Raw genomic sequence first — 57,671 nt, forward strand, 5'->3', positions numbered from 1 at the left:
GCGAGTTTATCAAGGATGTCCTTACCACGGAGAAGAGCATCCGTGACGGCATAGATAAGGAACCTGCCGCGGGTGGACCGCTCGCAAGGGAAATCCTGGTTTCATTTTTGATGAGTTTTGCCAGCAGGGCTGCGTCGCGGGAAAGGCTGCATGTTTTCACGACAAATTATGACCGTTTGATTGAACGCGGATGCGATGATGCTGGCCTGCGCATTATAGATCGTTTTACCGGCGCTCTTGAGCCGGAATTCAGGTCGTCACGTTTGCACATCGACATGCACTATACGCCACCAGGAATTCGGGGGGAGCCACGTCACCTCGAAGGCGTAGTGCATTTGACCAAGCTTCACGGATCACTTGACTGGCGCTACGACCATCCGCGTCTATACCGTGTCGGCCTACCGTTTGGTGCAGAGGCCGGGCATCCCGCGGTGCCAGCCAGCCCACGACACTCGGTGATGATTTACCCCAACGCGGTTAAGGATGTTGAAACGGTCGCCTATCCTTATGCCGACCTATTCCGTGATTTCTCGTCCTCGATATGCCAACCAAATAATGTGCTGGTCACTTACGGATACGGCTATGGTGATGACCACATCAACAGGGTTATCGCCGATATGTTGACCATTCCCTCGACGCACCTTGTTATACTTGCCTGGGGAGAAAAGCCCCATGAACGGATTGCGTCGTTCGTGGATCGTGTTGGTAGGCCGCAACAACTGACGTTACTCATCGGCAAGCACTTCGGCGACATACGCACGCTGGTCGAGCACTATTTACCCAAGCCTGCCATTGATCCGTTGACCATTCGCATGAGTGAATTGGTGGAACGGCGCGGCAAGATCACTGGCAAAGAACCCGATGACGCTGGCGGTGCACAATGACGACGATTGTCGAGCGTATCGGCACGCTATCGGTTGGTCGAGTTGAGACCGTCACCGCCGAAGAATTGCGTATTACCCTGTTTAACGAAACACCGCAGGCGACGGCGCTCAATACCGGGACACCTACGGGCTTCCCCCGCGTTAACGCCTATGTCTTGGTCCCCAATGAGACCGGCGCTGTTGTTGCCGTTATTAAAGAAATCGCCATTATCCGTGCGAAACCGCTTCACGGCAAATCGGATGACGCGCTTGTTGATCTTCCATTCCCCGCGCGGACGATCGTTGCCATTCCTTTCGGTACGCTGCTTCGTGAGGGGAATGATGCAGACAGCCAGCCGATTTATACTCTGGAACGGGGCGTACCGGTCCTTCCTTCAGTAGGTGATCCTGTCCTTCTCCCGACGGCAGCGCAGTTGCGGTCTATCGTCGAAGCCAAAACGGATGATCGGCTGATACAGATCGGCACAGCCCCGTTTGCGGGCAATGCCCGCGTCTGGGTCCATCCCGACAAGCTCTTTGGCCGACATCTTGCGGTTCTCGGCAATACCGGCAGCGGCAAGTCCTGCTCGGTGGCCGGTATCGTCCGCTGGTCGCTTGAGAGCGCCGCTGCGGCGGCTCAAGCGCAGGCACAGGAGGGCGAACAGGCCGCACCTGCCAATGCGCGCTTCATTGTTCTTGATCCGAACGGTGAATATTCCCAGGCATTTAATGACGGTACCCTGGCCGTCCGCCGATTTGCGGTCGGCGGCAAAGATGGCGCGAAGCCTTTGACTGTGCCGGGCTGGCTCTGGAACGGGCAAGAATGGGCTGCGTTCACCGATGCAAAGCCTGGCGCACAGCGTCCCACACTACTCGGGGCGCTGCGGCAATTGCGAAATGCCGATTCTTCCGCCGTGACAGCAAAAGCACAAGCGATCAGGCGCTATAGTGGTTATGTACGGCAAGTTGAGCAGCTTTATGCCGATTTACCCCAAAGCGTTGCAGGTTTCCCCCGCAATCGCGACTTCGGCTCCCTGCTAGAGGGGCTGCTTGGGCTGACCGAATCCGATGAAGTGGCTCTTGAGCCCTTCGGCAACGACGCGGCTGACCTCAGCGCGGCGATCGTTGCCATCCGTCCAGCTATCCAGCAAGTGCACGATGACAGGCACTACGTGTGGCAAGGTGCGTCTCGATATAACGACTTTCAGCCGGGCGATCTGCAAAAGGTTCTAACGTCCCTTCGAACGATTACCGACGCTTTCTCGATCAGCGCCACTCACGGTGAGATCAGCGAAGATGCGCCGGTTCGATTTAACGTTGGTGAACTTCCTGACCGCATCCATGACGTTGCCATGGCCACCGGCGGGCAGGCTGTCACTAATGTCGAGCCGCTCATCAACCGCATTCAGGTTATGTTGGGAGATGCAGGGCTTCGTCCAATCATAGATACTGATGGGGCCGCATCGCTTAGCGAATGGCTCGCCGATTTGCTTGGTCCCGGCGAAGGTTCGCCCGAGCCGCTGGCTATTCTCGATCTGTCACTGGTGCCATCGGATGTTGTGCACGTGGCCGTGGCCGTAATCTCGCGCCTCGTATTCGAGGCGATGCAGCGTCATATCAAGGAAACGAATGAAGCCTTACCTACCGTTCTGGTGCTTGAGGAAGCGCATAGTTTCGTCCGAAAGGACGCCGATGTCGGCGCAAGTGCGCAGGCCGCTGATCTATGCCGCCAGACCTTTGAGCGGATAGCCAGGGAAGGCCGAAAGTTTGGTCTTGGATTGGTTCTGGCATCTCAGCGCCCCTCCGAATTATCGCCGACCGTCCTCGCACAATGCAATTCCTTCCTGCTCCATCGAATCGTCAACGACGTCGATCAGAACCTTGTTCGTCGTCTTGTTCCCGATGCGCTGGGCGGATTGCTTGGCGAACTTCCTACTCTGCCGTCACAGCAGGCAATCCTTCTTGGCTGGGCCGTGCCGACGCCGGTTCTGCTCCGTATTCGTGACTTGCAAAAGCCACAGCTTCCACGTTCCGATGATCCCAAGTTCTGGGATACATGGCTTGGGCAGGAAGGGGTTGTCCCGGATTGGGAGGTCGTGTCAGCTTCATGGGAGAAGCAGGAAGAAGCAACGTCAGAAGATGTTACTCCTGATCCGCCCATAGAGGGTTAAATCAAGTTATGGTTTAGAGACGCGGTCTTCTTGGATCATTTGGGTGCTTCAGCGGAAGCATCAGTGGCAGACTATAGGCCGCAAACGGCAAACAAAGTCCAAGGCGTCCTCCCGCAACCAGCTTCATTTGCCCGCCGAAGTTATCTTCGGCGGGCAAATCATGTCCAGATCGAGCCCCCGCAACCAAATTTTTTCACCCCCGCAGGCATCCCACGGGGGTATTTTGTGCTCTGAAACTGACTTGTCACGGCGTCCATTTCTCCAAAGCCCGCCTCACGCCGTTCCTTACAGCGCCGTGACACCAAGCTGGGCGGGAGCCAAACTCACCGAACCTGATGCAAAGTCCGCTTGCGGCACCTTGATGCTCTGTGATCCGTTGTTCTCGCTCTGCGTCGCGGCGAGTGACTCGGTAGTGACCGAAACGCCTGCAAACCATACCCTGTGCCCTGCGCCTGTGTCGGGCCAGCCTGCTTGCCCACCCGCTATGTTCGAATGATTGGGTAACCAGAATACCTTGGCAAAAGCTGTTCCGGGTGGAAAATTCAAGCCGACGTTCTGGCCCGACCGGTCGATTCCTCCGATATAGCCGGTAGTGCGATACCAGCGATCTGTTTCGGCCGTCACGAGCGCGCTGTAGAATGCGTATTTGAAACTCGATCCGCTGGAACTGTTGGCGATCTCGGCGCCCGAAGGCCAAACCCCACCGGGGTCGTCCGGATTGCCCAGCGCGGCCGGAAACGGTTTGTTGAGCGTGACCGTCCCCGTTACTTTGTCGACCTGACCCGGGTCAAAGAGGTCAAACTCGACCAGCCGGCTATAGTGGTCATAGGCGAAACCGTGGGCATTGCGATAGCCAAAGAGGATCAGCCCCCGATAGTAGGTGGCCGCCGCGTTTTCGTTCCACCCGCTCGCGTCTGTCAGGTGGACCACCGTATCACCCGGAGCAAGCGGCGCAGCAAGGGTGGTCAGGCTGTCGATACCTGCATGGTGATACCGCATATGGTGATAAGACTGAATCGTCTCTCCATCACGGTCGAAGCAAATTAGCCCCATATAATGCCGATGACGTTCGCCATTTGTAAAACCAGACCAATCCCCCGGACGACTTTCCTGCCGGATGTAGGATGACAGCCGGTAAACACGGTTCGGATCAATCGGTAACTGTTCTTCCATCTGCATCACTCCGGGGTAATGCCCGGCATGGGAAAAGCTTGCAGGAAGATTTGGGGCGATTTGCGGATCATAGGCAAAGTCAGCGGGAAAGTTGTATCCGTTCCCGAGAAGCCCCGTGCCATTCGCGACAAGATCAAGTCCGCGGGCCGCGGCATAGTCCGTGGTCGTCACCGGCCCCGCCCCGAATTCGGCGGGCGACACGCCCGTGGCACCCTGCGGGAAATGAACGCGCCCCGTAGTCGCTTCCGCTACCAGCGCACTGTGAAATGATTGTCCATCGGCGCTCACCTTGATTTCGAAATCGTCACTGCCGGCGGTCCCCATTTCGGCGCGTCCCGACCACCCAGTCTGAAACAGCAGGCTTGCCGTTTCACCTTGTGCGGCTTTGTTCAGCTTGAGCTGATGCCCGGCCCCGGCATGGGTAAGAAGCGTCGCCTCGGATGAGACCGCAAGCCGGTTGGTCGCGTCTGCCGTGGTCTGGACACCCAAGTACGGCAGGTTCTGATAATCGTTCCCAGTCTCCGTCCAGCCACTGCCATCAAAGACCCGATGCAAACTTTCATCCTCTACCCATGCGGTCCATCCCGGGCGCGGAAGCGTGAAACTCCATGTGCTGCTCTCGTAAATCGCGAGCGTTGTTTCTGGCTGCCCCGCCCATGCGCCCAAGGCGCCAGCCGGAAGAATATACCGGGCGCCGGGATCGGGTGCACCGGGCGGATTGGGTTCGCTCATCGAAAGCACCGAAAGCTGAACAAGCGCATCGAGCCGCCGCACCCCGTCGTTATGGGTGACATGCTTCTGTGCCTGAGAGGGCTGAATAAAGGGAAGTTCGAGATGTGTGGAACGATCGGAGAAGTCGGGCATGGGCAACTTTCTGGCGAGACGTGAAAACTCCCGCCAAGCATTGCTCATGACTTTCTCGAATATCTTAACCTACCGTCCGGATTGAAACAGCCGCTATATCTTCGCTCTGCCTCACCTCACAAAACAGGTTTAGGAAGGCCAAACCCGTTGGCCTCCCGATGGGTCAATTGTCGTAGTAGGAGTTATAGGCGCCATAGCTGTCGCCATAGCCATATCGCTTCATGCCCCGCGCGCTGATTTGGGCCAGAACCAGCCCCGCGATGCGAAGGTTGACGCTCTCGAACGATTTTAGACCCTCGCGCACCTGCCGTTGCGACGTGCTATCCCATTTGACCGTATAGAGGATCGCATCGACCCATTGCCCGATCACGCGCGCATCCGGCACGGCAAGAACAGGTGGCGTGTCGATGATAATATAATCATACTTTCCGCGCATCTCGTCGAGGAACGACCGGAAGCGATCGGACGAATATACATCCGCAGCATTGGTTGATGTTTTCTCAGCAACCAGAAGATCGGCTTTAAGAGATTTCTCGTGGATGACGGCCGTGTCGAAGGAGACGTCGCCAGCGAGAACCGACATCAGGCCCTTCTGGTTCTTGATCTCGAAATACTCTGCGAAGATGCGCCGCCGCATGTCGCCTTCGACCAAAAGAACCTTCTTGCCCATATTCCCGAGGTTCTGGGCGAGCGCGATGGATTGCGTGGTCTTGCCCTCCCCCGGAACCGAGGATGTGGACATGATGATTTGTGGCGGATTGTCGAGGTCCGAAAGCAACACAGAGGTGCGCAGATTCCTGATCGCCTCGGCTGCGGCAGACGTTGGCTTGTCCTCAAGGTATTTGAGCACGTTCTTGCGGCGTCGGGCCGGAATTGCCGGGATTTGACCCAGCACTGTGTAGCCGGTTTTCGTCTCAAGCTCGTCGGCCACCCGGAAAGTGTTCTGTGCGAACTCCCGTCCAAGGACAAGAGCTGTGCCAAAGAGCCCGCCCAAAATAATGGACATTGCGAGGATGAGGCGCTTGCGTGGCGCGGAGGGACCGACCGGCACGACAGCCTCGCTCAGAAGGCGACTGTCAGCTTGCTGTATCCCTTGTTGGATGGACGTTTCCTTGAGCCTGCTAAGGAAATGCTCATAGATCAGGCGGCTGGCCTCGGCCTCACGCTCGAGTTGTTGAAGGGTGACGAGATCTGCGGATTGCTCTTCGATCTGCTCCTCCTGCGTTGCAATTGAATTTTCCAGCGCCTCGATCTGACTCTCCGCGCGGGTGACTTCCAACTGCGCACGGTCCAATATCTGGTCCACACGCGCATCGAACGCCCCACGGTTCTCATCAGTCATGATTCGAAGTATTCGCGTCAGGGCGGAATCGTTCGCAACGTCGGCAATGGCTTCTGGATCGCCCGTGTCGCGAGCGGTCTCCAACTCAAGCAACCGGACCTCAGCGGCGCCTAGATTCTCGCGCGCTTCCCTCAGCCTGTCACGCGTTTCCTTGAGCTGGCGGTTGAGCGCGCCAAGCGCCTCGGGGCTGATAAGGTCGGTTCCGGCGTTGAAATCTTTCACCGCTGCCACGGCCTCTTCCAACTCGACCTGTAGCTCGCTTACCCGCTCGCTCAGCCATTCTGTCGCCTTTTCTGTCGCGGCGAATTTCACATCAAGCTGTTCTTGAATGTAGAGCTCGGCGAGGGTGTTGGCGATGTTGGCCGATTTTCGCGGCCCTTCTGTCACCGCAGTGATCTCAAAGACATAGCTTTGCCGAACGTTGGAAACTGAAATGGCATTTACTACGTTGCCAATCACTGTGTTCAGGGTTTGTTGGGGGTCCGGGGCCTCTTCGACAGGGGCGCTGCCGAGGAGTCCCCGGAGTGCACCGATGGCTTTACCCAAGGAGAAGGCCGGCTCCGGCCGCAGTTGCGGGTTGAATTCGGGATCCTCGATCAGATCAAGTTGCCGAACCAGCTTCTTCACCAATCCACGTGACCGGATCACTTCGACCTCGGTGTTGATCGATGCCTGATCGCCCGACAGGCCGCTCATCACACTTTCGAGGTCAGCCACCTGTTCCTGCCGGCTTTCCAGCATGACAACGGAACTTGATGTGTAGACCGGAACCGCCTTGACGAACGCGTAATAAAACCCGATCACGAACGCGATCAGAACACACAGAATGATCCAGAACTTACCGCGCCATATGGTGCGCATCAGTTCGGCAAGATCGATTTCATCTCCATCTGCGGTAACGGGCGCATCGCGGTTGGCCGGGCCAGCCGTTCGGAGGTCATTCATGTGGTCGGTCCGTAATAGGGTCGTAAAATCTGTATCCGTTTCACATAACTTCAATCAAATGACAATGTCGCAATGCCGTGTGATCAGTGACCATCGGAACTTTATTACACTTGGGATTTCGCCATACCATCCCATGTCACACCGGAAGCGCGGTCGTCTCGCTCACCGTGCGCAGCGCAAAGCTCGACTGCATGTTTGCGACCCCGGGGAGGCGCGCCAGATGCTGACGGTGGATGCGGGCGAAATCCTCGGTATCTTCGGCGACCACCTTGAGAATATAGTCTGCCGCGCCCGCAGTCAGATGACATTCGAGCACATTCGGGATCCGCGCCACCGCCTTTTCAAACGCGTCCAGCACATCCTCGGCCTGAGTGGAAAGTGTGATTTCGACAAATACAGTCGAAGGCAGGCCAAGCTTTTGCGCATCCAGAAGCGCGACATAGCCCGCGATATAACCTTCGGTCTCAAGCCGCTGCACCCGCCGGTGGCAGGCGCTTGCCGAAAGGTTCACCCGCTCGGCAAGGTCGGCATTGGACATCCGGCCCTGCCTTTGCAAGACTGTCAGGATACGGCGATCGGTTGTGTCGAGTGACAATTGCGCAAGCCTCTTCGCAAGAACCAAGGATAGGCAATATAATATCCCGATCAACGGACTGCAAGCGCCAGAAATTTCGCACCTGCTTGCGCGCATAATGTGCCAATCTGCGCCGAAATGGAGGAGAGACCTTATGAAAATCGGATGCCCGACCGAAATCAAACCACAGGAATTCCGCGTCGGCCTGACGCCCAATGCCGCACTTGAGGCCGTGGCCCACGGCCACGAGGTGATCGTGCAGAAGGGCGCCGGCAACGGCGCGGGCTTCTCGGATGCCGACTACGAAGTTGCCGGCGCGGCCATTGCCGACACCGCCGAAGAAATCTTTGCCGCCGCCGACATGATCGTAAAGGTCAAAGAGCCTCAGGCCGCCGAACGAAAGATGCTCCGCGAAGGTCAGCTTCTCTTCACCTACCTGCACCTCGCGCCCGACCCGGATCAAACTCATGATCTGCTGGAATCGGGCTGCACCGCCATTGCCTATGAAACGGTGACCGACCGTAACGGCGGTTTGCCGCTGCTTGCGCCGATGTCCGAAGTGGCCGGTCGTCTCGCGCCTCAGGTCGGCGCCTATACGCTGCAAAAGGCCAATGGCGGGCGTGGCGTCCTGATGGGCGGTGTGCCCGGTGTCGGCCCGGCCAAAGTGCTGGTGATCGGCGGCGGTGTGGTTGGCACCCATGCGGCGCGCATCGCGTCGGGCATGGGCGCGGATGTGACGGTTCTCGATCGCTCGCTGCCGCGGCTGCGCTATCTCGACGATGTGTTCCACGATCAATTCAGCACCGGCTACTCCTCGGCGGGCCTTCTGGCCGAGCATCTGACACAGGCCGACATGGTGATCGGCGCCGTGCTCATCCCCGGGGCGGAGGCGCCCAAGCTTGTGCGCCGCGAACAGTTCCCCACGATGAAGCCCGGCGCGGTGCTCGTGGATGTGGCCATCGACCAGGGCGGCTGCTTTGAGACGTCCAAGGCCACCACACATGCCGATCCCATCTATGAGGTGGACGGGATCATGCATTACTGCGTCGCCAACATGCCCGGCGCCGTCGCGCGCACCTCGACCATCGCGCTGGGTAACGCCACGATGCCGTTCATGCTCGCGCTTGCCGACAAGGGCTGGAAACAGGCCTGCGCCGACGATCCCCACCTGCTCGAGGGGCTTAACGTCCATGCTGGTAAGCTCACCTATTACGCGGTGGGCCGCGCCCTTGGTATTGACGTGCTGTCGCCGCAAATGGCGATCAAGGCTTAATGCAAACGGCGCGCCCCACCGGGCGCGCCTTTTCAATTCCGCTTGAGGCGCGCGCCTCCCACCGCTAGACCCTCGGGTCAAAGGAGCCGCGCCATGAGCCTCAACACATTCGGACATCTTTTCCGCTTCACCACATGGGGCGAAAGCCACGGGCCAGCCCTTGGCGCGACGGTTGATGGCTGCCCTCCGGGCGTCCCGCTGGACGAGGCCGCGCTTCAGCACTGGCTCGACAAGCGCCGTCCGGGCCAAAACAAACACACGACCCAGCGTCAGGAGCCCGACGCGGTGCGCATCCTGTCCGGCGTGTTCGAGGGGCAAAGCACAGGCACGCCCATTCAGCTCATGATCGAGAACACCGATCAGCGGTCGCGCGACTATGGCGATATCGCCCAAACCTTCCGACCCGGCCATGCCGACATCACCTATCATCAGAAATACGGGCTGCGCGACTATCGCGGCGGCGGGCGCAGCTCGGCCCGTGAAACGGCGGCGCGGGTCGCGGCGGGTGGCGTGGCGCGCGCCGCTCTTGAGGCCCTCGTGCCGGGGGTTAAGGTCAAGGGCTACATGACCCGCATGGGCGACGTGACCATCGACCGCGACCGTTTTGACTGGGCCGCCATCGATGGCAATGATTTCTGGATACCCGATGCCGGCGCGGTGCCGGAATGGGAAAGCTATCTGCAACAGATCCGCAAAGCGCAGAACTCGGTCGGGGCCGAAATCGAAGTGGTCGCACGCGGTGTGCCCGCAGGGCTTGGCGCGCCGGTTTACGGCAAGCTCGATACCGATCTCGCCGCTGCCATGATGTCGATCAACGCGGTCAAGGGCGTTGAGATTGGCGAAGGCATGGCCGCGGCCCACCTCAAGGGCACCGACAACGCGGATGAAATTTTCATGGGCAAAGACGGCCCGGAATACAGCTCGAACCACGCGGGCGGCGTGCTGGGCGGCATCTCGACCGGTCAGGACGTTGTCGTTCGCTTCGCGGTCAAGCCGACCTCATCCATTCTCACCCCCCGCCAATCAATCCGCATGGACGGAACTCCGACCGAAGTTGTCACCAAGGGGCGGCATGACCCTTGCGTCGGTATCCGTGCCGTTCCGGTGGCCGAGGCGATGATGGCCTGTGTCATCCTCGATCATCTGCTCCTGCATCGTGGGCAGGTCGGCGGCCTCGGCCCGCGCGGGCAGATCGGGTAGGGTAAGCTCCGGCTCCTTCGTCTGAATCAATCACCGCGTCACTCACGGGGCGCTCCCTGACATGGCATCCACGTAGCAGGAGTGCCGTCAGCAGGGGAAGGACCGCGCATCCCAGAAACATTGGGCCCGCTCCGAAAGCATTCGAAGCAAGCCCGGCTGTCGCCGGTCCAAGGGTGCTCCCGACCGCCGTGGCAAGCAACGTCACCGTAAAACTGAAAGAGGGCAGGGCCGGGAAAAGCTTTTCCGACCAGAAGGCCAAGATTGCGCTCATCATCATGACATGCACACCCTGTAGGCCCGCCGACAGGATCAGACCGGCCCATGTGTCCGGTAGGATCGCTGTGACGATGGCCGACCCCACGCCAGCCAGCATTACGAGACGCAACAGCCAAAGCAGGCCGATTGCATTTCGGGCCTGTCCGGTAAGGAGCCCGGCAAGGCCGAAAACGCCATAGAGGATAAAGAGAACCGCAGGCGCTGTTTCGTGGGACAATCCTGACGCGTCGCCTGCTTGGGTCATGCGGTCGGCAGCAAAGGAAATGTAGATCGCTGAGGTCGTTCCGAACACAAAGGCGACGACGAAAAGCGGCCGGGCCGGTGCCCTGATGATCTCTCGCCACTGGATATCGGCTCGGTTTTTGGATGCCTTGCCGACCTGTCGCAAGACAGCCCAATTCGCGATAAAGACGAGCGCGCCCGCGATTGTGAAAAATATCCAGCACACCCGCCAGGACACGCCCGTCAGCGACATGACGAATGCCGCAATGCCTGCCGCCGCGATGCCGACGCTGGTGCCAGTGCTGATTTCCGAAAGGGCGGCTGGCCGGTTCGCCCCCAACACTTTGCGATGCACGGCGTCATTGAATGGAGTCCACGCGAAACCTGCACTCGAGGCCGCGAAGAACACGCCGATCGCGAGCACGACAAGGTTTGGTGCCGCCGCAACGATACCCATTCCGCCGGTCGCCGCGATCAGACCGAGAAGAACAGGCGCTGCCGGCCCTCGCCACATCAGCAATGTTTGTGCGGTCACAAGTCCGAGGAAGAATCCAAAGAATCCGAGGCTCGACACGAACCCGACCTCCGAGATCGACATCGAAAATGCCGACCGGAATTCCGGCACGAAAAGCCCATAGCCCATCCGCGCCGGCCCGTAAGCGATGGACGTCGCTGCAAAGCCGGCTGCGGACAGACTCCGAAAGTAGGTGATGGCCTCGCTCCCAACTCTTGACTGGAAAACATACGTCGCGCCGAACGGTTCCGGCGCGGCATGTTGGTCAAGCGCAGGCAGCGCGATATCATCCCGCCTAGAAGACAGGACCAGCGGGCGTTGCGTTAACCCCGCGGGGCACCGTTCAAACGCACCGACGTGATACCGACGTGAATGCCGACGTGGATGCCGACGTCGCGAACGCCGGGAATTTGGCTGTTAACGCGTTTCGCCTTCAACCAAGGGGCCGCGCGACGTCGGAAGCCGATTGGGTGGTCTCAGTCGGTCATGTCTTTCGTCATGTAGATCAGCGTCGGAGCGTCCGCCTCGAACGCCGATAGAAGCGCCTCTTGAAGCGCGCTCAGGCTTTCGGGCTGCACGGCATGCGCGCCATAAGCCTGTGCCAAAGCACAGAAATCCGGATTGTGGGCGATGACGGAATTGGGCGCGATCTGTGCGCCGACCATGCTGTCCTCGATTTCCTTCAGCTTGCCATTGTCCCATAGCAGGATCGGCAATGGCAGACCCAGTTCCACGGCGGCACCAAGCTCTTGAACCGTATACTGAAACCCGTAGTCCCCGGCGATCGCCACAGTCGGCAAACCCCGCCGCGCGACCGCGCCCCCGATGGCGGCGGGCATGGCATATCCCAGCGTGCCAAAGCCCGACGGATGGTGCCAATGGCCGGGCCGGGGCACGTCCCACACCTCGTTCGAGACATAGGCGAACTGGGTCATGTCCGAATAGATCATCGCATCTTCGGGCATCACCTCATGCAGGGCGTCGGCGATCCGCACGATGCCCGGACGGTCGGCCTCGTTCTCACTGCGCCACCGGGCCTTGGCAGCCGAAATTTCCTTTTCGCTCCAGCCCGTTGCCGGGTCGTGGTCCGGTGCCATCGCATCGTTTAGAGTGCGGAAGAAGGCACCCGAATCCATCTGGATCTTCTCACCTCCAACTGGCTGTGAAAGCACTTCGGGGTCTATGTCCACACGGATGAAATCGCCTTTGTGCCCAAGGTCTCTCCGCCACAGATCGACCTCGGCCATTTCACTGCCCACAACGATTACGAGATCGGCTTCGGCCACGATCTGTGCGTTCTCTTGACGGCTCAGGTACGCTCCGTAATAGAGCGGATCATCCGCCGGAACGAGGCCACGCCCGGCCACCGTCACCATGGTTGCGGCCCCAAGTCGGCGTACCACGTCCCTGAGCGCGTCTACGTCACCCTGCGCGCCGCCACCCAACAGGAAAAGCGGGCGTTTCGCGGCCATGATACGCTGTGCCACGCCCCCCGGCAGATCGCCAAAACTACGCGCCACGGCCGATGGCGTTTCCGGCGAAGGCGGCGCGGTTCCCTCCAGCGCTGAAATCGGCACCTGAATATGTTTGCTGCGCGGGCGCTGGGCGCTGAATTCCAGCAGGGCGCGATCAATCAGCGCATAAGCCGATGCCGCGTCTCGCGCCTCGTAAGACCAGTCGCAGACAGTGCGCGCCGCGCCCTCCTGATCAAGCATCTGATGCAATTGCCCACGATAGTTGGCGGTTTCATCAAGGCATGAGGAAATGACAAGGACTGGCACGCTGTCTGAATAGGCCTGTCCCATGGGGGTCATAATGTTGCACAGGCCGGGCCCGGTGATGACATAAGCCACGCCCGGTCGCCCCGAGGCGCGCGCGTATCCATCGGCCATGAAACCCGCGCCCTGCTCGTGCCGGGCGAGGACATGGGTGATCCCGGCCTCTTCGATGCCGCGATACATTTCCTGATTGTGGACCCCGGGGATGCCGAAGATCGTATCCACCCCCCGTGATTTCAGCATGTGCGAGATTTGCGCACCCAAGGGTCGGGTTTGTATATCTGTCTTTGTCATCAGGCTCTCCAGAAGTTGGCTGTGAACAGAACGAATACGGCCATGAGTTCCAGCCGCCCGATCAACATGGCGGCAGTCAGAATCCATTTGGCGGTTTCGTTCAGAGTTGCGAAGTTGCCGGCCGGTCCGATCGTTTCGCCCAAACCGGGTCCGATATTTGCGATCGCCGTCGCGGCGCCGGACACGGATGTAACGAAGTCGAGCCCCGTAAGCCCGAGCGCCACAGCCACGACACCAAGTGTGAGGATGAAAAACACGAAGAAGGTCAACACCGAGTTCAGAACATCGTCTGCAACCGGTTTGTTGTCATAGCGCGGAGCAAAGATCCCATGCGGCAGATAGATGCGTTGCACCTGCGACCGGATCGACGCGAAAAGGATTTGGTAACGAAAGACCTTTACCGAACATGCTGTGGACCCCGCGCATCCGCCGATAAGGCCCACGAAGAAAAAAATCGCGATGGGGAAGGTGCCCCACTGCATGTAATCCGCACTGGCATAGCCGGTGCCGGATAGAACCGAAATGATATTGAAAAGCGCCTCGCGCAGCGCTTGTTCGGGATGATGGTTGAAAACTGTGGCGAGATAGGCCGCCATGAACGTCACCAAACACGCCCCGGTCATCAGGAATGTCCGAATCTGCGTGTCCGAGAAGATCGGCCTTGAGCTTCCATTCAGAAGCTGCACGTAGCGCACAAAGGGAAGTGCGGCGAGAATCATGAAAAAGGCTGCCGCATATTCGGCAATGCCCGAGAACGTTCCGAAGGAAGCGTCATAGTTGGAAAAGCCCCCTGTGGACATGGTGGTCAGCGCATGCACCGTGGCGTCGAACGGGTTCATTCCAAGAGATAAGTAACAGACCGCGCAGGCCAGTGTGAGGCCCAGGTAGATGATCGAGATTTGCGAGGCGATGGCACTGGCCCGAGGGAGTATTTTCCCCATAGTATCAAAGGCTTCAGCTCGGAACATCTGCATCCCTCCGATGCGAAGCTCGGGAAGGAATACCATGGCGACAACGATTATACCGATCCCGCCAAGCCATTGAAGGATGCCGCGCCAAAGCAAAAGCCCCTTGGGTAGATCGTCCAACCCCGAGATCACAGTGGACCCTGTGGTTGTCAAACCCGACATCGCCTCGAAAACCGCGTCCGTCAGGTCAAGGCCGGTCGCCCCCATCATAAGTGGCAGAGCTCCGAAAATCGGCAGCACGACCCAGACACCGGTTGTCAGCAGGAAGGTCTGTTGAATGGTCAGCCCTTCGCGCACGCCATTGCGGCAGCTAAGCGCGACAAGCCCACCGGTAAGCACCGTGAGAAGTGCGCTCTCGGCAAAGACAGGCCAATGGCCCCGGCCCTCGGCGATATCGACGAGCATCGGCAACACCATGGTGAGGCCAAGGGCCAGAACGGTGAGGCCAATCACATATCCCACTGGGCGAAAGTCAAGCATGCGGCAGCGTTGGCGTTTGGCTGCGAAAGTGTCAAGACAGATAGGGTCTGGACATACGATACAATATGTATACAGAAAGTATCCGAAGGAAGGGATGCAAATATGAGTCGTGATCGCAAGTCGGAATGCCTTGAGGACATGCGTAGGCGCATCCTGACCCGGAACATCGTTCCGGGTGCGGATCTGGACGAAGCCGCGTTATGCGCAGAATACAGTCTCTCACGCACACCCATGCGGGAAATTTTTCAGCGTCTTAATGGTGAGGGGCTGATTCAGATCGAGCAGAACCGAGGGGCCAAAGTGTCCTCGATGGATTTGGCGACGATGCGCGTGTTCTTTCAAACCGCGCCAATGATTTACTGCAACATTGCCCGCCTCGCCGCCGAGAACAGAACAACCGCGCAACTTGCCGACCTGCGCGCCATTCAGCAAGAGTTTCGCGCCGCCACCGATGCGGGCGATGCCGAAGTGGCGTCCTTTAGAAACCACCGGTTTCATGAACAGATCGGCCTTATGGCGCACAATCCCTACCTGATCGTCGCATTGCGCAGGATGCTCATCGACCACACCCGCCTTAGCCAGATATTCTATCGCCCGTCAGGCGATGACGAGGCCGCGCGCGTTCAGGCGTCGGTCGCTCAGCATGACCAGATGATCGAGGCCATCGAAAGCCACGATGCCGAGGCCGCTATCAGCCTGACGATGGATCACTGGAATCTCACCCGGGACCGGCTTGAGCGATACGTGATGCCCGATCCCCTGCCGACAGAGACACACGCGCCCGAATTTCAGGGTGCATGACGAAGGATTTGAGAGTTTGATCGACGTGACCGAAAAACCCGCCCGCCGTGGCCGTGGCGCCCGCAAGGCGATCCGCCAGACACGCGATCTGAAGATGCTCCCGGCGCTCAAGCGCAACCTTCCCCTGACCGAACCGATGGACGCCGAACAGATCGAACGGATCGACTCGGCGTCAATGCATATCCTTGAAAATGTCGGCGTGGTATTTCGCGACGAAATCGCACTCGAGGATTTGCGCCGCGCAGGTGCCAAGGTCGTCGGAGAGACAGTCTATCTCGATCGTGGTCTGGTGCGCGACCTGATCAGGACGATCCCCGAGACATTCACCTATCATGCCCGGAATCCAGCGAACAACCTGCCATTTGGCCGCGATCAGGGCGTGTTCGTGCCGATGACCGGCGCGCCGTTCCTCCGCGATCTTGATGATGTGCGGCGCAATCCCACGCTCGACGATCTCGCCAACTTTCACAAGCTGGCACATATGCTCCCGGCGATGCACTCATCCGCGCATCATATTGTCGAGCCCTACGATCATCCAATCAGTCAACGGCATCTCCGCATCACCTATTCGTCGATGAAACATTCCGACAAGATGTTCATGGGCATGACCACCAGCCCCAAGAACGCCGAGGATGTGCTTGATATGTGCGCGATCCTTTTTGGCGAAGAGTTCCTCGACTCCCACCCTGTGGTGACAGGCAACTGCAACGGGAACTCGCCACTTGTCTGGGACGAGACGATGTTGGGGGCGATGCGCGCCTTCAATCGCCGCAATCAGCCGGTGCTCTGCTCACCATTCGTGCTCGGTGGGGCGAACACGCCAGCCTCGGTCGCCCCCACAGTGGCACAGCTCAACGCCGAGGCGCTGAGCGCGCTGGCCTACACACAGATCATTCGCAAGGGATGCCCTGCGATCTATGGCCATTACCTCAGCACGGTCAGCATGAAATCCGGGGCACCCATGGCAGGAACCCCGGAAATCAGCCTGATGAACATTATGATCGGTCAGATGGCGCGCTTTTATAGAGTGCCGTGGCGGTCTTCGACCACGCTGGGCGGGGCCAAGACATTTGATGCGCAGGCCGGATATGAAAGCGCTACGACGCTCATGGCGCTACAGATGGCCGGCACGAATTACATGTGGCACGCCGCCGGCTGGAACGAGGCGGGCATGCATTGCTCCATGGCCAAGTTCGTGGTCGACGCCGAACAATGCGCCATGGCCTACCGCATGGCCGAGGGCATTCGTTGGGACGATTTCGACGAGGCCATCGCCGCGGTCGCCGATATAGGGCCGGGCGGGCACTACCTTGGTCATGCTCATACACTCGAAAACTTTCAGCGTGCATTCTTCATGCCTGACCTGTTCGACAACAACTCGATCGAGCAATGGCAGGCCGAAGGCGCCGTCGAGGTGACCGAGCGCGCGTTGAATGCCGCGCGGAAGATGCTCAATGAATATGAGGAACCCAAGCTTGATGAGGGCGTGAACGAGGCTCTTCTGGACTACATCGCGCGGCGTGAGCACGAGATCCCGGCGGCGGACGCGCTCAATCAGGAGTATTGAGGCAGAGCAATACGGCGAGAGGACACATGGTGCGCATGGACGATCCGCTGCCGCAATCATTTCAACGGGATCAGAGGGCTGTATGTGCTATGCTGCGCATCAGGGATGCGGTGTCATTGCGGAATATAGCCGCCGCACTCTATGATGCCGAGCGAGTTTGTATCCATGTCTGACGCGCTACCCTATCTGGATCTGAGCGATCCGGCATTTTCGACCCGCGGCCCCGAGATCGCCGAGGCGCGCGCCGCCGCATGGTGTGCGCGCACGCCTTATGGTCTTGCGGTTCTGCGCTGGCACGAGGTGGGGCGCATCCTTCGCGACAGACGGTTCCGCCAAGGAAGCCATAACTGGCCTGACACGGTGGGTATCACGGGGGCCTTTGCCGAATTCTGGAAATCTTCGGTCATAAGTCAGGAGGGCCCGCCGCACCGGCGCATGCGTGACCTTGCCGTTCCGGCGCTGAGCGAGGCGTATGTGACCGGTCTGATCCCGGTCTTTGAGGAGATAGCACGCGATCTCTGTGCCGACTTGCGGCAAACGGAGCGTTGCGAATTCCAATCCGCCTTCTCTGAACCTTTCGCAGGGCAGGCGATCACGACCTTGCTTGGAATGGAGCGTGAAAGATGGCCTGAAATTGCCCATGACGCCGCCGAATTGGGTCTGGCGATGGGGGTGCGCGCGCCGGAGTTTCAAGACAGGTTCAACGCTGCTTGCATCCGGCTGTTCTCGCTTGCGGATACGCTGGTGACGCGGGTCCGGCGTGGCGAGGATAAGAGCAGTTATGTCGCGCGCCTTGTTGTCCGGTTCGACGAAACCGGGGGGTGCAGCCATGACGAGCTTTTGAACGTGATCGTCATCTCGATCTTTGGCGGTGTCGACACGACCCGCGCCCTTCTGGGGTTGGGACTTTCGCTGTTCATTGAAAATCCTGCGCAATGGCAGGCCCTGCGCCAAGATGAGGGTCTCATACCGGCTGCGATCGAAGAGTTCATTCGTGCGCGCCCCACAACGACGTGGGCGACCCGCGAGGCGACCGAGGATGTCGAATTGAGCGGAATCAGGGTCGAAAAAGGAACGGTCTTGCATCTTCTCGTGCATGCCTCGGCTCGTGATCCTGCAATTTGCGACCAGCCCGCCTTCGACATCACCGCCCCGCGCCGCAAGCATTTCGGCTTTGGCGGCGGGGCGCATCATTGCATCGGCCATTTCGTTGCCCGAACCGATATTGCGGCGGCGCTGGCTGCCCTGCGGCGCAGCTTTGTGCGCGTGGCCTATGACGGGGTGCCCGAATGGCTCCCCGAGAGTGGAAACACGGGCCCGCTCAGCCTGCCCATTGTCTATGAGGTCCAAACGTGAGGTTTCAGGGAAAACGCGCGCTCGTCACCGGCGCGGCTGGCGGGATCGGCCGGGAGGTCGTCGCGCGTCTCAGGGCCGAGGGCGCCCGCGTTGTGGCAACGGACCGCGACAGTAGCAGGACCGATGCCGAGGCGCATCTTGATGGTGATCTGCTCGATCCGGGCTTTTGCGATGGGCTGCCCGGCGCGGCACGCACGGCGCTGGGTGGGTTGGACCTTCTGGTGAACAATGCGGGGGTCATTACGCGCGGGGACATCACCACCGTCACGGATGAGGACTATGCGCTGACCATGGGCGTCAATGTCGATGCCCCGTTTCGCCTTTGCCGTGCGGCGATCCCGATCATGGCCACAGGTGGTGGCGGAGCGATTGTCAATGTCGCTTCATGCTGGGGTGTGCATCCCGGCCCGAACCACCCGCTTTATGTCATGTCGAAAGCTGCGCTTGCCGCACTGACGCAGTGTCTTGGCCGCGATCATGCGGGGCAGGGGATCCGGGTCAATGCCGTGTGTCCGAACGAGGTTAATACGCCCATGCTTCGCACCGGCTTCGCGGCCCGCGGGTTTGACCCCGACAAGGCGGTCGAGGCGCTCAACGCCACTGTGCCGCTCGGGCATATCGCGGAGCCGGATGAGATCGCTGATGTCATCACGTTTCTCGCCTCTGATGCTGCGCGCTACATGTGTGGTGCCCTTCTTGAGGTAAATGGCGGGAAACCGGTCGGATGAGTCGCTTCGACAGCAAGGTCGCCTTGGTCACGGGCGCGTCGAGCGGCATGGGCGCAGCCACGGCGCGCGTGCTGTCCGAGCAGGGCGCGCGGGTTTTCACTGCACAGCGCGGAACGACGGAATTCGACACTGTTAAAGCTGATTTCGCCGATCCGTCAGCGCCTGAACGGGTGATCGGGCATATCAGAGACGCGGTTGGCAGGCTCGATATTCTCATAAATTGCTCAGGCGTCATGCGTGAAGGCACGGTCGAAGAGACATCCGAGGACGACTGGCATGCCCAGCTTCACCTCAATCTCACGGTGCCTTTTCTGCTTATCCGCCACGCGATGCCGCTGTTGCGGACGGCTCGTGGGGCCATCGTCAACGTAGGCTCTGTGGAAGGGTTTGCCGCAAACCCGCGCCATCCTGCCTATTGCGCCTCCAAGGCGGGCTTGCATGGGCTGACACGCGCCGTGGCGGTGGATCATGGTCAAGACGGGGTGCGGTGCAACGCGGTTGCGCCGGGTTGGATCGATACGCCGCTGAACATGGCATTTGTCGAGAGCATGCCTGACTCTGAGGGGTTTAGAGCCGAAATAGGGTCGATTCATCCCATCCGGCGAACCGGTCAGCCCGAAGAGGTTGCAAAGCTTATCTGTTGGTTGGTGAGTGACGACGCCAGTTTTGTAACCGGTCAGGTTTATACCATAGATGGCGGTCGCACCGCGCAGCTGAGCCTGCCTTAGGCCCGGCGCAGGCGCAGTGCATTCGAGAGAACGAATACCGACGAAAGCGCCATCGCCGCCGCCGCAAGTTGAGGCGACAGCAAAAGGCCGAACGCGGGATAGAGAATGCCTGCGGCCACCGGAATGAGGGCAATGTTGTAGGCGAAGGCCCAGAAAAGGTTCTGCCGGATATTGCGCATGGCAAGTCGCGAAAGCCGATGGGCTTCGCCCGCACCGTTGGGATCGCCCGACATGAGCACCACGTCGGCGGCATCAACCGCGATATCCGTTCCGCCGCCGATGGCAATGCCAACATCCGCATGTGCCAGAGCCGGGGCGTCGTTGATGCCGTCCCCCACGAAGGCGACCGGCCCATGTGCAGCCCTGAGCGCATCGAGCGCGGCGATCTTGCCGTCGGGGCGCACCTCGGCATGTATCTCGGTGATACCCAGTCGGTCGGCAACGGTTTGTGCCGTGCGGGTGGTATCGCCGGTGATCATTGCGACGGTAAGGCCGCGCGCCTTGAGGTCGGCCACGAGATCGGCGGCGCTGTCCTTTACACGGTCGGAAATCGCCAGCACCGCTGCCAATGTGCCGTCAACACATACGAAAACCGGCGTCGCGCCCGCCTCCTCGGCCTGCGATGCGGCTTTGTCGAGCGGAGTGGTCTCGATACCGGCTTCGGCGCACATCCGGCGCGATCCGATCATCACCTCACGCCCGTTGACCCGACCCGACAGCCCGAGCCCTGTCGTGATTTCATGGGTTTCGGCCTCATGCCGGGGCAATCCCTTGGCCGCCTCGAGGATGGCGCGCGCCAAGGGATGCTCGGAACGTGTTTCGACCGCGGCGGCAAGCGCGAGCACCTCATCGCGATCAAATCCGTTCGCGGTTTCAACCCCACTCACTGCGGGGCGCCCTTCGGTCAGGGTGCCGGTTTTGTCGAAGGCGATGACCCTAGCCTCTTCCAGCGATTGAAGCGCGTCGCCCTTGCGGAACAGCACACCGCGCTCGGCGGCACGGCCCGTGGCAACCATGATCGAAGTGGGCGTTGCGAGACCCATGGCGCAGGGACAGGCGATGATCAGAACCGAAACCGCCGCGACCAGCGCAAAGGTGATCGAAGGTCCGAGCCAGAGCCAAAGCAGCAGCGTGATCACCGCAACCCCGAGCACCGCCGGCACGAACCGGGCGACCACACGGTCGGCCAGAGCCTGAATCGGTAACCGATCGCTCTGTGCATTGCGCACCATTTCAATGATCCGCGACAGGGTTGAGGCTTCGCCGAGTGCGGTGGCATGGATGGTAAGGGCGCCGTGGGTGTTGAGCGTCCCGCCTGTAACCGCGTCGCCTGTGCCTTTCTGAACCGGCAAAGGCTCTCCGGTGAGCATGGATTCATCCACGAGGGACGTGCCGCTGATGACCTCTCCGTCCACGGGAAGGCGCTCACCCGGTCTGACAATCACCCGGTCCCCAAGCCCCAAAGCCGAGATTGGCCGGTCCTCGGTGCCGTCTTCGGTTTCGACACGCGCGGTCGCGGGTTGCAGCCGTGCCAGCCCCCGGATCGCATCGGCAGTGCGTCCGCGTGCCCGCGCCTCGAGCCAGCGTCCCAAAAGGATAAGCGTCACAATGACCGCGGCGCTTTCGAAGTAAACCTGCCGGGCATCTTCGGGCAATAGGCCGGGGGCCGCCAAAACCACGGTGGAGTAGCCCCATGCAGCCAATGTGCCCATGGCCACAAGGCTGTTCATTTCGGGCGCCCCCCGCCCCAGTGCGGGCAGTCCGACACGATAGAAGACCCGCCCGGGCCAGAACATGACAAGCGTTGTCAGCAGGAATTGCGCGACCCAATAAGGCGTCTGTCCGACCGTGCCGATGATCCAATGATGCAGCGCCGGGATCGCGTGCGCCGCCATTTCGGTGGCGAATACCGGCAGGGTCAATGCGGCGGAAATCAGGAATGAGCGGCGCGCGCGCCGGGTTTCGGCCTCGGCGTCGGGAGGGCTGTCCCCTTCGGTGACTGTCGCGGGATAGCCGGCATCCGTCAGCACCCGTGCGAGATGTTCCGGCGTGGTTGTGCCCGCAAGGAAAGCCACTCGGGCGCCCTGAGTGGCCAGATTGACATGCGCCGCAAGCACGCCCGGCACGGCCTTCAGCGCGGTTTCGGCCCGCGCCACACAAGAGGCACAGGAAAGCCCTTCGACACTCAGCCGGGTTTCGGTGCGAACCGCCGGATATCCCGCATCGGACAGGGCTTGCTGAAGTTCTGTCATGTCTGCGTGATCGGCCTGAAACCGTGCGGACCGGTCGGCGAAATTTGCGGTCGCGTCACGCACGCCCGTTACGCCGCCCAATGCCGTCTCAACCCGGCGCGCGCACCCCGCACAGGACATGCCGTCTATTTCAAGCCGAAGAGGACCGGTCTGTGATGTCATGTACGATTGTCCATGTTGCGCCATATCCTTCCGATAAGGGGAGCGGCACGTGAAAGGTCAAGTCATGAGCGATATCGGAATACGCCCGTCGCCGTCGCCACCAGTGTTCCAAGCTCGTCGCGCACGGTGCCTTCGGCGAAGTAGGTCTTGCGTCCGCCGCCCGTCTTGTGCCCTTCGGCGATAAGGCGCGGACCCTGGGCCTGGCCCACATAGTTAACCGTCATGGAGAGCGTGAGCGCCATCTGACGTTGATCCGCGTCGCCGGTATAGCACCCGGCAAAGCCCATCACGCTATCCAGAAGTGTGGCATGAACCCCGCCATGGGGAATGCCCTGACGGTTCTGCATAAAGGGCGATATAGGCGCCTCGACCCGCGCGAACCCTTCGTGCCATTCCACAAGCTTGAAGCCAAGGTAAGACTGAAAGGGATAATTGTTTTCGATGAACCGGGGATCAGGCATGTTACGTCCTCACGCGTGCAGTGCTTAGGTCGCATAGTGACACCGAAGGTTCAATCGCCAAGCTTGACCTCGGCCCGCCCGCGCCTCATAGCGCGTGGCAGAGACATGAAGGAGCCAGCCCCATGAGCTTTGATCGCAGCCAAATCAAGATCGCCCCGTCCATCCTTTCGGCCGATTTCGCGAATTTCGGGGCTGAAATCGACGCCATCGAAGCCCAGGGCGCGGATTGGGTCCATGTGGATGTGATGGATGGCCATTTCGTGCCCAACCTCACGTTCGGACCGCCAGCGGTCAAAGCGTTCAGGCCCCATGTCAAAACGGTCATGGACGTGCATCTGATGATCGCGCCGGTCGATCCCTATATCGAAGCGTTCGCGGAGGCGGGTGCCGATGTCCTGACCGCCCATATCGAGGCGGGTCCGCATATTCACCGCACGCTTCAAGCCATCAGGGGGCACGGCATGAAGGCCGGGCTTGCGCTCAACCCCGGCACCGGCCTTGATGATGTGGAGCACCTTCTGGATATGATCGACATGGTTTGTGTGATGACGGTGAACCCCGGTTTCGGCGGGCAGAGTTTCATCCACAGCCAGATAGACAAGATCCGCAAGCTGCGCGCCATGATTGGCGACAGGCCCATTCATATCGAGATTGATGGCGGTGTAACGCCCGAGACCGCCCCCGCCGTAGTCGAGGCCGGGGCCGATGTTCTTGTCGCAGGCTCTGCGGTCTTCAAAGGCGGGAGCGTCACGTCGCCCGAGGTATACGGCCAAAACATGCGCGCCATCCGTGAGGCGGCCGGGGCAGGCAAATGACCCGCGTTCTGGTCACCGGCACCGCCGGTTTCATCGGCTTTCACCTTGCCAAGCTGTTGTTGGACGAAGGGATGACCGTTCACGGCTTTGACGCGATCACCGATTATTATGACGTCACGCTCAAACAGCGCCGTCATCAGATACTGCTGCAATCCGAAGGGTTCAGCGCGACCGAGGCCATGCTCGAAGATGCCGAAAAGGTCATGGAGGTTTGTCGCACGTTCAACCCCGACGTGATTGTTCACCTCGCCGCGCAGGCGGGTGTGCGCTATAGCCTTGAAAACCCGCGCGCCTATCTCGAAAGCAACATCCTCGGCACCTTCAACGTGATGGAAGCCGCGCGAGAATTGGGTGTGGGTCATCTTCTCATGGCCTCCACCTCTTCGGTTTATGGTGCCAACGAAGAGATGCCCTTTACCGAGGTTGAGAAGACCGAGACACCGCTTACCTTTTACGCCGCGACGAAGAAGGCCAATGAAAGCATGGCGCATTCCTATGCGCATCTTTGGAATTTGCCGATCACAATGTTCCGCTTTTTTACGGTCTACGGCCCGTGGATGCGGCCTGATCTTGCGCCATACAAGTTTACCAAGGCCATTCTCGAAGGTCGGCCAATCGATATCTATAACCATGGCGATATGTATCGCGATTTCACCTATGTTGAGGATCTGGTGCGTGGAGTGCGTCTTTTGATCGACGCGGTGCCGGAACGGCCCGCCGGGCGCGAAGATATCGCCGATGGCGACAGCCTTTCGCCGGTTGCGCCGTATCGCGTGGTCAATATCGGAAACTCGCAAAGCGTGCGTCTTCTGGACCTTGTCGAGGCAATCGAGGACGAATTGGGCACCAAGGCGGAGCGCAACTACATGGATATGCAAAAGGGCGATGTCTATGCGACATGGGCTGACGCCCAACTGCTCCAAAGCTTGACTGGATATAAACCCAAAACCGACCTGCGGACGGGTATAGGGCGTTTCGTCGCGTGGTATCGTGATTATTACGACATCTGAGCAGCTTGGCGCCTGTGGCCCGAATCCTGCTGGAGCACGGGGCGGGATGCGCCTACGCTGAAGCTTCGGCACGTGGGTCCGGGCGTGCGGATTCGGGACAGGTTTCATGGCGCAGGACGATCAAATCAAGATACGACTTCTCGAAGTTTTCGACGCGGTCATGCAGACCGGGCGGCTTACCGCTGCGGCCGCGTATCTCGGAATTTCTCAGCCCGCAGTCTCGGCCTCGATTCAGAGGTTGGAGAAACAGCTGGGGTGCATCTTGTTCGAACGCGAAGGCAGATATCTAAGGCCGACACCCACTGCTGAGAATTTGGCGCGCGCGGTGCGGCCCGTTTTTTCGGCGATGGCAGGTCTCACCGAAGACGTGAAACGGTTCGCGACGGTCGGCGTGGCACATCTTCGCATCGCCGCCACGCCCTCGCTTGGCCATGGTGTCGCGCTTGAGGCGCTCAGGGAACTGCGTCGGCGCCATGAGGAACTGAGAATCGAAATTACGGTCTGTGCCGACGATCAGGTCTTTCAGGTGGTGGAACTGGGTCAGGCCGATCTCGGGATCGTATTGGGTGCGACCGGTGAAACGGAGCTCAATCGCACGCTCTTGCCGCCAACGCATCTGGTGGCTGTCATCCCCCGAGATCATGCGCTGACGAAACATGCCACGCTTGGCCCTGCTGAACTGGTCAAGGAGGATCTGATCGACGCGGGCAAGGTGATCTCTCCACTGGTGGCCGGGTCGTTCGCGCGACAGGGCGTGATCTATGCCCCGCAGTTCGAGGCCCATCAATCACAGACCGCGTGCGCAATGGCGGGAGCAGGGCTTGGCGTGACGGTTGTCGATGTTTTCGCTGCCGAACTTCACGCGTCCAAAGACAGTGTGATTCGTCGCTTCTATCCGCCCACACGGTTCACGAATACCGTGCTCACCCCTGCGTCTGTCTCTGACGCGAAGGCCCGGATTCTGGCTGAATATACCCGCGCGCTGCATACCGCGACCGAGCATATGCCATTCCTCGCGCATCAGCACCGATCATCCATATATAACTGAAAATTTGATTCAAATACTTTTATTTATATATAGATTTGGCCAAGATGCCTGAGATTTTACCACAGTAAAACAATTACTTAGAATGGCAGGTTCTCAAAGTAAAATGCTGCCTTTCCACCTTTGATGCGACATTGACCGGGGCAGGTGACTTGCGCCTAGACTGATGGTGAACGCTCTGATCACGCAGGAGGCATCCATGTCGGCATCGCAAGGAACGGCGCAAATGGCGCTCACCGGGGGGCGCATCTGGCTAGGCCGTGATCATGGCTGGGCGGAAGCGATCGCTCTTGCGGACGGCAAGGTTTTGGCCAGTGGATCGGATGCAGACATCCAGAGGCTGGTCGGCGATGAGACAAAGGTTGTCGATCTCAGGGGGCGGCTCGCCACCCCCGGCCTTAACGACGTTCACATGCATCTTCTGCCCTACGGCACGGCCATGGCTGAAGTTGATCTGCGCCCGAACGCAGCGCCGACGATTGCCGCTGTGAAAACCGCACTCAGTGATCGCGCCGCGACCGAACCGAAGGGCGAATGGATCGTTGGGCGGGGCTACGATCACTTCGCCTTCGACGAAAAGAGACACCCGACCCGCAAGGAGCTTGACGAGGCATGCCCGGATCATCCGGTCTATATCGTACGGACCGACGGGCACCTCGCGGTTGCCAATTCTCGGGCATTCGAACTGGCGGGGATCACCGCCGACACGCCCTCACCCGAGGGGGGCTTGATCGAAAAGAAGAACGGAGAGCTTACGGGCCTCGTGGCCGAAACGGGGCGTGAGAAAATCATGGAGGTCATGCCCGACAAAGCCGTTGACGAGCTTGTCGACTCGATCATTCGCGGTGGTGAGGACCTTCTGTCCTATGGAATTACGTCCTGCATGGATGCGGCCATCGGTATCCGCGATGGCTGGACCGAAATGGAAGCTTACCAGAAATGCCATGCGTCGGGCCGTATGCCACTCAGGGTTTATGGCACGCTCATGGGGGACAAGACCCGCAGCATCCTGCCGCGATGCATGGATGAGGGTCTGACCACCGGCACGGGTGACGACATGTTCCGCATCGGTCCCGTCAAAATCTTTACCGACGGGAGCGCGGGTGGACGGACCGCCGCCATGAAACAGCCCTATATGGGGGGCGGAGCGGACGACACCGGTTTTCTGTGCATTCCCGATCAGGCCGAGCTGAACGCAATGGTGCTTGAGGCACACAAGGCGGGCTACCAGATGGCCATCCACGCCATTGGCGATGCCGCCATCGAAGAGGTGCTTACCGCATACGAGGCCGCGCAAGCCGCTGATCCGGCCCCGGACCGGCGCCACCGGATCGAACATTGCGGTTGGCTGAGCGGTGATCACATGGAGCGAATGCAGAAGATGCATGTCCTTCCCGTGCCACAGCCCTCGTTTCTTTACTATTTCGGTGATCTCTACCTGACTCTGCTGGAAAAAGAGCGCGTGGCCGCCTCGCACCCGATGCGCCGCTGGCTTGATGCCGGGCTGCACCCTTCGGCCTCGACCGACTGTCCGGTAACCGAGATCGCGCCGATGCCTGTCATCTACAACATGGTCACGCGCAAGACCCGGCAGGGCACTGTCATCGGCGCGGATCAGGCCCTCAGCATGGACGAGGCGTTGCATGCCTACACATGGGCCAGCGCCTATGCGACCCACGAAGAGAAGATCAAGGGCACGCTTGCAGTTGGACAGTTGGCCGACATCGCCGTGTTCGATCGCAACCTTTTTGAGATCGACCCCGAAGAGATTGTCGATACGCGCTGCGATATGACCATTCTCAACGGCCAAATCGTATATGAGCGTGGCTGAGACATGATCGACACGGCTGTCAGACGCCTGCTGCAATCCATCCCGGTCCTGATCGGGGTGCTGATCCTCGGGTTTCTTCTGATACAGCTTTCGCCCGGCGATCCGGCGCGCGTCTTTGCGGGTGCCATGGCCCCGCCTGAGGTGGTGGAACAAATCCGCGAGCAGATGGGGCTTGATCGCCCGATGCTGGTGCAGTTCTGGCCCTATCTGGAACGTGTTCTTCAGGGCGATCTGGGCCGCTCCTTCATTTCCAACAAGACCGTGGCGAGTGAACTTGGGCGGCCATTGTTCCGACGCTCGAGTTGATGTTCGCCTATCTTGTCTGGTCCATACCGCTAAAGCGTTTCGCGAAAAACCTGAATCACAGATTTTCGCGAAACGCATCGCGACATTCAGGCGTTGCACGCGTTTCGCGGTTCGCTGATGTCTCAGGTTAAAGGCGAAACGCTTTAGGCATCGCGATGGGCACGCTGGGTGCGGTCTGGCGCGGCTCGTTCCTCGACAGGGCGATCATGGCGTTTTCTGTTGCGGGTGTGTCCCTGCCGATCTTCTTCATTTGCCTTCTGCTTATCCAGCTTCTCGGCGTGAAATGGCAGCTTTTCCCGTTTATCGGGCGGGGCGACCCGCTCTGGACACTCGAGGATCTGCGCCATATCGCGCTTCCGGCGCTGTCATTGGGGCTTATCTTTATCGGGCCTGTCGCCCGGATGACCCGGTCAAGCGTGCTTGAGGTGCTTAAGCTGGACCATGTGCGCACGGCGCGCTCCAAAGGGCTCAAAGAACGGCGTGTGATTATAAAACACGCGCTGCGCAATGCTTTGTTGCCGGTTATCACGCGTGTCGGTCTTCAGGCGGGATACCTTCTCGACGGTGCGGTCGTGACCGAGACGATTTTTTCCTATCCCGGCATCGGCCGTCTTTCGGTTGGTGCGATCCTTTCGGCAGACTACCCACTGGCACAGGGGTGCATTCTTGTGCTCGCCTTGGCCTTTATCATCATCAACATGATCGTGGACATGCTCTATGCGCTCCTCGATCCACGGGTGCAGGGCAAATGACGATACCGGCGGATATCGAAAACACGCCGCCTCGGCGGCAAGCTTGGTGGCGGGCCCTGATGCGCGATCCGTCGGCGGCGGTCTCGATGATCGTTCTGGCGCTGTTTGTGCTGGGGGCGATGCTGGCACCCTTGATCGCGCCACACGATCCGTTCGAAGGCACCCGAAGTGTGATGCAGCCGCCGGTATGGGCGGAGCGCGGCGACTGGACCTATATTCTCGGCACGGACGGGCAGGGCCGCGACATTCTGAGCCGCCTGCTCTATGGCACCCGCCTCACCCTTCTGATCGGGCTGCTTTCCGTTGGCATCGGCGGGTTCATCGGCTCGCTTCTGGGGCTTCTCTCGGCGTTCTATCCGAGGCTTTCGCCCTTTGTCATGCGGTTTGCCGATGTCATGCTGTCGTTCCCGGCGATCCTTCTGGGCCTTGCCCTTGTGGCAATATTTGGGCCCGGTGCGCTTCCTGTCATCATCGCGCTTTCGATTGCCACGGTGCCTGATAGTGCGCGCATCGCGCGCTCCATCGCGCTAAGCGTGATGCAACAGGAATACATCGAGGCGGGCCGCGCCATCGGGCTGTCGGACACAGCGGTCTTTACCCGATATCTCGTGCGGAATTCGATTTCGGCCATCATGATCTTCATGAGCCTTCGTTTTGGCCAGATCATCCTGATCGGCGCCGCGCTCAGCTTCTTGGGGCTTGGCGCATGTCCGCCGGCGGCGGAACTGGGCATGATGGCCTCGCAGGGGCGCGATTTCATCCTGTTCGCCCCGCACATCGCCTTCATTCCGTCGCTTACAATTTTCATCATCGTGCTCGCGGCCAACATCACCGGCGATGCGCTTCGCGATGTCCTTGATCCGCGCATGCGATCCTGACTTCACCAAGCCCTGAATAAATGGGCGACAATCCAACGGAGGAAGTATAATGAAACACCCCTCGAAATCACCCGGACGGCTGCTTTTGGCCGGTCTGGTTGCCGCATTGCCGTTTGGCGGTATGGCCGCGGCACAAGAGATCACTATCGTCCGCGAAGTCGACAGCAACAACTACGACCCGCAGAAATCGGTGGCCCGCGCTGCGGCCGAAGGGCTGTTCATGATGGGCGACACACTTGTTTCGCTTGAACCGGACATGCAGACCGTTTCGGATGGGCTCGCGCATAAGTGGGACGTTTCGGAAGATGGTCGCACCTACACGTTCCACCTGAAGGATGGCGTTACCTTTTGCGACGGGAAAGAGATGACCGCTGAAGACGTCGTCTATTCCATAAAACGCTGGGTCGATCCCGAAACGAAATCGCCGGTGGCCTGGCGTGCGGGTGACGTCAAGGATGTAGTGGCGTTGGACGACAAAACCGTCGAGTATCAGCTGGAAGAGCCATTTTCGGAACTGCTCTATCAGCTCACCCAAAGCTTTGGCACGATCGTCGACAAGGACAATGTCGAGGCGCTAGGCGAAGATTTTGGCATCAGTGGCTTCAACGGGACCGGCCCCTATTGCTGGGAAAGCTGGACGCCCCGGGACAAGCTGGTGATGACGCGCCACGAAGGCTATGACTGGGGCCCGTCGTTCTATGACAACGATGGCGCGCCGCACATGGCCAAGATCACGTGGCAGGTTGTCCCCGAAGAGAATACCCGCACAGTTGCGCTTCTCACCGGGCAAAGCCAAGTGACGCAATATATCCCCGCCATCGCCATCGACCAGATGGATCAAGCCCCAAGCGTCGAGGTGCAGCGCTCCGACGAAGCGTTCTGGACGTATTTCATGGGGTTCAAGATCAACAAGGAAAGCGTGTCAGACCCTGTTGCGCGTGCGGCCATGAACCTTGCCGTGAACCAGGAGGCGCTGGCCGAGGATTTGATGTTCGGCAAGGTCGAGCCAGCCTATAGCTACGTAAGTCAGGGCGCGCTCGACTGGAACGAGGATCTTGATGACGACCTTCTCCGGTATGATCCCGAGCGGGCCAAAAAGATGCTGGACGAGGCCGGCTGGAAGGTCGGCGAGGACGGCGTCCGCGAAAAGGACGGCATAAAGCTTCAGCCCACGGCCTATGTTTTTGCCGGGTCGACATGGCAGAAAGTGTCTGAGTTCGTGCAGGCCGAGTTGCTCAAGGTCGGCATTGATCTGGAAATTCAGGCCTTCGACGCCACGGTCGCTTGGGGCAAACTTGCGACACAGGAGTTCGACGTCTTCGGGATGAGCTTTCCCTATGTCTCTTCGGGCGATGCGCTTAACCTCTACTTCCGGTCCGAAAACATGCCGACGCCCAATCGCATGAACTGGGACGATGAAGAAACGGACATGCTTCTCGACAAGGGCAAGACCGCGCTTGACGATGAAACGCGCGCCGACGCTTACGGCGAGGTTCTGAAAAAAGTGCATGAGGCCGCCGTATGGCTGCCCCTCTATCATGAGCCGATGTTCATCACCCACACCGCCGAGATGGAGCCGGTCGTGCCGCACAACAACTACGGTGCCGGTCTCTACAAAGGGCTGGATCTCAAGTTCAAGGAATAAAGCCTTGGGCGACCGGACCGGCCGGTGCATTCCGGCCGGTCCGATTTTCTATTATCTCGACAGGAGCGATCGACATGACGGGAACAACAGTCATCCGCAACGCGAGCTGGGTCATCGCATGGGACGCGGATAGCGGCCGCCACACCTATCTCAATGATGCCGATGTCGCCTTCGAGGGCGATCGCATCATCAGCATCGGCGGCACCTACGAGGGAGAGGTCGAGCGCGAAATCGATGGGCGTGGCCGGTTTGTTTCTCCGGGGCTGGTGAACATCCATTCCCACCCTCTCTCCGAACCGATGAACAAAGGATTTCTGGACGAGCTTGGAAGCCCCCGGCTCTACATGTCCTCGCTCTACGAATTCATGCCGCTCTTTCGTCCCGATGAAGAGGGCACCAAAGCCTGCACCGAAGTCGCGCTATCGGAGTTGTTGTTGTCGGGGGTGACCACACTCACCGACCTGTCCGTCCCGTATGATGCTTGGATCGACCTGTTGGACCGGTCGGGCATCCGAGCGGTGCTTGCGCCGATGTATCGGTCGGCGCGGTGGTTCACCAAGAATGGCCACGTGGTCGAATACGAATGGGATGAGGACGCGGGCCGTGAGGCGATGGCCAAGGCGATGTCCGTCATCGACGAGGCGAACGCGCATCCCTCGGGGCGACTCTCGGGTATGGTTTCGCCGTCGCAGATAGACACCTGTTCGGCAGACCTGATCCGCGACAGTTTTGATGAGGCCCAATCGCGCGGCATCAAGTTTCAGATCCATGCCGCGCAGTCTGTGGTGGAGTTCCACGAGATCACACGCCGTCATGGGCTTACACCGCTTGAGTGGCTCGATGATCTGGGCGTTCTGAAACCGGGGGCCATCATCGGCCATGGTATCTTCCTCAACAGTCATTCTTCGGTTCACTGGCCCGAAGCCGACGATTTCGGCCTTCTGAGGGATAGCGGTGCGGCGGTGGCCCATTGTCCGACCGTGTTTCAACGGCGTGGCATCGCGATGCAAAGCGTGGGCCGCTATATCCGTAGTGGCATTCCCGTGGGGCTCGGCACCGATACCTATCCGCATAACATGCTCGAAGAGATGCGCAACGCGCTCTATAATTCACGGCTCATGTCGGGCAATCCGTTCGATCTCCGCACCCATCATATCTTTGATGCTGCAACAGTTGGCGGTGCGTCGATCCTTGGGAGGGATGATATCGGGCGACTTGCCAAAGGGGCCAAGGCCGACCTGTTCATCGCGGACATCACCCATCCCGCGATGCGCCCGTTGCGCGATCCCATTCGCTCGCTTGTCTATGTGGCCGCAGAGCGCGCGGTCCGCGATGTCTTCGTAGATGGGCGGCAGGTCGTCTCCGACGGCAAGGTCGAGGCCTTCGATCTTGACGACGCCACGGCCCGCCTCGAAGAGGCACAGCGCCGCGCCGAGGATAAGTTCCAAAAGCTGGACTTTGCCGACCGCACGCATCTTGAGGCATCGCCGCTGGTTTACGAGGCTGGCACATGAGTGACCTGCTGTCGGTGAAAGATCTCCGCGTGGGCTTTCGCGATGGGCCGCGCATCATGCGCGCGGTAGACGGCGTCAGCTTCTCGGTGGATCGGGGGCGCACTCTGGGTGTGGTGGGGGAATCCGGGTGCGGAAAATCCATTGCCATGCTCGCGATCATGGGCCTCGTGCCTCAGCCTCCCGGCGTCATTCAGGGGGGCGCGATCACCTTTGACGGACAGAACCTTCTGGATCTGTCCGAAAATCAGATGCGCAGCTTGAAGGGCGGGCGCATCGGTATGATTTTCCAAGAGCCGATGACCAGCCTGAACCCGGTTTACACCTGCGGCGATCAGATCATGGAGAGCTTGCGTGCCCATAATTACAAGGGCGATATGCGGGCGCGCGCGATCGAGTTGCTGGATCTGGTGGGCCTGCCGTCCCCTGCGGAACGCGTGGATGACTATCCCCACCAGCTTTCGGGCGGACAACGTCAGAGGGTGATGATCGCCATGGCGCTGGCCAACGATCCCGAACTACTAATTGCGGACGAACCCACAACTGCGCTCGATGTTACGATTCAGGCCCAGATACTCGACCTCATTCGCGAGTTGCAGAAAAAGACGGGCATGGCCGTGATACTCGTCACCCACGACCTTGGGGTTGTGGCTGAAACCTGTGATGACGTGGTGGTGGTGTATGCCGGCGCGGTGGTCGAACGCGCCTCGACCGACGAACTGTTCGAGAACCCGCAACACCCCTATACGATCGGTCTCATGGCCGCCGTGCCCCGCATCGACGACAAAGCAGAAAGTCTTGCCACCATTCCCGGCACGCTGCCGCCCCCGTGGCAAAAGATCACTGGTTGTCGCTTTGCTCCGCGTTGTCCGCTGGCCGATGATCGTTGCCGCCGCGAAGAACCTCCGCTCGATCCAGTGGGCGGGTCGGGACATCTCGCAGCCTGCTGGTATGCGCCCATCGACGAAACGGAGGTCTCATGAGCGATCCGGTCCTCAAAGTGGAAAACCTGACCAAGCACTATCCCGTTCACCGCGGCATTCTGCGCCGACAGATCGGCAGCGTTCAGGCGATGACAGATGTGAGCTTCGAGGTGGCCCGCGGTGAGACCCTCGCGGTGGTTGGAGAGTCGGGCTGCGGCAAATCCACCATGGGCCGCACCGTTCTGCGCCTGATCGAGCCGACGTCGGGACGGATTTCCCTCGAAGGTCAGAATGTGACCGACATGCCCCGGCCTGAACTGCGCGAGATGCGGCGCCGGATGCAGATCATTTTTCAGGACCCCTATGGCTCGCTCAATCCACGTATGACGGTGCGCGAAACACTGGCCGAACCACTTCTGCTTCATGGGGTGACCGACAGGGCCGGGCTTGATGACCGCATTGACGAGGTTCTGTCGCTGTCGGGGTTGTCGAGTTTTCATGCGGAACGCTATCCGCACGAATTTTCCGGTGGTCAGCGTCAGCGTGTTGGCATTGCCCGGGCCCTAGCGACTCGTCCCGGCCTTATCGTCTGTGACGAACCTGTTTCGGCGCTTGATGTGTCCTTGCAGGCACAGATCGTGAACTTGCTCCAGAAACTACAGCGGGACTTTGGGCTGGCCTATGTCTTCATCAGCCATGACCTGTCGGTGGTGCGCCACATCGCCGATCGCGTCGCGGTGATGTATCTCGGGCGCTTTGTCGAGCAGGCCCCTGTCGAGACACTCTTTTCGCGCCCGCTACACCCTTATACACGCTCTCTCATAAAGAGGGTGCCGCTACCCGACCCGACCCGGATACGTGACGAGACACCGGCGCGCGGTGATGTGCCGAGCGCGCTGTCGCCGCCGTCGGGATGCGCCTTCCATCCGCGCTGTCCGATGGCGACCGACCTGTGCAAGGAGGTTCGGCCCGAGTCTCGCGCCATCGGGGAGACCTTTGTCGCTTGCCACCATGCCGAACAGCAACTGGAGGCGCGCGTGGTCGCACCGGTCGAACGCAAAACGCTGGCTCGGCGGTTGGCTGTGCTTGAAAAGGCAGGCAAAATCGCGCAAACGCCCACAAATACAAAAAATCATAAAGCGGGGAACACGCGATGAATGGCGCCGAAAGCTTGTTGAAAAGTCTGCATTCGGCCGGTGTCGAAGTCTGTTTCGCCAATCCCGGAACCTCGGAGATGCAGTTTGTCGACGCGCTTGACCGAACGGGTCTCATGCGGTGTGTTCTGGGCCTTTTCGAAGGCGTGGTGAGCGGCGCAGCCGATGGCTATGCGCGCATGGCCAAAAAACCGGCCGCGACGCTTCTACATCTGGCACCCGGTCTGGCGAATGCGGGGGCGAACCTTCATAACGCGCGTAAGGCGCGGACACCGATGCTGAACATCGTGGGTGATCACGCACGCCGGCACTTGCGCTATGAAGCGCCTCTGACTGCCGACGTTCCGGGGACGGCGGCGGCCTTTTCCGATTGGGTGCGCACCGTTCAGAGCACGGAAACCATTGCTGGCGACGCCATGGATGCGCTGGCCGCCGCGTGGGGGCATCCGGGCCAGATATCAACGCTTATCGTGCCGGCGGATATCGGATGGGAACCTGTGAGCGGGGTCGAGCCGGTGGACCGTGCCAAGGCCCGCGCGCCCCGCAAGATCGACCAAGACATGCTGCGTCGTGCCGCCTCGTCGCTTGGGCCCGATGCGGTGATCCTCTGCGGTGGAAACGTGCTCGAATCCCCCGAGTCCATGGCGCTTCTGGCCGGGATCGCTGAGGCCACGCAATCCAAGCTCTTCGCGTCTGGCCCCCTGCGTCGCATGGAGCGAGGCAATGGCCGCCACGATCTGCCGCGCGTGCCTTATCCGGTGGACGATGCGCTTGCCGCCCTGTCGGGCTTTCGCCGCGCCATTCTGGTCGAGGCTCTGCCGCCGGTCGCGTTTTTCGCCTATCCCGACAGGCCGAGTCTTTTGCTCCCTGAGGACTGTGAGACCATACCACTTGCCGATTTCGATCAGGACGGGCCGGCGGCGATCGAAGCTTTGGCCGATCTTGTCGGCACCAAAGCATCTCCGCCCAGAGCCGCCGCGCGGTGTGAGCCACCCGCAGCCGGGCCGATGGACGATACGCATATTTCGACGGCCATCGCCGCCGCCATGCCCGAGAACGCCATTGTTATCGACGAACGTCTGACAAGCGCCACACAGGCCATGCCGCTTTCGGCGGGTGGCCCCCCCATTTCGTGGCTTTCAATCACGGGTGGCGCGATTGGTATCGGCGTGCCGCTTGCCACTGGCGCCGCCGTGGCCTGTCCGGACCGTCCCGTCGTGGCGCTTCAGGCTGATGGCTCTTCGCTATACACGATACAGGCGCTGTGGTCGCAGGCGCGCGAAAACCTCAATGTCACAACGATCATCTTCGCGAATCGCGGCTATCAGATTCTCAAACAAGAGCTCTACAAGGTTGGGCAGAACCCGGGGCCGGGTGCGCTCGATATGCTCGAACTGGACCGCCCCGAGTTGGATTTCGTAAGTCTGGCCAAGGGCATGGGCGTGCCCGGAAAACGGATCACCTGCCCGGCAGAACTTTATCGAATGATCATCGACGCCTCAAAGGAGCCGGGGCCGTTCCTGATTGAGGCTGTGCTCTGAATCACTGGCTCCGAGGGTGCCACCCGGGTGCGCTCTGCTCAAGTGGCCGCACCTTTCCAGATCGAGCGAAGCTGATCGGGAAGCGATATCGGGTCGAACGGCTTGGTGATCACGTCAGCATTGAAGTCAGACTTGAGCTTCTCGACATCAAGGTTCGACGCCTTTGCGGTCACGAACACAACGGGTGTATTGGCAAAAGCCGCGTTCTCACGAAGTTTCGCGACGCTTTCGCGCCCGTCCATTCCGGGCATCATGACATCCATGAGAAACATGTCCGGGGCGAAACCCTCGGCGCTGTCTACTGCCTCGGCGCCGTCATGGCATTGAAGAATTTCAAAACCACCCACCATTTCGAGCGACATCTTGGCGATTTCGCGGATATCGGGGTCGTCCTCGGCATGCAGAATCTTTTTCAGCTCACTCATCGCACTCAACTTCCGGATGTTAATGACATTGGACATAATGCTAACATGCTTCTCCGGGGCGGCCTATGATTTTAGACAATAATCTCAGCTATTTTGCTCATGCGGCCTGGCGTCGTTCGCTGCGTCCACCAAGCTCGTCTTCTCCGGCCATGGGCAGCATGACATAGAAGGTTGTGCCCTCTCCGAGCTTGGTGTCGAAATGCACCGTTCCATCGTGTATTTCGAGGATCGCCCGCACGATCGTAAGCCCTAGGCCAGTGCTGTTTATCTTGCCCTGAGCGGGAAGATCAGATTGCGTAAAGGAGTCAAACAGGGTGGCGTGTGCCTCCTCGGGGATACCCGGACCGCTATCGGCCACTGAGATGCATATGTTATGATCAACCGCTGAAACGCCGATTTCAACCGTCGCGCCCTCGTCCGAATATTTCGCGGCGTTTGACAGAAGGTTTGCAAGCACCTGAAGAAGACGACCGCGATCACCATCGACCAGCATCGGCAACTCTGGCGCTTCATAGTGGAAATCAACGCCAAGGCCCGCAGCATATTCTCGGTCATTCAGGATCGCCTCAGACACGAGATCGCGCGTATCGATGCGTTCAATTGTCATGTCCATCTTTCCGGCCTCAAGCTTATTGAGGTCCAGAATATCGTTGACCAACCTCAGGAGACGTTCGCAGTTTTTCTCGGCGATGCCCAGCATCGAAAGGACACCCGGTTCAAGTTTGCCCAAGGTGCCCGCCGTCAAAAGCTGAACCGCGCCCTTGATCGATGTAAGCGGTGTGCGAAGTTCGTGCGTCATCATCGAGACAAAGCTCTTCCTGCTTTCCTCGGCCATCTTCTGTTCGGAAATGTCGCGCAGAACCACGATACAGGAGTCCCGCCGGTCCTCGGCCTCGATGATCTGCACGGTCGCGTTCATCGGGATCCCTCCGGAACACGCTTCGAACCGGGTCGTGGTTTCGGTTTCGTGTGACAGGGCACCGGTGCGCGCGACAAGGTCCGCTTCGGTCATGTTGTCGAGGATATCAGTAAGCTTGCGGCGGCGATACGTGGCTTCGCTCCAACCATGACGCTTTACCGCGGCGCCGTTCATGTAACTCAGGCGAAGGGTTTTGGCATCAAAGATCAGCACGTCTTCGGGCAGAAGCTCCAGACAGCGAGTGAGCTGTTTTTCCCGCTCGCTCCTGCGCTGTTCTGTCATGTCGGTGGCCAGGTAAATGGTCTTGAGGTGACGACCGAACGCGTCGTGCATGGGAATGGCCGTGGTGTGAAAGATGCAGGCCGCGCCCTTGCGATTCATAACCTTGACGTCACCGTTCCAGATGTCTCCGGCGCGCGCGCGACGCAGGCTGTCTTCGATCGGCGCGTCCTGCTCTTTGTGTAAAAGCGAGCGAAGCGGTTTGCCTTCTATCTCTGCGGGACGATACGCGAGCACCTCGGTGAAATTGCGATTCACCGAAAGGATCTGACCCTTGGGATCGGTCGTTACGACCATCGCATGCTTGTCCAGTGCCTGTTCACGGAACGCGAGTTCAAGTTCCTGACCTTCGATGATTTTTTCGCGAAGGCGAACCGTTTCAAGGCCGCGTCGATACGCGATCAGGAGAAGGCCGGCCAATAGAAAGAACACACTTGCTTGAAGCATTTGCGGCACATTGAGGCTGGCGGCGAGTGCCCAATCCGAACCTGTCATCGCAAAAATCAGGTAGCCAAATCCGGAAAGACCGCCAATTGAAATTATGGAAAAACCGAATAGTCTGCTCATCTTTATCACCTGCCAACGCCAAACTCGAAGAATGCTTCGATTTGCTTAATTCCGCGTTGCTATACAGAAGCTCTAACGCCGGATGACGGTGGCAGTTTGGAAAGACTGAGGCTAAATTAAGGCAGGCTCTCTTGTGAGTTGTGTGGCTCAGGCGGCTTGTGACGCTTTGACCGAGGTTTTGGGCGGGTCCGCCTTTGACGCGGCAGGCAGCGTGAAGCGGAATGTGCTGCCTTTCTCGACCTCGCTTTCAATGGAAAGCTGGCCACCCTGCAGTTCGACAAGTCGGCGCGAAATTGTCAGGCCAAGGCCGGTGCCGCCCTTCTTGCGTGTTACCGATGAATCGGCTTGGCGGAACTGTTCAAAGATCACCTGTTGGCATTCGGGAGCGATTCCACAGCCGGTATCTGACACGTGGATTGCGACATCCTCGCCCTCTGCCCTGGCATGAATCGTAATGTTCCCGTCATCGGTAAACTTGAGGGCATTGCCCACGAGGTTGATCAAAATTTGCCGCAGGCGAAGTTCATCCGCGATGACGCGTTCGCCATGAGTGTCCAGCCTGAGTTCGAGGGATTTCTCCTCTGCGGCCTGCGAAAATTGAGTCGCGACCGAGGCTACCATGTCATCCAATGCAATTTCGGTCGGCTCCATGTCGAGTTTGCCCGCATCAATCTTGGCAAGGTCAAGCATCTCGTTGATCAGTTCGAGCAGGTGCTTGCCCGATTCCTTCATACGCACGGCATACCCGGAGACTTCGGTTTTGATCGCAGCGAGGTGTTTGCTCGCGGTGGCCGGTGTCAGGGTGCCGTCCTGTGCTTTGGTCTCGAGGGCACTGACCGAGGCCAGAAGATCGGGTTTCGCCAGAAATGCATTATACCCAAGGATAACCGTCAGCGGTGTGCGAAGTTCGTGGCTCATCACGTTGAGGAATTCGGTTTTAGCTACGCTAGCGGCCTCGGCATCGCGCATGGCGTTGTAAAGATCCGAGATGTCGGTCCCCACGCCGCGATAACCGGCGAACTCTCCGTTCTCATCAAAGATGGGCGCTCCGCTGACGCGAATCCAAGTGCTGTTGCTTTTGGAGCCACTTGCCCGATAGACGAATTCGCGGAAAGGTTCACGCGCTTCGAGCTTCGCGGCAAGCCAGTCCCAATCGGCGCTTTCCATGGTTTTGGGGAGGGTTTCATAGACCTCGAGCCGGGTCTTGCCGATCATGTGCTGAGAGGGTTTGCCCATAAGGCGATCAAACCCTTCGGACACGAAAGTGAAGCGTAGATCCTTGTCCTGCTCCCAGAACCAATCATCGCTGATCTTGGCCACGTCCATGAACCGTTGGGTCGCTGCGTCGCGCTCTCCGAGCGCCGCGCGAAGCTGATTGTTGGTTGCCTTGAGCGCGGCCTCTTTTTCTTTGAGTTCGGTTATGTCGACGCGGATGCCGACGCGGCTGCCATCGCTGATGGGTTGATTTATCGACCGCACCCACCGACCGTTTGCCAGCGGATATTCCCATTCATATTCAGGCCCGGCGAGGCGCTCGGAAAGCTCCTGAAGCCATTCGTCTTCGCGACCGACCGCTTCAGGGTATTCGCCATGCGCAAGGCCATATTCCAGCATCTCGCGGGAGGTCGCGCCAATTTTCACTGCCGGTGCGGTTTTTTCATACAGCTTGCAGTAAGTTTCGTTGAACATCTCAAGCTTTCCGTCGCTCCCGAAAAGCCAGAAGCCCGCAGGCAGTGCGTTGATGGCATCGCGAAGCCGGCGTTCCGCCTTCTCGGCGCGCAACCGGCTCTCGATCTGCTCGGTGATGTCAATCCGCAGCCCTACCCGGCCGCCGCTCGGCGTCGCGCGTTCGAGAATACGAAGGTAACGTCCGTTATCAAGCGCCTGTTCGATCGTCGTGTTGGCGGCGCGGTGCGCTGCCATGCGCTCGGCCAGCCAGGCATGTTCGCGACCGATCGCATCGGGATATTGTCCCCGCTCAAGCCCAAAGCGCAAAATCTCTTCGAACGTCGAGCCCGGTGCCATCACTTCGGCGCTCTTGTGATAGATTTCCTTGTATCTGTCGTTGCAGAGAACAAGGCGATCATCTGCATCGAAAAGGGCAAATCCGTCAGGAAGCGTCTCGACCGCCATCATGAGTTGAACCTTGGCCTCTTTGGCAAGGCTTTCGGCGGCCTCGGCGCGGCGATGCGCCTCGACCTGCCTCGTGACATCTATCCGAAGGCCGACGCGCCCCCCTTGTGGCGTCTGCTTCTCATATATCCTGACCCAGCGGTCATCGTTGAAGGCGATGGTGAAATCATGGCCTTCCTCGGGTGGTTTCTTGAGTTGTTTGGCCAGCCATTCCTCTTCTTGACCGATCGCATCAGGAAACTGACCCCGTTCAATCCCAAGCCGCAATATGTCTTCGAATTTTGCCCCCGGCTTGATGGCCTTCGCGCATTTGTCATGCATCTGAGCATATCGGTGGTTGCTCAGGATCACTCGATTGTCCGCGTCAAGAAGAACGAACCCATCAGCAAGGCTGTCGATCGCGGTCTTCAAATGCACCTGTGCGGCGGTGCTGTCCTGCTTGTGCTTGCGAAGTATGAGCACGAGACCGATCGCGGATCCGAAAAGGATGAATAGCCCGCTGTAAAGCAACCAAGGCACCTGATACGCGGCACCCCATCCTGCCGCGGGCTTGACCCCGATCACGACGTTCATGTTGTGCATGCGCCACCTCTCGGTCAAAGGCTCGACCCCGATCAGGTCTTTATCTCCGACGACATGCGCAAGATTTGGAGACGCGAGCATGGCATCATATCCGCGTGAGCCATTTCGGGTTTCCGTCATCGAAAGGGCCTCTTCGAACACAGCGTTCGCATTCAGGACAACGGCGACCGACATAAAGTTTTCGGTATCTGAAGGGCCCACAGGCATGCGTAGGATGATGCCAAGTTGTTCCTGCAAAAGGGGGGTGGGCCCCTGAATTTCGGTTTTACCGGTGCGGCCAAGCCGCTCGAGCACTTCGCGCTGCGCCTCCATCTCGCCCACATCCCGTCCGACCAGTTCGCGGTTTTCATCATAGGGGTAGACATATCGGATGATCGAACCCTCGATCGCGGCGAGATTTACGATTGAATCGTCTGCCATCGCGAACCGCGCCGCCAAACGCGAGAATTCTGGCTGGTCGATGTCGGTGTTAAGTTCGAGCGCCGTCGCGAGACCGCGCGCGCGAAGCTCGTGATCAACAAGTGACATGGTCAGGTGAGCTTGCAAATCAGCAAGAAATTCCCCGGCCTCGGCCTGCTCAACGCGCTCGAATGTTCGCTGTCGAAAGGTATCGACCGTATAGATGGCCATGATCACCGCAAGCGTTATGAGCGCGCCCGTGATGAAACGTGTGCGACGTGTCCGTCCGAGCATATTCGTGGGGTGTGGCCTACTGCTCAATTTCTGCTCTTTTTTACCACCCTAGCTTGCGTGAAATGTCAGGCAATCATTTTCAACAAGCGATGGCCGCAAGCAGATAAATGTGGCTCACAGGTCACGAAACAAGTGTTTCCTCGAGTTTATCCATAAGAGCTTCCACCTCGACGATGGCGGGTTGAAGCGATGGCGTGGAACAGTTTTTCGCAATTGCCTCGTTCCAGCGCTCTTCGGTGTTTCTCGCCGCCTCTCCGACGTCATGAAATCCCAAGGTCGGGGCAAGCCCCGCGATCTTGTGGGCCGACGCACTGATTGCGCTTGCGGCCACGAGAACGTTGGTGCCGTGCCTCACTTCGATCAGGGCACCCTCGAGATGAAGAATGCGCGTCTCCACCTCGTCGAGAAACTTCGCTCGGAGCGCCTGAATCGCTTGGTGCATCTCAGCAGGCATGGCTGACGCGTCGGACTCAGCTCGCATGGCGCTTCGCGGGCATTGTGCCGCGCGCCGGTGCAGAGGTCGGATTCGATGCGGCACGGGCATCGTCTATGGCTCTATAAATCAGGTCGGTCGCGTCGCCGAAATGAACAAGGCGCGGCATCTGGGCCTTGCCGATGCTCACCAAGGGCAAGCTCACGTCATCCCCGAGCAACGCATTGAGACCCCGCGCGATCCGGTCGTTGATCTGCAACGCAAGCTCCTCCGGGTCGGCATTGCGTGTTCTGGACCTGATGCAACAGAAGTCGCCCTTTCCGGCATAGGACAAAAGGGATTCGCAATCGTGCAACACATCTGAAATTGCCTGCGCGACCTCTCCGAGAATGTCCATGAATTCGGCACCACCCGTCTCGGCGAAAATGCGTTCGACGTTCTTGATGTGAATGCCGACCGTGGCGTTCGAATAAAGGTGCAGTTTGCCGAGGCGCAGAAGATAGTTCTCCATGCTCGACAGTGCGATGACCCCGTCGACCTCTTCAAGAAGGATGGGGGCCGCAAAATCGACTTTGGCCTGCGGGCCCCGCGATGCATCTCCAAGCTGACGCAACAGCATCGAACTGTTGACCCGCTCCGCGACAAGATTTTCCACCATGCCCATGCGCGCCTCAAGCTCGACCCGGTCGATCGGCTTGTTGACATAGTCATTGGCGCCGGCCCGAAAGGCTTCGTCGACATAGGATTTCTCGGTCATTGCGGTGATCATCACGATCGGCGTCACCGCGTATTCGGGATGCGCCCGAATTCGCCCACAAAGCTCGATGCCGTCCATACCGGGCATTTTGATATCCAGCAGGCAACAATCGAACGGTGATGTCTCACTGGCGATTGCATCAAGCGCGGCTTGTGCTGTGGTGCATGTACGCACGTCCGCATAGCCCAGAGACCCGAGATATTTCGACATCAGTTCCAGGAAAAGCGGCTCGTCATCAACGACCAGTAGTTTCATGTTTTGCCTCACTCAGATTCGCTGGAGTCGATCGCCGGCTCCGCACCTTTTGGTTGAATGAGCTTGATCCCGCGAATGTGGCGACAAAATGGTTTTTGTTGATCATTCGCGCGAAATTTGCGGCATTTTGCATTTCAGATGCGCAAGAGGCCGGGCAACCCCGTATCTGTGCAGGCAAGTTCAGGAACATGCCCGAACAGGATCAATACAGGGTGGCCCCTTGTGGGCGCCGAGAGGGCCCGTTGCCATGTTTCACCCGAGTCCCGGCGCAATCGCGCACCAAGATTCTTTCTGCGTGGAACCTGAAGCAGAATGGTGCCGGTGATAGGACTCGAACCTACGACCCCATCATTACGAATGACGTGCTCTACCAGCTGAGCTACACCGGCGTCCGGGCCTGCGTTTATAACGGGATTATGTGCGGCGCAAGAGAGGTGTTGCGCGAAATGTCGCGGTGGGCGCACCGTTCTGTCATAACCAAAAAGGATAACAGATTTCTGGATCAGCGATTGAGGTTATATCGCGAGGCTTTCAAAATTTTCCGATGCGGTGGCCAGTCGTTCTTGCTCAGGGCTGATAAACGGAGTGAAATGATGCGAAGGCCGGATGTTATGCGGCGTAGCGACCGCCGCACCGCGAATTCAGACCCGAGGGAGGATCGCAATGGCACGTTTGAGCGCATTCAATTTCCAGACATGGATCGATGAGCATAAGCATTTGCTCAAGCCACCCGTGGGAAATCAGCAGATTTGGGAAGACGCCGACATGATGGTGACGGTGGTCGGCGGCCCCAACAAGCGCACGGATTATCATGACGATCCGGTCGAGGAGTTCTTCTATCAACTCAAGGGTGATATGCTTCTCAAGCTTTATGACGGTGAGGAGTTTTATGATGTGCCCATACGGGAGGGTGACATCTTTCTCCTGCCACCGCATGTGCGTCATTCGCCACAGCGCCCGCAGGAAGGGTCAATCGGTCTGGTGATCGAGCCGAAACGGCAACAGGGACAGCTTGACGCGATCGAATGGTATTGCTTCGAATGCGGAGAGCGGGTTCATCGTGCTGAAATGCAGCTCAAGTCCATCGTTGACGATCTGCCGCCGGTCTATCAGAAATTCTATGCATCCGAAGAGGACCGGACCTGCCCCAACTGTCAGACCGTCCACCCCGGCAAGGAGCCGCCGGAGGGCTGGGTCAAACTTTGATGGCGGGACACGAATAAACGATAACCGATAACAGGGAGCCACGAATGAACATGTATATCAAAAGCCTGATGGGCGCCGCCGCGACAATGATGGCGATCGGTGGAGGGGCCACCGCGACCATGGCCAAGGAGTTTCGCCTTGGCCTGATCACGCCTCCGCCGCATATCTGGACCAAGGCCGCCGAGGCGTTTGGTGCCGAACTCTCCGAAAAGAGCGACGGCGCGCACGAAGTCACCGTTTTTCCGGCACGACAGCTCGGCAATGAAGCCGAGATGCTTCAGCAGTTGCAGACAGGCGCGCTTGACATGGCGTTCATGACCGTCGCCGAGGTCTCGAACCGTGCGCCTGATCTTGGCGCGTTCTATGCGCCTTACCTTGCCGAAGATATCGCCCATGCGGGCCGCATCCTGCGCACCGATACAGCGCGTGGGTTGCTTGACGATCTGCCGGGCAAGGTGGGTGTCGTGGGCGTGGGCTATGGAATGGCCGGTCTGCGCCAGATCGTGAGCCGCGATCCGGTTGCCACCGCCGAAGACCTTCAGGGTAAGAAACTCAGGATCACGCCATTCGACCCGATCCTTGATTTCTATAACGCGCTGGGTGCGGCGCCCACCCCGATGCCGCTTCCGGCGGTCTATGACGCGTTGGCCAACGGTCAGGTGGATGCGATCGACATGGACGCCGAGTTGATCTGGAAGCTGAAATACTACGAGCATGCCGACACGGTTGTGCAATCGAATCACATGATGTTCCCGATGGTCGGCCTTGTGTCGGCAAAGGTCTGGAAGGGCATGTCAGACGACGATCGCGCCATGGTGGCCGACCTGATGGCCAAGCATGTGGACAGCAGCATCGACAGCTATGTCGAGAAGGATGAAGCGTGGCTCAAGCAGGTGGAAGAGACCGGCACGAACTATATTGTCGTGGGCGCCGATTTCTTTGGCGACGCCATTTCCGAATGGAACGCCACATGGTCCGAGAAGTCATCTGCCCTTGACGATCTGCGTGCAGCCGCCGAAGAAACGAAGTAACACCTAAAGGGGCATGACCGACATCGGGGCGCGTGCGGTCAAGCGCGCGCCCCGGTTCGCATTCGGGGAGGACGCATGCTGAAATGCATATCAGCGGGCTGGGCCAGGATCGAACTGGCGGTGGCCGCGTGCCTCGCGCTTGGCGTGACGCTTCTTATTCTTCTCAATGTGGTCACGCGGTCTTGGGGGGCCGCTCTTTACTGGGTGGATGAGCTGGCGATCTACACGATGGTCTGGATGACCTTTCTGGGTGCGTCCGCCGCGATCCATTATGGCAACGCGGTGGCTATCACGATCCTGACCGACGTGCTGCCGCCTGCGCTCAAGTGGGGTGCGGCCAAGCTTGTCGATCTGATCATATTCGCCTTTGCCCTGTTCCTTCTCTGGTTCTGCTGGCGCTGGTTCGCGCCGCTCAGCCTTGTGCGGGCAGGGTTCGATGTAAGCGCGTTTCAGGCAGAAACCTTCAATTTCATCTATGCCGAACCGACGCTCACTCTACGGATTCCGAAATACCTTGTATGGTTGGTCATGTGGCTGTTCGCGCTTGGGGCGACCTTGCACAGCTTGGCGCATCTACTGGATTTCTCATCCGAGCGCGAGGCGCCCGAAACCCCATGACTCCCTTCATTTTCGCCTTCAAGCTTCTCATCGCAGTGCCTGTTGCCATCGTTCTGGCGATGACGTCCATCTGGTACATCTGGGAAAGCGACAATGTTGTGCTCTATGACAGTTTCGCGCAGAAGATGTTCGCGGGAATCGAAAATTACGGCCTACTGGCAATCCCGCTTTTCATGCTGACCGGTGAGCTGATGAACGAAGGGGGCATGACCAAGCGCCTCATCGATGCGGCCCGTGTCTTTGTTGGCGGCTTCCGGGGTGGGCTGGCTTATATCAATCTTCTGGCCAACATGTTCATGGCGGCCATCATCGGATCGGCCCCCGCACAGATTGCCGTGATGTCGCGCGCCATGGTGCCCACGATGGAGAAAGAAGGATATGACCGCGGTTTCGCGGCGGCGAGCACAGCGGCAGGCGGGCTTCTGGCGCCGGTGATCCCGCCTTCGATGATCTTTGTCATCTACGGCGTGCTGGCGCAGGTGCCGATCGGGGACATGTTCCTTGCCGGAATCGTTCCGGGCCTCATCCTTGTGGTGATGTTCGCAACGGTGATCACTCTTATAGGGCTCAAACAGGATTTTCCGCGCGGAACGTGGATGCGGCCCACCGAGGCAGGTATGGCGCTTCTGCGGTGTTTGCCGGCTGCGTTGATTCCGCTGGCGATTATCGGTGGCATTCTGTTCGGGATCGCCACCCCGACGGAGTCGGCTGCTGTCGCCTCGCTCATCGCGTTTCTGGTAGGCTGGCTCGTTTATCGTGAACTTGATCCCAAAAGCCTGTTCAGCATTTTTCAACGCACGGCGATCAACGCGTCGATGATTATTTTCATGATCGCGGCCGCCAGCGTTTTTGGCTGGGTCGTGATCTATGAGGCCTTGCCTCAGAAATTGGCCGCTCTGATCACGGCCATCACCGACAATCCTTTTCTGTTTCTGCTGATCGTGAACCTCATTTTGCTTTTTGTCGGGATGTTGATCGACGGGATCGCGGCTGTGATCCTGATCACGCCAATCTTGTTGCCCATTGCGATGAATTCCTATGATATCAGCCCGTTTCAGTTTGGAGTGGTGATCTGCCTCAACCTCGTTCTGGGTCTTTTGACGCCACCGGTGGGGATCGGTCTCTATATTGCGGCGTCGATGGGCGATACCTCGGCGGGGCGCATCCTTCGGTCGCTCTGGCCGTTCCTCATCGCGGTGGCCGTGGTTTTGGTGATGCTAAGCTACTTTCCCAGCTTGTCGCTCGCCCTGATCTGAAGTGGATGCCCTAAAGCGACCCGGCCACCTCTCTCAGCGCATCCAGAAGCACGAGACCGGCTGGCGAGAGGCGCTCTTTGCCGCGATAGGAAACGCCGACAGGCCCGGCGCCGAAAGGGAGCCGAAAGGGAAGCCGGCAGAGCAAACCTTGCGCCACGTCCCGCGCGGGCACATGCGCTGGCATGAGCCCGATCAGTGACCCTTCTGCCAAAAGCGCACGATTGGTGAGATAGGAAACGGATTCAACCGTGACCGGAGGGTGATATTGTTCCTCGTCTAGGAAATACCGATCGACTTGCCGGCGCAGTGTGGTTTCGATCGGTGGCAGAATCCAACCGAAATCCCGCATATCATCGAAGGTCAGTTCAGCCGCATTGGCAAGCGGGTGGATAGACCCGACCAGAAGCGTGATTTCCTCTTCGTAAAGCGCGATCTGATCAAGCTCCTGCCTGTGGCGATGGGCGGGCAGGCGCCCCACGACAAGATCAATTTCGCCTGCTCGAAGGGCCGGCATCAAGACTTCGTTCGTCCCCTCGACCACCTTGATCATGACATTTGGTCGCTTGGCCAGAACCCGCGCAATGGCCATCGGCAGCAAATGCGACGAGGCCGCGAGAAGTGTGCCAACGACGACCCGTCCGCTGGTGCCTTCGGTCAGATCGTCGAGTTCTTGCGCCGCATTTGAAATCTGGGCGAAGATCAGCTTGCCGTGACGGATCAGCGCCTCGCCATAAATCGTGGGAACCACGCCCCGGTTCGTCCGGTCGAACAGGCGCACCTCAAAATCGAGTTCGAGATCCTTGATCATTTTGGTCGCCGCAGGTTGGCTCACGTTGAGTTCACGGGCCGCGGCCTGAATGTTGCCGGTGCGCCCGACGGCCACCAGAAGGCGCAACTGCCTGAGCTTGAGCCGGGTCAGCGCGCGCTCGACGATGCGGCTGTGACGGGCGGGCATCCTCTCAGAACCCTATGGTCGTGCGCTGATCCAGTATCGCCGCGAGGGTGCTCATCGCTGCGAGTGCCGAACTGCGCGGATTGTCGGGCAGAGCCTTGCCTGCAATGGAGAAACGCATTTCGCCGAAGGCGCCTGCCGCCTCGATCTCGTGGACATTTGCGGTGATGGACGGGTCGGCGATCAGGTCCACCTGCGTGTCCTCAAACCCGAGCGAGGCCAGCGCGACAGCGGCGGCCACGTTCGCGTTCTTGGGATACCGTGTCGCAGCCGCCCCCGCGCTGCCGGAAAAATGCGTGGCGGGTGCGGTAAGCGCACCGAGGTCGAGCATATCTTCGGCGGGAGAGCCGCGCCATCCCGCAGGCGGCTTGCGCCCCACATAGCGCACATGGTCAAGCCCGCCTGTCCGCGCCGCGCGCAGGGCATCCAGCGCACCGATGGCGCCGCTGGCGAGTCGCAAGCGCGCATGCCCCTCACTCGCAGCCTTGGAGAGCGCCGCATACAGCGGCTCGTCTGCCAATGCGCCAAGCGACACGGTGATCACATCGATACCCCGTTCAAGGGCCGGGGGGCCATGATCGCGAAGTCCGGCATGACCGGCGCAATCGACGACAAGGCCGGTATCGGACGGCAGGTCCGAGATGCAGGTGACGCAGGGCGCACAGCGGGTCGCGCCTGTGCGCCCGGAGCGCATGATCAGGGCCACGATTTCGACCGGATGCGCCGCGATGCCCGCTTGAACATAGCGGGAAATCGCACCGTCTCCGATGAGGGCGATCTTCAAGGGAAGGTTCCGGTTAAGTGACATGAGGCAGGTTTACTTCGTAGCAGTGGCTCTGGCTATCCATTTCGGTTATATCCGGTTGCCGACTTTCGATTATGCGCTCATGTGCGGCCCGTGATCAAATGACGAAACGGCATCACCATCCGCGCGGGCAACATGCGATCGTCTATTCCCTCTCCTCCAGGGCAGCCACTACCCAGCCGCCGCTCAGGCGTTCTTGTTGCCGGGCGTGGCATGTATGCTGGTGATGTTCCGCTTGAAAACCCTTTGCACTTGACCTTTCTACGCGCTGACATGGCGGCGGGCCGCATCAAAGCGATCGAGATCGGCGATGCTCAGGATATGCCGAGCGTCGTGGCGGTGCATACCGGTGCCGATGTCGCGGGGCTCGGTCGGCTTGCGGTGAACGAAGTGATTCCGCTTGTATGTGAAACGCCTTATCCGGTGCTGGCTTCGGAAGTGATTCAGGCGGTGGGACAACCCGTCGCCGCCGTGCTGGCCGACACGCGACATGCAGCGCAGGATGCCGCCGAGGCAATCTGGCTTGATGTCGACGAGGCCGCGCTGCCTCCGCCCGAGGAGGTGGCGGCGCAAAGCTGGACCGCCGGGGACGTGCCCGCGCGGCTTGCGGCTGCCGATGTGATCGTTGAGACCTGTGTGCAGCACGCCCGGCTGGCCCCAACACCAATGGAGCCCCGCGCGATCGCCGTACGATATGATCCCGAGAGCGAGGGCGTAACCATCTGGACGTCGAGTCAGACACCGCACCGGGCGCGCACTCAGCTTGCGCGTATCCTCGAAGTGGATGAAGCGCGGTTGCATGTAATCGCGCCGGATACGGGCGGCGCGTTCGGTATGAAGGCGTCGCTTTACCCCGAGGAAGTGTTCGCGGTGTGGGCGGCACTTCGTCATCGCAGGTCAGTCAAGTGGACGGCCACCCGTTCAGATGAATTTCTATCGGCCACCCAAGGCCGCGGAGCCCGGTGTCAGGGGCGACTTTCGCTAACCGAAGATGGACGTTTCACGGCGCTTGAGGCCAGTGTCGAGGCCCCGGTGGGACGATGGCTTCCGAATAGCGCGTTAGTGCCCGCTTGGAATGCAGCACGGGTCTTGCCCGGTGCTTATGAGGTGACCGATGTTGCGCTGAAAACACGTGCCATGGCCTGCAATCTCGCTCCGGTCGGTATCTATCGCGGTGCGGGCCGCCCCGAGGCGAATTGTCTGATGGAGCGGCTTGTGGACAAGGCGGCACGAGCCACAGGCATCGACCCCATCGAAATTCGCAAGCGAAACCTTTTACCGCCGGGCGAGCTGCCACATGAGACGGCGACAGGTAATCTATTGGACTCAGGTGACTATGCCGGGGCGCTTGATCGGCTATGTGCCATTGCGGGCTATGACCAAGCGTTGGTCCGCCGGGATGTCGCGCGGTCCGAGGGCCGGTTGTCAGGTGTTGGGATCGCCTTTTACGTCGAGCCTTCCGGCGAAGGCTGGGAAAGCGCGCGCGTGACTTGGCATGACGAAAACCATGTCGAAGTGGCCAGCGGAAGCTCTAGCCAAGGACAGGCGCGCGACGTGACACTGGCACAGATCGCGGCGGCGGCGCTGGAGGTGCCGCTTGAGGCGATCGATGTGCGATATGGCGACACGGCCACCTGTCCCGAAGGTATCGGCGCTGTCGCCAGCCGTTCAACCGCCATCGGCGGCAGCGCGGTGCATGAGGCGTGCAGCACGCTCCGGGCGCGCAAACAGGCAGGCGAGGCGCTCCCTCTTGTCGTCGAGACGCGCTATGAGACGAAGGGGCAGGCATGGGGTTATGGCTGTTACATGATCGAGGTCGAGATTGATCGCGACACCGGTCAGCTTGCCATCGGGCGGGCGGTGTGTGTCGATGATGCGGGCCGGGTCATAAATCCCGCGCAAGTGCGGGGGCAAATCCTTGGCGGGTTCGCGCAGGGGCTTGGCGAAGCGATGATGGAGCAGGTGGCCTACGATGAGGATGGACAACTTCTGACCGGGTCGTTCATGGATTACGCCATGCCGCGTGCGGATGATATGCCGCCACTTGTCATCGACAAGACCGAGACGCCAAGCCCGCTCAACAGTCTCGGCGCGAAAGGGGTGGGAGAGGCGGGCACCATCGGTGCCCCTGCCGCGATTTTGAATGCCGCAGTCGACGCGCTGACGCCGCTCGGGATTACCGACATTGACATGCCGCTGACACCGGGGAAGCTCTGGCAGGCGATCATCGCGGCCGAGGGAAAGGACGTACCATGAATTACTCGAAACTCGACGCCAAGGATTACGCGCGTGAGCACATGCGCGGCATTTGGGCCGCGGCGCTCAACCCGTTTCGCGAAGATGGAGCCTTTGACGAGGAGGGGCTGCGCCATAATATCCGGCACTGGGTGGATGATCTCGACATTCAGGGCCTCTTTATCGCGGGCAAGCAGGGCGAGTTCTTTTCCATGTCGGTGGAAGAACGGAAGCGCAATTTCGAAATCGCGGTCGAAGAATGTGACGGCAGGGCGGGAACGATCATGTCCGCTTCGGATCAGAATTTCGACACCGTGCTCGACTTGGCGCGACATGCACAGGATTGCGGCGCGGATTATATCGTTGTCCATGCGCCAATGCTGCATTTCGTGACGGATCAGGACGAGACGGTTTATAACTATTACAAGGCTATCTGTGATGCCGTGGACATTGGCATTGCGATGTGGAGCCATCCTGACAGCGGCTATCTCATGAGTCCCGAGCTTTGCGCGCGGGTGGCCGAACTGCCCAATATCGTGGCGATCAAATACTCCGTCCCGCGTGAGATGTACGTGCAACTCACCCATATGGTCGGGGACAAGATACAGGTTTCAACCGCCTCCGAAGCCGAGTGGCTCGACAATATCGAGGAGTTGGGTTGGAAGCTCTATCTCTGCTCGTCGCCGCCCTATCAGATTCAGACCAGGAACGATCAACGGATGAATGAATATACCCGTCTGGCCTTCGAGGGAAAGTTCGCCGAGGCACGCCATGTCCGCGACAGCCTTGACCCGGTGCGCGAGGCTATCAGGACCACCAAGCCGGGTGGCAAGCCGCAGGCACATGGCAAATACTGGCAGGAGCTTTTGGGGCAGGTGGGTGGCACCGTGCGCCCGCCGCTTCTGCAACTGACCGAGGACGAAAAGAAGCGCACCCGCGCGGCATTCGAAAGTTGTGGACTGAAGCTGTGATCCGGTCCGAAGGATCCGGTTCAGAACCTTGGGGCGGTCGGTATCTCCCGATGTGACCGGCTTGGGGACATCGCATTGAAACCCCGAATCGCAGTGCCATGAGCAATGCAGCAGCCGTTGTGCTCGCCTCAGGCAATCAAAAAGTTGCAGTCGATACAGGGCGTTTCAAGTCATGCGAAGGCGGTTGATTTGCTCAATGCCAAGACTGAGAAGATGCTGGCTTGGCCCCCAATGTTAACCTTGTAGGGGTCAACGGCGCTAGCTCTCTTCAGCGCCTACGGCTTGTTTGCGCTCTTTCCTGTTGGGTCTGGAAACCCTGACTTGATAAATAGCTTCAAAAAAAGGATAATATTGATCGACTTTGGTATATGATCCGAAGGCTTTTTTATGGTTTTCACATTTCACATGTTTGCCTTAGGTGCTGGCCAGAAAGTAATTCGCAGTTCGCAATCAGTGACACCCGTTTTTTCCGGTTCCCGCATTTTAGGTGAGCCAGACGGTGAGAAATTGGGTCAACCTGAAAAGGCCTTTGTTTTCCATGTTTGAAAGATTCACCATCAAGCTTCTGCAAATGGAGCGGCGAAGTAAGCGTATCGTGCAATTGCTTGCCGACGCATTCATTGTTCTTGTCAGTTTTGCCGCGGCGATGGTGCTCAGGCTTGAAAGCGTGGCCCCGCTCGCACAAGCGGGCGTGTGGGTGGCCTTTGGAATTACCCTTCCGATCAGCCTGCTGATTTTTATGCGCCTGGGATTCTACCGTGCCGTGATCCGGTACATCACCGTGCGCGCGATGCAGATCATCCTACTGGGCGTATTCATCTCGGCGCTGACCCTCTTGGGTGTTTCGCAGCTTTTCGACTTTCCCATCCCGCGCTCGGTACCGGTGATCTACGGGCTGCTCGCGATGTGCCTGTTGGGTGGCGTGCGTATGGCCATGCGGCGGATTTTCGGGCGCAGTTCACGCCATTCGCGCGCCAAGGTGCTTATCTACGGTGCTGGCGCTTCGGGGCGTCAGCTTCTGAGCTCCCTGCAACAAAGCGACGAATGCAATCCCATCGCCTTCGTGGACGACGCGGTCGAGCTTCAGGGCAACGACGTTGGCGGCCTTCGGGTCCATGGGCCCGAGGCAATGGAGTCACTGGTAAGATTGCGTGGAATTGAACTGGTGCTTTTGGCGACGCCAAGCGCGACAAGAGCCCAACGCAAGAAAATCGTGGATCGGCTCGATATGTTGCCGGTGCGCTTTCAGACGATCCCGGGCATGGCCGACCTGGTCTCGGGGCGTGCAAGGGTCAGTGAACTGCGCGACGTCACAGTCGAGGATCTGCTTGGGCGTGATCCGGTCCCTCCGCGATCGGACCTTATGGCAACGAACATCACAGACAAGGTCGTGATGGTCACCGGCGCGGGCGGATCGATCGGAAGCGAGCTTTGCCGTCAGATTGTCCAAAACGCTCCTCGAACCCTTTTGCTTTGGGAACAGTCGGAGCTGGCGTTGTACTCTCTGGATATGGAACTTCGCGAACTGATCGTGGCAGAAGGGCTGGATGTAAAACTCGTTCCGTTGATTGGCTCGGTTCAGAATTCGGGGCGTTTCAGAACCTCGTTGCAGCGTTTCGGTGTGCAAACGATCTATCATGCGGCGGCCTACAAGCATGTGCCCATGGTCGAACACAATGTGGTCGAGGGGCTTCGCAACAACGTCTTCGGCACCAAGACGGTTGTGGACGAGGCGATTGCGGCCGGTGTCGAGGCGTTTATCCTGGTTTCCACCGACAAGGCAGTGCGCCCGACAAACATCATGGGCGCGTCTAAACGGCTGGCCGAACTGGTCTGTCAATCCGCAGCCGAGCGCAACACCGGAACTGTTTTTTCCATGGTGCGCTTCGGCAATGTTCTGGGATCATCGGGGTCTGTTATTCCAAGGTTCCGCGCGCAGGTCGAGGCGGGAGGGCCGGTGACCGTTACGCATCCCGAGATCACACGCTATTTCATGACCATTCCCGAGGCGGCTCAGCTTGTGATTCAGGCTGGGGCCATGGCCGAAGGCGGGGACGTCTTCGTGCTGGACATGGGGGAACCCATTTGCATCGTCGACCTTGCCGAGCGGATCGTGAGGCTTAGTGGGCTCACGCCATATCGCACGGACATTCCGAGCGAGGATGGCCAAGCGGCCACCGGTGATATCGAGATTAGATTCACCGGTCTGAGGCCGGGTGAGAAGCTTTACGAGGAATTGCTGATCGGAGCCGAATCCGGCCCAACCCAGCATCCCCGTATCATGACTGCCAAGGAAAACAGCCTTCGTCCGCCCGCCTTGGAAGAGCTGCTCGACAACATTCTCGCCGCCTGCAAGGTGCAGGATATCGCGCGCCTGCGCATGCTGATCTGTAATGCGCCCACGGGGTACCACCCAGATAGCGAAATCGCTGATTTGTTGTGGGACGAAGGACGAGCAGCGGTAGACGTGCAGTTGAAAGCCGGAGAATGACTCTGACCGCTGAGTTTTGCGGTCTTGCCGTTCTACGCAGCATGTGTCGAAGCCGCATAATCACGCGCCAGCGCCGTTGCCCCCTCCGTGCGAATGTGTCAAACTAAACGGATCGAATTCCGAACCGATGAGCTTTGACAATGACCGACTACGGCGCGCGGCGCACGATGATGGTGGATACACAGATCCGCCCCTCGGATGTTACCAAGTTTCCTATCATTGACGCGATGCTGTCGGTCCCACGTGAGGCCTATGTGCCTGCGTCGCTCCGTGAGGCGGCATACATGGGCGAAAATGTCTCGCTCCGCGGCGACCGCGTGCTGCTCGAGCCGCGGACTTTGGCCAAGATGCTGGATGCTCTCGACGTCGGTAGTGACGATCTGGTTCTCGATATCGGATGCGGGCTTGGATACTCTTCGGCGGTCATCGCGCAGTTGGCCGAAGCCGTGATCGCGGTCGAAGAGGATGAGGAAATGGCCGGTGAGGCACATACAGTTCTCATGGAGCATGGTGTCGATAACGTCGTGCTTTACCCCGGTCCTCTGGCCGAAGGTGCGGCTGAACACGGCCCCTATGATGTCATCATGATTCAGGGTGCGGTTTCCCATCTTCCCGAGGCACTGCTTGATCAACTTAAGGAAGGCGGACGTATCGCCTGTCTCTTTGCGGAGGGGGTGCTTGGTGTGGTGCGGATTGGTTATAAGATCGATGGGCGCATGACATGGCGCGATTCGTTCAACGCGGGCGCGCCGGTTTTGCCGGGCTTTGAAAAGAGCGTGGCGTTTACTCTGTGATGCCGGGTGCGGCAGAGAGGCAGGCACGATATGCTTAGGCTAATAAAGGGAATGGCACGCCGTAGCGGATGGACCTGCGGAGTCATCCTGTCGGCGGCGTTTGCCCTTTCTGCCCCAAGCGACGCCAAGGCCGAAACCCTGGCAGACGCCCTTGTCGCGGCTTACAAACATTCGGGCCTTCTTGATCAGAACCGCGCGCTTCTGCGGGCTGCTGATGAGGATGTCGCGCAGACCGTGGCTGGCCTACGCCCGATCGTGAACTGGACGGCGGATGTAACGCGCACCTTCTCGGAAGGGCGGGGCGCCAATGTTGGCGGCGTGGCACGGTCAAGCGGCGACACCGATGCCAATCTTGGCATCTCGGCTGAACTTTTGCTCTACGATGGCGGGCGCACCAGGTTTCAGATCGAGGCGGCCAAGGAAACTGTGCTTGCCACGCGTCAGACGCTGATCGGGATCGAACAGCAGGTTTTGTTCCGCGCGGTGCAGGCCTTCATGAACGTGAACCGCAACTACGAACTTGTCTCGCTGCGGGAGAATAACCTGCGCCTCATCAACGAGGAACTGCGCGCCGCGCGTGAGCGGTTCGAAGTGGGCGAGGTCACTCGCACTGACGTGGCACAGGCCGAGGCCCGGCGCGCGGAATCCGTAAGCCAGCTTGCCGTGGCGCGTGGTGATCTTGCACAGGCACTTGAGGAATACACCGCCGCGATTGGATACCGCCCCAATCGCCTGACGTCTGCCGGCCCGGTGCCCAATATCGAACGGTCTGCCGACTCGGCCAAGGCCGTGGCTATTCGCCGTCACCCGGACATCCGAAAGGCGCAGCATGACATTGCCGCGGCTGACCTGAACGTCATGGCTGCCGAAGCGGCGATGAATCCCCGTCTGTCCCTGAATGGCAGTTTGGGGTTGAACGAGGAATTCAATTCCGATGCCTATGGCCAGACCGGAAGCATCGGCCTGCAACTGAGTGGTCCTATTTATCAGGGGGGACGCCTGAGCGCGGCGGTCCGTCGCAGTATCGCTCAGCGCGATGCCCTGCGTAGCGCCTTGCACGTGACCCGTCATGCGGTGCGGGCCAATGTCGGCAATTCCTATGCCGTGTTGCGGGCCGCCCGTGCGCAGGTCGAAGCGAGTCGGGCGCGCGTGCGCGCGGCGCGTGTCGCCTTCCGCGGTGTGCAGGAGGAGGCGAAGGTCGGGTCGCGCACGACACTTGATGTCCTCAATGCCGAACAGGAGCTTCTGGACGCGCAGGCCACCCTTATTTCTGGACAGGCTGACGTGTATATCGCGGCCTATGCTGTCTTGTCGTCGATGGGTCAGTTGACAGCGAGCGCCCTCAATCTCGGAGTTCAGACCTATGATCCTTCGGCCTATTACAACCTGGTCAAGGACGCGCCCACAGTCACCAGCAAACAGGGTAAAAAGCTGGATCGTGTGCTCAAGGCACTGGGTAAAGAGTAAAACTCCGCCTATCTGTTGTGCGAACGGCCCGCCAAAGGTAAACTGGGGTGAGGCAAGAGTGGTATAAAAAATGTCAGATCCCGTGACCAATGTGGAAATCGAGGACGTTCTGTCTTCTATCCGACGACTCGTTTCCAATGAAGAAAAGCACCCCCCGACGCGGCATGACCCTGTGCAGCAGGGCGGCGATGACGCGCAAAATGCGGACGAATCGCCAGTGGATGGGGATCGGCTTGTCCTGACGCCATCGCTCCGGGTGGACAACTCCAAGGTCCCCGAACCCGACATTCAAGACCCGGACGAGCCGGACGAAGAGCGTGATCTTGCCAATGACCGCTCCACCGGGTCGGACGAGGCCGACGCCGCCGACGAAGGTCAAGCGAGCGATGTGAGGGATGC

46 protein-coding genes and 1 tRNA gene (2 of these 47 running past the window's edge) are annotated in these 57,671 nt (G+C 59.4%); 31 read left to right on the top strand and 16 right to left on the bottom strand.

Annotation, left to right across the window (positions count from 1 at the left end):
* Both V8359_RS08910 and V8359_RS08915 read left to right on the top strand, forming a co-directional pair.
* A protein-coding gene (locus V8359_RS08910; protein WP_336428403.1) for an SIR2 family protein crosses the window boundary here: on the top strand, positions 1-884 show its 3' portion. Its footprint begins 400 nt before the window's first position; 884 of the gene's 1,284 nt are visible here — the last part of the coding sequence; its start codon lies off the left edge, out of view; the stop codon is at positions 882-884.
* The gene (locus tag V8359_RS08915) at positions 881-3,034 is read left to right on the top strand and encodes an ATP-binding protein (protein ID WP_336428404.1); all 2,154 of its coding nucleotides are present in this window, start codon (positions 881-883) and stop codon (positions 3,032-3,034) included. The genes V8359_RS08910 and V8359_RS08915 overlap by 4 nt, the downstream gene beginning before the upstream one ends.
* Positions 3,035-3,319: 285 nt before the next feature.
* On the opposite strand, the gene V8359_RS08920 is transcribed toward V8359_RS08915, so the two are convergent.
* The 3 genes from V8359_RS08920 to V8359_RS08930 all read right to left on the bottom strand — a co-directional run bounded on the left by V8359_RS08920 (position 3,320) and on the right by V8359_RS08930 (position 7,953).
* Positions 3,320-5,071: a DUF2793 domain-containing protein gene (locus tag V8359_RS08920; protein ID WP_336428405.1), complete on the bottom strand. Its 1,752-nt coding sequence runs from the start codon at positions 5,069-5,071 to the stop codon at positions 3,320-3,322.
* Positions 5,072-5,234: 163 nt separating this feature from the next.
* A complete protein-coding gene (locus V8359_RS08925) occupies positions 5,235-7,358 on the bottom strand; it encodes a GumC family protein (RefSeq protein ID WP_336428406.1) in 2,124 nt (707 codons plus the stop codon).
* Between the two features lie 136 nt (positions 7,359-7,494).
* On the bottom strand, positions 7,495-7,953 hold the full coding sequence (locus V8359_RS08930) for an Lrp/AsnC family transcriptional regulator (RefSeq protein ID WP_336428407.1): 459 nt from the start codon (positions 7,951-7,953) through the stop codon (positions 7,495-7,497).
* A gap of 133 nt (positions 7,954-8,086) precedes the next feature.
* Between V8359_RS08930 and ald the strand changes: the two genes are divergently transcribed.
* A complete protein-coding gene (gene ald, locus V8359_RS08935) occupies positions 8,087-9,205 on the top strand; it encodes an alanine dehydrogenase (RefSeq protein ID WP_336428408.1) in 1,119 nt (372 codons plus the stop codon).
* 93 nt (positions 9,206-9,298) lie between these two features.
* On the top strand, positions 9,299-10,405 hold the full coding sequence (gene aroC / locus V8359_RS08940) for a chorismate synthase (protein WP_336428409.1): 1,107 nt from the start codon (positions 9,299-9,301) through the stop codon (positions 10,403-10,405).
* Here aroC and V8359_RS08945 read toward each other — a convergent pair.
* The 3 genes from V8359_RS08945 to V8359_RS08955 all read right to left on the bottom strand — a co-directional run bounded on the left by V8359_RS08945 (position 10,335) and on the right by V8359_RS08955 (position 14,937).
* Positions 10,335-11,729, bottom strand: coding sequence for an MFS transporter (locus V8359_RS08945; protein ID WP_336428621.1), 1,395 nt, complete (start codon positions 11,727-11,729; stop codon positions 10,335-10,337). The two genes, aroC and V8359_RS08945, sit on opposite strands and share 71 nt — an antisense overlap.
* Before the next feature lie 164 nt (positions 11,730-11,893).
* Entirely contained in the window at positions 11,894-13,489 is a 1,596-nt protein-coding gene (locus tag V8359_RS08950; protein WP_336428410.1) for a thiamine pyrophosphate-binding protein, read from the bottom strand.
* Complete coding sequence (locus V8359_RS08955) at positions 13,489-14,937, bottom strand: TrkH family potassium uptake protein (RefSeq protein WP_336428411.1); 1,449 nt, start codon at positions 14,935-14,937, stop codon at positions 13,489-13,491. The genes V8359_RS08950 and V8359_RS08955 overlap by 1 nt, the downstream gene beginning before the upstream one ends.
* Before the next feature lie 102 nt (positions 14,938-15,039).
* Here V8359_RS08955 and V8359_RS08960 point away from each other — a divergent pair, with 102 nt between their 5' ends.
* The 5 genes from V8359_RS08960 (at position 15,040) to V8359_RS08980 (ending at position 20,117) form a co-directional block, all read left to right on the top strand.
* Entirely contained in the window at positions 15,040-15,738 is a 699-nt protein-coding gene (locus V8359_RS08960; RefSeq protein WP_336428412.1) for a GntR family transcriptional regulator, read from the top strand.
* 16 nt (positions 15,739-15,754) lie between these two features.
* Positions 15,755-17,305: a trimethylamine methyltransferase family protein gene (locus V8359_RS08965; protein ID WP_336428413.1), complete on the top strand. Its 1,551-nt coding sequence runs from the start codon at positions 15,755-15,757 to the stop codon at positions 17,303-17,305.
* A gap of 165 nt (positions 17,306-17,470) precedes the next feature.
* The gene (locus tag V8359_RS08970; RefSeq protein WP_336428414.1) at positions 17,471-18,661 is read left to right on the top strand and encodes a cytochrome P450; all 1,191 of its coding nucleotides are present in this window, start codon (positions 17,471-17,473) and stop codon (positions 18,659-18,661) included.
* Positions 18,658-19,389 (top strand): SDR family NAD(P)-dependent oxidoreductase, encoded by a 732-nt coding sequence (locus V8359_RS08975; protein ID WP_336428415.1) that lies wholly within the window; start codon positions 18,658-18,660, stop codon positions 19,387-19,389. Before V8359_RS08970 ends, V8359_RS08975 begins: the two co-directional genes overlap by 4 nt.
* Positions 19,386-20,117, top strand: a complete 732-nt coding sequence (locus V8359_RS08980; RefSeq protein ID WP_336428416.1) for an SDR family NAD(P)-dependent oxidoreductase — start codon at positions 19,386-19,388, stop codon at positions 20,115-20,117. The genes V8359_RS08975 and V8359_RS08980 overlap by 4 nt, the downstream gene beginning before the upstream one ends.
* Here V8359_RS08980 and V8359_RS08985 read toward each other — a convergent pair.
* Positions 20,114-22,531 carry a heavy metal translocating P-type ATPase gene (locus tag V8359_RS08985; protein WP_336428417.1) on the bottom strand — a complete coding sequence of 806 codons (2,418 nt, stop codon included), beginning with the start codon at positions 22,529-22,531 and terminating at the stop codon, positions 20,114-20,116. The genes V8359_RS08980 and V8359_RS08985 overlap by 4 nt on opposite strands.
* Before the next feature lie 62 nt (positions 22,532-22,593).
* Entirely contained in the window at positions 22,594-22,992 is a 399-nt protein-coding gene (locus tag V8359_RS08990; RefSeq protein WP_336428418.1) for a PaaI family thioesterase, read from the bottom strand.
* Between the two features lie 122 nt (positions 22,993-23,114).
* Here V8359_RS08990 and rpe point away from each other — a divergent pair, with 122 nt between their 5' ends.
* From rpe to V8359_RS09050, 12 genes are all read left to right on the top strand, one after another.
* Positions 23,115-23,807: a ribulose-phosphate 3-epimerase gene (rpe, locus tag V8359_RS08995; RefSeq protein WP_336428419.1), complete on the top strand. Its 693-nt coding sequence runs from the start codon at positions 23,115-23,117 to the stop codon at positions 23,805-23,807.
* Positions 23,804-24,817, top strand: coding sequence for a GDP-mannose 4,6-dehydratase (locus V8359_RS09000; RefSeq protein ID WP_336428420.1), 1,014 nt, complete (start codon positions 23,804-23,806; stop codon positions 24,815-24,817). The genes rpe and V8359_RS09000 overlap by 4 nt, the downstream gene beginning before the upstream one ends.
* A gap of 106 nt (positions 24,818-24,923) precedes the next feature.
* The gene (locus V8359_RS09005) at positions 24,924-25,865 is read left to right on the top strand and encodes a LysR family transcriptional regulator (RefSeq protein WP_336428421.1); all 942 of its coding nucleotides are present in this window, start codon (positions 24,924-24,926) and stop codon (positions 25,863-25,865) included.
* 196 nt (positions 25,866-26,061) lie between these two features.
* Positions 26,062-27,693, top strand: coding sequence for an amidohydrolase (locus V8359_RS09010; protein ID WP_336428422.1), 1,632 nt, complete (start codon positions 26,062-26,064; stop codon positions 27,691-27,693).
* Positions 27,694-27,696: 3 nt separating this feature from the next.
* Positions 27,697-27,999 (top strand): ABC transporter permease, encoded by a 303-nt coding sequence (locus V8359_RS09015; RefSeq protein WP_336428423.1) that lies wholly within the window; start codon positions 27,697-27,699, stop codon positions 27,997-27,999.
* 155 nt (positions 28,000-28,154) lie between these two features.
* Positions 28,155-28,751, top strand: a complete 597-nt coding sequence (locus tag V8359_RS09020; RefSeq protein WP_336428424.1) for an ABC transporter permease — start codon at positions 28,155-28,157, stop codon at positions 28,749-28,751.
* Complete coding sequence (locus V8359_RS09025) at positions 28,748-29,629, top strand: ABC transporter permease (RefSeq protein WP_336428425.1); 882 nt, start codon at positions 28,748-28,750, stop codon at positions 29,627-29,629. The genes V8359_RS09020 and V8359_RS09025 overlap by 4 nt, the downstream gene beginning before the upstream one ends.
* Before the next feature lie 49 nt (positions 29,630-29,678).
* Entirely contained in the window at positions 29,679-31,274 is a 1,596-nt protein-coding gene (locus V8359_RS09030; RefSeq protein WP_336428426.1) for an ABC transporter substrate-binding protein, read from the top strand.
* A 74-nt stretch (positions 31,275-31,348) separates the two neighbouring features.
* Entirely contained in the window at positions 31,349-32,788 is a 1,440-nt protein-coding gene (locus V8359_RS09035; protein WP_336428427.1) for an amidohydrolase family protein, read from the top strand.
* On the top strand, positions 32,785-33,768 hold the full coding sequence (locus V8359_RS09040; protein ID WP_336428428.1) for an ABC transporter ATP-binding protein: 984 nt from the start codon (positions 32,785-32,787) through the stop codon (positions 33,766-33,768). The genes V8359_RS09035 and V8359_RS09040 overlap by 4 nt, the downstream gene beginning before the upstream one ends.
* Complete coding sequence (locus tag V8359_RS09045) at positions 33,765-34,865, top strand: ABC transporter ATP-binding protein (RefSeq protein ID WP_336428429.1); 1,101 nt, start codon at positions 33,765-33,767, stop codon at positions 34,863-34,865. Before V8359_RS09040 ends, V8359_RS09045 begins: the two co-directional genes overlap by 4 nt.
* Positions 34,862-36,403 (top strand): acetolactate synthase large subunit, encoded by a 1,542-nt coding sequence (locus V8359_RS09050; RefSeq protein WP_336428430.1) that lies wholly within the window; start codon positions 34,862-34,864, stop codon positions 36,401-36,403. The genes V8359_RS09045 and V8359_RS09050 overlap by 4 nt, the downstream gene beginning before the upstream one ends.
* A 38-nt stretch (positions 36,404-36,441) precedes the next feature.
* On the opposite strand, the gene V8359_RS09055 is transcribed toward V8359_RS09050, so the two are convergent.
* The 6 genes from V8359_RS09055 to V8359_RS09080 form a co-directional block, all read right to left on the bottom strand.
* Positions 36,442-36,828: a response regulator gene (locus tag V8359_RS09055; RefSeq protein ID WP_336428431.1), complete on the bottom strand. Its 387-nt coding sequence runs from the start codon at positions 36,826-36,828 to the stop codon at positions 36,442-36,444.
* Positions 36,829-36,925: 97 nt separating this feature from the next.
* Entirely contained in the window at positions 36,926-38,593 is a 1,668-nt protein-coding gene (locus V8359_RS09060; protein ID WP_336428432.1) for a sensor histidine kinase, read from the bottom strand.
* Between the two features lie 147 nt (positions 38,594-38,740).
* Positions 38,741-42,028 (bottom strand): PAS-domain containing protein, encoded by a 3,288-nt coding sequence (locus tag V8359_RS09065; protein ID WP_336428433.1) that lies wholly within the window; start codon positions 42,026-42,028, stop codon positions 38,741-38,743.
* Positions 42,029-42,122: 94 nt separating this feature from the next.
* On the bottom strand, positions 42,123-42,455 hold the full coding sequence (locus tag V8359_RS09070) for an Hpt domain-containing protein (RefSeq protein WP_336428434.1): 333 nt from the start codon (positions 42,453-42,455) through the stop codon (positions 42,123-42,125).
* 16 nt (positions 42,456-42,471) lie between these two features.
* Positions 42,472-43,446 carry a response regulator gene (locus V8359_RS09075; protein ID WP_336428435.1) on the bottom strand — a complete coding sequence of 325 codons (975 nt, stop codon included), beginning with the start codon at positions 43,444-43,446 and terminating at the stop codon, positions 42,472-42,474.
* Between the two features lie 313 nt (positions 43,447-43,759).
* Positions 43,760-43,835, bottom strand: a tRNA-Thr gene (locus tag V8359_RS09080).
* A gap of 274 nt (positions 43,836-44,109) precedes the next feature.
* On the opposite strand from V8359_RS09080, the gene V8359_RS09085 reads away from it, so the two are divergent.
* From V8359_RS09085 to V8359_RS09100, 4 genes are all read left to right on the top strand, one after another.
* Positions 44,110-44,652 (top strand): 3-hydroxyanthranilate 3,4-dioxygenase, encoded by a 543-nt coding sequence (locus V8359_RS09085; RefSeq protein ID WP_336428436.1) that lies wholly within the window; start codon positions 44,110-44,112, stop codon positions 44,650-44,652.
* 44 nt (positions 44,653-44,696) lie between these two features.
* Complete coding sequence (locus V8359_RS09090) at positions 44,697-45,683, top strand: TRAP transporter substrate-binding protein (RefSeq protein ID WP_336428437.1); 987 nt, start codon at positions 44,697-44,699, stop codon at positions 45,681-45,683.
* Between the two features lie 75 nt (positions 45,684-45,758).
* The gene (locus V8359_RS09095) at positions 45,759-46,301 is read left to right on the top strand and encodes a TRAP transporter small permease (RefSeq protein WP_336428438.1); all 543 of its coding nucleotides are present in this window, start codon (positions 45,759-45,761) and stop codon (positions 46,299-46,301) included.
* Positions 46,298-47,557: a TRAP transporter large permease gene (locus V8359_RS09100; RefSeq protein ID WP_336428439.1), complete on the top strand. Its 1,260-nt coding sequence runs from the start codon at positions 46,298-46,300 to the stop codon at positions 47,555-47,557. Before V8359_RS09095 ends, V8359_RS09100 begins: the two co-directional genes overlap by 4 nt.
* A 10-nt stretch (positions 47,558-47,567) precedes the next feature.
* Here the strand turns inward: V8359_RS09100 and V8359_RS09105 are convergent, their stop codons facing one another.
* Positions 47,568-48,512: a LysR substrate-binding domain-containing protein gene (locus V8359_RS09105; RefSeq protein ID WP_336428440.1), complete on the bottom strand. Its 945-nt coding sequence runs from the start codon at positions 48,510-48,512 to the stop codon at positions 47,568-47,570.
* Positions 48,513-48,516: 4 nt separating this feature from the next.
* A complete protein-coding gene (locus tag V8359_RS09110; RefSeq protein ID WP_336428441.1) occupies positions 48,517-49,293 on the bottom strand; it encodes an aspartate dehydrogenase in 777 nt (258 codons plus the stop codon).
* A 234-nt stretch (positions 49,294-49,527) separates the two neighbouring features.
* Between V8359_RS09110 and V8359_RS09115 the strand changes: the two genes are divergently transcribed.
* The 6 genes from V8359_RS09115 to V8359_RS09140 form a co-directional block, all read left to right on the top strand.
* Positions 49,528-51,570: a xanthine dehydrogenase family protein molybdopterin-binding subunit gene (locus V8359_RS09115; protein WP_336428442.1), complete on the top strand. Its 2,043-nt coding sequence runs from the start codon at positions 49,528-49,530 to the stop codon at positions 51,568-51,570.
* The gene (locus V8359_RS09120) at positions 51,567-52,520 is read left to right on the top strand and encodes a dihydrodipicolinate synthase family protein (RefSeq protein WP_336428443.1); all 954 of its coding nucleotides are present in this window, start codon (positions 51,567-51,569) and stop codon (positions 52,518-52,520) included. Before V8359_RS09115 ends, V8359_RS09120 begins: the two co-directional genes overlap by 4 nt.
* A 538-nt stretch (positions 52,521-53,058) precedes the next feature.
* Complete coding sequence (locus V8359_RS09125) at positions 53,059-55,011, top strand: nucleoside-diphosphate sugar epimerase/dehydratase (RefSeq protein ID WP_336428444.1); 1,953 nt, start codon at positions 53,059-53,061, stop codon at positions 55,009-55,011.
* Between the two features lie 140 nt (positions 55,012-55,151).
* Complete coding sequence (locus V8359_RS09130; RefSeq protein WP_336428445.1) at positions 55,152-55,805, top strand: protein-L-isoaspartate O-methyltransferase family protein; 654 nt, start codon at positions 55,152-55,154, stop codon at positions 55,803-55,805.
* Between the two features lie 51 nt (positions 55,806-55,856).
* Positions 55,857-57,272, top strand: coding sequence for a TolC family outer membrane protein (locus tag V8359_RS09135; protein ID WP_336428446.1), 1,416 nt, complete (start codon positions 55,857-55,859; stop codon positions 57,270-57,272).
* Positions 57,273-57,342: 70 nt separating this feature from the next.
* Positions 57,343-57,671 carry the 5' end (the start) of a hypothetical protein gene (locus tag V8359_RS09140; protein ID WP_336428447.1) on the top strand. Its footprint extends 598 nt past the window's final position, so the window shows 329 of its 927 coding nt (coding positions 1-329); its start codon is at positions 57,343-57,345; the stop codon falls past the right edge of the window.

The organism is Roseovarius sp. E0-M6 (genome assembly GCF_037083845.1).
Lineage (GTDB): Bacteria > Pseudomonadota > Alphaproteobacteria > Rhodobacterales > Rhodobacteraceae > Roseovarius.

Excerpts from the sequence above, each read along its gene's own strand:
- V8359_RS09060 (WP_336428432.1), bottom strand. The coding sequence starts at position 38,593 with ATGAGCAGACTATTCGGTTTTTCCATAATTTCAATTGGCGGTCTTTCC.
- rpe (WP_336428419.1), top strand. The coding sequence starts at position 23,115 with ATGAGCTTTGATCGCAGCCAAATCAAGATCGCCCCGTCCATCCTTTCG.
- V8359_RS08950 (WP_336428410.1), bottom strand. The coding sequence starts at position 13,489 with ATGACAAAGACAGATATACAAACCCGACCCTTGGGTGCGCAAATCTCG.
- V8359_RS09015 (WP_336428423.1), top strand. The coding sequence starts at position 27,697 with ATGATCGACACGGCTGTCAGACGCCTGCTGCAATCCATCCCGGTCCTG.
- V8359_RS09085 (WP_336428436.1), top strand. The coding sequence starts at position 44,110 with ATGGCACGTTTGAGCGCATTCAATTTCCAGACATGGATCGATGAGCAT.
- V8359_RS09120 (WP_336428443.1), top strand. The coding sequence starts at position 51,567 with ATGAATTACTCGAAACTCGACGCCAAGGATTACGCGCGTGAGCACATG.
- V8359_RS09030 (WP_336428426.1), top strand. The coding sequence starts at position 29,679 with ATGAAACACCCCTCGAAATCACCCGGACGGCTGCTTTTGGCCGGTCTG.
- V8359_RS09005 (WP_336428421.1), top strand. The coding sequence starts at position 24,924 with ATGGCGCAGGACGATCAAATCAAGATACGACTTCTCGAAGTTTTCGAC.
- V8359_RS09050 (WP_336428430.1), top strand. The coding sequence starts at position 34,862 with ATGAATGGCGCCGAAAGCTTGTTGAAAAGTCTGCATTCGGCCGGTGTC.
- V8359_RS08960 (WP_336428412.1), top strand. The coding sequence starts at position 15,040 with ATGAGTCGTGATCGCAAGTCGGAATGCCTTGAGGACATGCGTAGGCGC.
- V8359_RS09055 (WP_336428431.1), bottom strand. The coding sequence starts at position 36,828 with ATGAGTGAGCTGAAAAAGATTCTGCATGCCGAGGACGACCCCGATATC.
- V8359_RS09135 (WP_336428446.1), top strand. The coding sequence starts at position 55,857 with ATGGCACGCCGTAGCGGATGGACCTGCGGAGTCATCCTGTCGGCGGCG.
- ald (WP_336428408.1), top strand. The coding sequence starts at position 8,087 with ATGAAAATCGGATGCCCGACCGAAATCAAACCACAGGAATTCCGCGTC.
- V8359_RS09130 (WP_336428445.1), top strand. The coding sequence starts at position 55,152 with ATGACCGACTACGGCGCGCGGCGCACGATGATGGTGGATACACAGATC.
- V8359_RS09090 (WP_336428437.1), top strand. The coding sequence starts at position 44,697 with ATGAACATGTATATCAAAAGCCTGATGGGCGCCGCCGCGACAATGATG.
- V8359_RS09045 (WP_336428429.1), top strand. The coding sequence starts at position 33,765 with ATGAGCGATCCGGTCCTCAAAGTGGAAAACCTGACCAAGCACTATCCC.
- V8359_RS09095 (WP_336428438.1), top strand. The coding sequence starts at position 45,759 with ATGCTGAAATGCATATCAGCGGGCTGGGCCAGGATCGAACTGGCGGTG.
- V8359_RS09115 (WP_336428442.1), top strand. The coding sequence starts at position 49,528 with ATGTATGCTGGTGATGTTCCGCTTGAAAACCCTTTGCACTTGACCTTT.
- V8359_RS09040 (WP_336428428.1), top strand. The coding sequence starts at position 32,785 with ATGAGTGACCTGCTGTCGGTGAAAGATCTCCGCGTGGGCTTTCGCGAT.
- V8359_RS08925 (WP_336428406.1), bottom strand. The coding sequence starts at position 7,358 with ATGAATGACCTCCGAACGGCTGGCCCGGCCAACCGCGATGCGCCCGTT.
- V8359_RS08920 (WP_336428405.1), bottom strand. The coding sequence starts at position 5,071 with ATGCCCGACTTCTCCGATCGTTCCACACATCTCGAACTTCCCTTTATT.
- V8359_RS08990 (WP_336428418.1), bottom strand. The coding sequence starts at position 22,992 with ATGCCTGATCCCCGGTTCATCGAAAACAATTATCCCTTTCAGTCTTAC.
- V8359_RS09010 (WP_336428422.1), top strand. The coding sequence starts at position 26,062 with ATGTCGGCATCGCAAGGAACGGCGCAAATGGCGCTCACCGGGGGGCGC.
- V8359_RS09000 (WP_336428420.1), top strand. The coding sequence starts at position 23,804 with ATGACCCGCGTTCTGGTCACCGGCACCGCCGGTTTCATCGGCTTTCAC.
- V8359_RS08955 (WP_336428411.1), bottom strand. The coding sequence starts at position 14,937 with ATGCTTGACTTTCGCCCAGTGGGATATGTGATTGGCCTCACCGTTCTG.
- V8359_RS08970 (WP_336428414.1), top strand. The coding sequence starts at position 17,471 with ATGTCTGACGCGCTACCCTATCTGGATCTGAGCGATCCGGCATTTTCG.
- V8359_RS09105 (WP_336428440.1), bottom strand. The coding sequence starts at position 48,512 with ATGCCCGCCCGTCACAGCCGCATCGTCGAGCGCGCGCTGACCCGGCTC.
- V8359_RS09100 (WP_336428439.1), top strand. The coding sequence starts at position 46,298 with ATGACTCCCTTCATTTTCGCCTTCAAGCTTCTCATCGCAGTGCCTGTT.
- V8359_RS09020 (WP_336428424.1), top strand. The coding sequence starts at position 28,155 with ATGGGCACGCTGGGTGCGGTCTGGCGCGGCTCGTTCCTCGACAGGGCG.
- aroC (WP_336428409.1), top strand. The coding sequence starts at position 9,299 with ATGAGCCTCAACACATTCGGACATCTTTTCCGCTTCACCACATGGGGC.
- V8359_RS08980 (WP_336428416.1), top strand. The coding sequence starts at position 19,386 with ATGAGTCGCTTCGACAGCAAGGTCGCCTTGGTCACGGGCGCGTCGAGC.
- V8359_RS09075 (WP_336428435.1), bottom strand. The coding sequence starts at position 43,446 with ATGAAACTACTGGTCGTTGATGACGAGCCGCTTTTCCTGGAACTGATG.
- V8359_RS09025 (WP_336428425.1), top strand. The coding sequence starts at position 28,748 with ATGACGATACCGGCGGATATCGAAAACACGCCGCCTCGGCGGCAAGCT.
- V8359_RS09070 (WP_336428434.1), bottom strand. The coding sequence starts at position 42,455 with ATGCCTGCTGAGATGCACCAAGCGATTCAGGCGCTCCGAGCGAAGTTT.
- V8359_RS09125 (WP_336428444.1), top strand. The coding sequence starts at position 53,059 with ATGTTTGAAAGATTCACCATCAAGCTTCTGCAAATGGAGCGGCGAAGT.
- V8359_RS08985 (WP_336428417.1), bottom strand. The coding sequence starts at position 22,531 with ATGACATCACAGACCGGTCCTCTTCGGCTTGAAATAGACGGCATGTCC.
- V8359_RS09035 (WP_336428427.1), top strand. The coding sequence starts at position 31,349 with ATGACGGGAACAACAGTCATCCGCAACGCGAGCTGGGTCATCGCATGG.
- V8359_RS08915 (WP_336428404.1), top strand. The coding sequence starts at position 881 with ATGACGACGATTGTCGAGCGTATCGGCACGCTATCGGTTGGTCGAGTT.